A 44,966-nucleotide genomic window follows, 5' to 3' on the forward strand; every position below is an offset into this window, starting at 1 on the left:
CATATTGCTCCAATCCGGCATTCATCATCCGACACGACCAGACATAGTGCAGGAGCTTGTTAACGCGCTCTGTCTTGCGCTGCATATAGAAGCCGACGAGGCCGTGATTGCCGTATCGGTCGCGCGCGAAGATGGCCGCCGAGAAGATATCATGCCGTCGCAATTTCCGCTTGAACTCCGCGACAGCTTCGCTCGTCTCGATACGAACCTTGGTGAAATTCAACTGGTTTGAGCGGTTTATGAGTTCGATGATCCGGTCGGCATGCTGATCGACATCGAACTCGAATCTGACCTTGATGTCGCATTGACGAAGGAAGTCCTCGTTGCTCAGCGATGTTTGACTTTGGTCGGAAATCTTCTTTTCCAACTGCTTGTATTGCTTCAGCCGGGAATGGGCTCGGTCATCCTTGCCGACCGTCTGCTTCAACTCCAGCAGCACCGGCAGAACGTCCCAGGGATAGGCCACCATCATCGTCGGGAAGCGAAAGCGAACCTCCTCGATGTTGACGGAATTGTCGTCGATGAATAGCACGTTCTCCGGCCGCAGATTGGCTCGCTCGAGGATGCTGGCGATCGACCCGCCCTTGGGGTTCCACGAAATATGCGGGAAGATGAAATAGTCCCAGATTCCGGCGGCTGCGAGAACCTGCCTGACGGGCTCGAAGTCGTTCTTCGAGGAGATCGACGATAGAATGCCGCGATCGGCCAAGGTTTTCACGATTTCGATGTTCCGGTCGACGAGCGTGACGCTGCCTTCGGATAAGGTTCCGTTCCAGAACATGTCGTCCATATCCCATACGACAAGCTTGATTGGCGCGGTCGCGGCAAAATCAGCAGCCGCATATTCAACTCTCGGCAATCGTTGATCCATCCAGTAATAACTGCGTCAAGTGCGTTCTGAAACAAGGCTACATGCCACAGCTATCTGACAGATGCCTGAAACCGTGCCCAGGAAGCCGTGCCACCCCGGCTGCTATGGCGCTTTCGCGTAGCCGACCGCAGCGGGCCAATTGCTAACGCGCAATCTCTGCCAATCAACGAGGTGAACTACGGCGTTTGCTTTAGTGGCCAAAACTCGACGACGCCGCGATGCGACGCGAGCCAGCCGAAGTCACAAACACGATTGCGAGGAAACACAACCGCTCCCGGTCCCCAGGACGTGGTCATCAGAAGAATGATCAAGCCTATCGGCAGGAGAACAGTCGCGATCACGGCAAGCCATTTCTGCGACAACTCCTTGCCGAACACGAGATTGATCAATCGGCTCGCCACCTGAGCCGGACCGAATAACGACGCCACGAGTAGTCCCGCAGCTCCGAGACCCAATGCCTGCGTCGGCGACGCAGCAAGCATCTACAGCAGCCGGGGCCGGACCGCCACAGCAGCCGGGCGAAGCCTCGATAGTAAGGGGCGCGGAGCAGACGCCGGTCTCCGGAAGAACCAATTCGATCCGCCGTGCTGCCACATGATCTCCGGCAAGCTCTGCGACAACGGAACGAACTTGCTCATATCCCGTCTTCATCAGAAAGGTCGGTGCAGGCCACGACAGCGGCGATGACGAATGGAGCGAGCGCGTTGCTGCAGGGCATGCGAGCCTCCGGATCGGGGCTCAAGCTGAAGTGTGATGCCGATCTTATCAGGAGATGCAACCAGTGGCGAGCGGACCCCGGTCGCCTCCATCCGACTATGGCTGCGTTTTTATGAGTTCAGGCCCTAGCGCGTTTCGGAAGCCCACGGTGGAGTAGCAGCGCGGGTGAACCTCTGAGAGCATCATGCGGACCGGATCGAGCACCTGGACTCCCTGCTTGCATAGGAGAGCCCGGCATTGGGACACACACCATCACTGACCGAATTCGGGCTTGACCATCAGATGTTTTCTTCTGTCCTATGCCGCACGAGATAGCGAGGAGAAGCTTTATGAACATGCCTTTGCGGTGGGGTATTCTTGCGACTGGGTGGATTGCAGAGCTCTTCGTGACCGATCTCCAAGCGGCCGGACTGACTGTCACGGCGGTCGGCTCAAGATCGAGTGAGAAGGCAGCCGCATTCGCCAAGCGCTTCCAGATCCCAAATGCCCACGGGAGTTACGAGGATCTGGTCGCCGATCCGGACGTCGACATCATCTACGTGGCAACACCGCACCCGCAGCACGTCGAGACCGCGCTGCTCGCCCTCGACGCCGGCAAACACGTGCTTGTCGAAAAGCCGTTCACGCTGAACGCAAAGGAAGCCCGTGAGATTGTCGAAAAGGCACGCACGAAAAAGCTGGTCGTGCTCGAGGCAATGTGGACCCGTTTTCTGCCGCACATGAAGCGCATCCACGAGATCATCGATGCAGGGACAATCGGAGAGCTACGATCAGTTTCGGCCGAACACCTCCAGTTCTTGCCCACCGATCCCAAGCACCGCCTCAACGCGCTCGAACTCGGCGGGGGTGCGCTTCTGGACCTCGGAATCTATCCGATCTCGTTCGTGATCGACATTCTGGGAGCGCCGACGTCGGTTTCCGCCACCGCGCGTTTCAAGGAGACGGGCGTCGATGCCGAGGTCGCCACGCTCATGCGGCACGAGGGCGGCACGATTTCGACCACCGTCTCTGCGCTCGATCTTGCGGGTCCAAACCTCGCCTACGTCTACGGGTCCCAAGGTCGCATCGAGATCGCTTCAACCTGGTACACGCCTACTTCGTTCAAGGTGATCGATCATGCAGGCACGATCATCGAGGAGTTCGAGGTCGGAGTGCCCTCGCGCGGCATGCAATTCCAGGCGTTCGAAATGGAGCGGCTTGTGAGGGAAGGCAAAGAGTCCAATCTCATGTCGCCTGACGAAACCGTGTCTATCATGGGAGTCCTCGACACCATTCGGTCGCAGATCAGGCTGGCGTATCCGGGCGAGCGTAAAGATTGAGACGTGTAGATCGGGTAGCTGGCTCACGCGCCAAGGCGCACGCACAGGACCCCAAAATCTTCAATGCGGACGTCGGATCGCCGGACCCGTATTCGTCCTTGGTGAGAAAAAGGAGGATCCGGAATGACCGATAAAAAAGCCCACAGAATCGACGAAGAAGCAATTGTCGCCATGCTGATGATGCGTGCGACCGCAATCCGAGAGAAGAACGCCGAGGATGCACTGTCCTACGATGCTGAGGATTCCGTCGAATTCTCACTTGCGCCTCCGCTCGTTTACCACGGCAAGGATAAGGCTGGTCTCCAAGCGTGGTTCGACACCTGGGATAGCCCGATCGGCGGCGATGTCCATGATGCCAAGCTTACGATCGGCGCGGACGTGGCCTTTTGGAGCGGCCTCGTAAATATGACGGGCACGAAGACCGACGGTACGGTGGTCGACCTCTGGTTTCGCCAGACCCTAGGTCTCGTTAAAAGGAATGGGCAGTGGCTGGTGGCGCATCAGCATGCGTCTGTCCCGTTCGCGATGGATGGCAGCGGTCAGGCGCTCCTGGATTTGAGGCCCTAGCGGAGCCAGACCACGTTTGCCAACCGACGTCGAGCTGGTGGCAACGCTGAGACAGAGATGGGCGAACAGAGGTTGGAGAGTGGTCCTGCCGATCGAAAGATGATCGTTCTGGATAGTCACTTCGAGGCATTCCAAATTCCACCAGTGCGCAATATCGTAATAGCGGTGCCACGTTTTACGCGAGAGTCCGCAGCGCTCCTGTTTATCACTGTACTAGGCGCAATATGGCTGCCGCGACATCTTCTCGTGCTGAAATCAAGGTCATTGTCGGTCCTCTACCGACAGTCGGCGACTTCGACATGGATAAAAAGACACGTCGATCGTTGAGCGGTGTCGCATGTCCCGTCATTGTTAACGATAAGCACATCTGCCTTGTGGCCTTCGATGAGGGAGCCGAAGCCCGAACCATCGCGATCGACGAGGGAGAATACAAGGTTGGAAAGAAATCAATCGACCTAGGTCCCGACGATACCGAGATGGATGCGGAAGCGGTCGCGGCCGACGGCAGCTTCTACTATGTCACGGGTTCCCACGCGGACAAACGTGACCCCTGCGAGGAAAACAATGGCAGTCACCGATTGGTCAGGTTCGCGTACGATCCTGCGACTGGGCTGCCACTTCGCAAACCCAACGGAAAATTGAAGGACATCGAAGATGGGTTCGATCTCACAAAGATACTTAGTGACGACCTGAAGGAATCGGTCTGGAAATGTCTCGATGAGGGCGGCTTCGACATCGAGGGCGTGGCTGCATACTATAGACATTTCTACTTCGGCCTGCGGGGACCGACAGAGCCAGACGAAACCGTGGCCGGAGACGGAAGGCTCGCTTACGTGTTCGAGGCGGATACATCGCCCGCACTGGTCTCCCCGGAGAATGCTGAGGATCCTTTCCTCATCCGCGTCGCGAGCGGCAAAGCGATTCGGACATGACCCCGATCGACGAAGGAATCCTTCTCCTTCTCGGGCCCGACGACGACAATCGCGCTGTCGGCTGGTCGATTGCAATGTGGGAGGTCGATGAGATGGCGGATCGGAACCGGCATTAGGTAGCAAAAGCGTCCTTTACCCAATGCCGGAAATAGGCTGTGCGCAAGAAGGCTACATGGAGTAAAACTAACGTCGATCTGGCTGGGTCCGTACGCGCCTCATAATGGCCGCTACCTATCCAGCGAAGTGGGCTTAAGCGGAGGGCATCGATATGAACGGTCCCACCACGTCCCTCGGCGGAAATCTTCCAAATCGTCTTGTCCGATACAGTCTTGCCAGTTGCCTGTTCGTAGCCACGACGGCAAATGCCCATATGACTCCAACCGGGTGGTTTTGCCCACTGGAATGTTGCGGAATTCGGCAGCAAATGCCACCAATGGCAGGTCTTTGGTCCAACGGAGACATTCGTCGTCAGCTGCCGGTAGCCTGATAGCATGCGGCCAAGCTATGCGAGGCAACGCCATGCCCAACAAACCGGTTCGGGATCACGTCTCCGCAATGGAGGGAGACGGCTTCTACAACCGCCACTCTGCAATGCAGGCGGTCGGTATCGCCACCTTGTTTTCGCCTTGGGAAGGCAGCATGCCGGACGGTTCCCATTGACGATCGTCGACTATGGTTCTTCCCAAGGCCAGAATTGAATGGCCCCGATGCGCGTGGCGATTGACATACTGCGCGATCGGAGGGGGTTATGTTTTGATCGAATTCAGCCTGGAGAACTTAGACTAAAAACTTGTGCTTTTCGTCACGAATATAGATACTTGATGAGTATCCGGGATACGCCTATATTGGCCCCATGTAGGAGCTGTCACCATGTCTGCAAAAGAACGCATCAAGAAGTACCGAGAGACTGGAGGAGCATCCGATCTCGTGAGGGTGGAGGTTCTCGTTCCCAAAGCACGCAGAGATGAGATCGTGAGTGTCGCGGCAGAATTGCGCTCTGCGCATCGGGCTGAAAAGAGTCGTCTTGTGGAATTTATCAGGATTGCTACCGAGAGGTACGGGCTGAGAGTTTTCGATAACATCGACATCGAAAAGCTGAACGATCTTCCGCAGAAGGCGCGAGTTGTCGCCAATGCCCTTATGGAGCGCGGTGATGCGCGAGCTTATGCAATGGGACGAAAAATGGTCGTCCAGCTAGGAGATGGGCGGTGATGGCACTGACACAGATCCAAAAAGAAATCATGGCCTCCATCGCGGGGAACAGATCTGACACCAGCTACATTGCTGGCGGCCTGGCCTTAAATATGGATTGGCCACGGATGTCCGATGACATTGACATCTTTCATGATAGCGACGAGGAAATTGGGGTCTCTGCGGATACTGATATCGCGAAATTGGAGGCTGACGGTTTCAAAGTCTCGATCGAAGTCAACATCTACGGCTGCGTTGAAGCAAGTGTAATGCGCGGCGGGGAACGCACCCTTGTCCAATGGATGAGCGAGACCCGGACACGCTTCTTTCCACTTGTCAGGGATGATGAATGGGGAGCCCGTCTACACCCTGCTGATCTTGCGGTGAACAAGGTGATCGCTGCCTCCACGCGGACGAAGGCTCGGGATTACGTCGATCTGCTGATGATCGAAAACCACATGTGCCCGCTAGGGCCAATAATTATGGCCGCGGCAGGCAAACCTCCTTACTTCTCGCCATTGCGTATAATCGATGAGATTCGGCATAAAGCCTTATCCGTCACGAATGAGGACTACACGACGGTTCGTGGCCTACCTTCTGATTGGACTGCCGCAATGATCCGGGACGAACTTATTGTTGCTCTGGATCGCGCAGAGAACTACCTGCGCAATGCGCCCCCCGAACTCGTAGGGATATTGGCCATAGACACTGCGGGCGTTCCGTTGGAGGTCTATGACCTCAACACCGCTGGGATCGGATATCGGAAAGCGACCTCTGAGCCTGAAGTGACGCCAGATTTGCCTGAAGCAGGCAGCCGCTGGGGGGGTAAAGCCTAACTCGGCGCATGAGTGGGTGCTGTGGACTTCTCACTCCTGTCGCCTGGTGGCAGTTGCTTATGAGGAGCGGTGGTCCTGTCGAAACGACCCTGACGAGCATCTGCTGCCTTGCGCAAAACTCCACCAATGGATGCATTTAACGGGTGGTGGCATTTGCTGCCGAATAGCGGAATGTTGCGGCGACCGGGACTGCTATGCTGTCTCCGGTAGAGGTGTGGTTGAGGGTCCTGGCGGTTATTTCGTCCAGGCCACAGGTGAGACGATTGGATATCGGGATGTTCGCGTGAATATATCTCGCGACGATCACTTTCACCTTTGCCTTACCATGTCAGAAATTACTCCATGGACGAAGTGCTTGTTCGTGCCTTCTCGGTCGGTCTAAACGCTGTTTTTGCGGGAGATAAGGCGAAGCGCTATCGCCGCCGTTTCCTTATCGGCGCGAAGATGATCGAAGCTCGAAGAGAACATAGGAACTGAGGTCGCGGATGCCTTCGATCCCCGCCAAATCTCACGCACGGTCTGATGGTGCCAATGCCTGTGATGAATTCGTCATCCCACGCAGATAGACGATAGTTGTGAGGCGGGATCAAAGATTCATGAAGAAGTTCGATGTCTTCGATGGGCACAATGATGCGGTCCAATCCTTGGTGGATTACAAGCCCGCTGGCCGAGACTTCTTGGTCCGGTCGGAAACTGGGCACCTCGATCTGCCTCGGGCGCTTGAAGGAAGTTTGGCTGGTGGGTTGTTTGCGCTGCATGCCCGTCCTGAGCGTCAGCCAGAGAACGACCTGACCATCACCAGTGATGGATACGAAGTCACTTATACGGGAACAGTCGATCCGGATTATGCCCGACGACCGATTGACGGACAACTTTCGGCGATGAAAGCATTGATCGGGCGTTCTAGCGGTCAAATGCGTTTTGCGATGAGCGTCAACGATATCGAGATCGCCCGAACGGAAAATGCCATTGCGGTCGTGCTTCACATGGAAGGGCCGAAGCGGTCGATCCGGAACTGAACTATCTCCACACGCTGCACGAAGCAGGTCTTCGATCCCTTGGCCCTGTCTGGAGCCGACCGAATATCTTCGGCTATGGCGTTCCGTTCGCCTATCCAAGGTCGCCAGATACAGGTCCAGGACTAACCGATCTGGGGAAGAACCTGGTCAGGACCTGCAACGCTCTTGGAATCATGATCGATGTTTCGCATCTGAAGGAACGAGGTTTCTGGGATGTGGCGGCGTTGAGCAGCGCTCGCTCGTTGCCACGCATGCCTGTGCCCACGCCATATGCCCATCGACGCGAAACCTCACCGACAGGCAACTCGACGCCAAACGATTTCGATCACGAACCCTCGCGATCAAGACCTGCCTCCGCGATCCGCCGTCTCAAGCCGTGTCGCAGCCATTGAACCGGTGTTCATCTGGCGAAGCTCTGTAATGAACTGCTGTGGCCTCAGCCAGATGTTCGGCGTCTTGTAGCCCATATGGCGCGCGATCTCACCCACCCAGTTGTTGCAATTATCGACCGACGCTTGCCAGAAATGGGAATTCGCTTGCTGTTTGCGGATGAAGGCAACGACATCGTTGTATTCTTCGTCCGAGAGCATCACGCGCCAGCTTGCGGACCTGTACTGCTCTTCTAAATCACCGTCGGTCTCACCGGTCGTAGCCGGAACCGGTATGACATGACCTAGGAGATAGGGAGCAGCATCTGGCGATTCCGGGGCGAGGCCTGCAACCTCGGGATCGATCGCATTTCCATTCGAGTCTACACGCCCGAAAACGACGTAGGTATGCCCATAAGTCAGCGCATAGCGCGATCGAAACTCGATGAAGTGGCTGTAGGCTTTTGTCCGAGCCGGGTCTGTGATCGATAGGCCGCGGCTGTCGGTTGTGACATTCGGTTGGGGACTTTTATCTTCCGTCTGGCATGAGAGTAACGAAAATGCCAACAGGACAACCAACAGGTGACCGCTTCGTCCAAGTGCCATGATTACGCTCCATCCAAGAGCCGAAGGTGAATGGGGAGCTATACCGCCATGGTGTTGCACCGGAAACTAACAGGCAGAGCCGAGTCCTGGCGACACTAGAGCGGAGGAGACCCAATCCCGACCTTCTCCAAATTCCGAGGGTGTGCCTATTTGTAGATTGCAGTTACCGGCGGCGGGGCCTTCCCCTTGCCTTTGCCAATCGTTCTGCAGACACTGAGGTTGGCAACAGCAAGTGTTGAAACGATCACGAACGGAATTCTGCTCATTAAGAGGTCCTCTCCTTCGATCGGGGCACCTAGTAGGTGACGAATCAGACATTAGGGGCTGCCTATACCGGAGGCTAGTGTCCGAATGTCACACCGAACGGGATCGCGCTGCCACAAGGGTGCATAACAACCGCGTCTGACGCGTGATATTGACTTGAGGCCATCCACTGAAAAGCAGGGTTGTCGGTTCTAATCCCTGAAGCTCGCTATGGATTTTGTCATTCAAATGCATTACTGTCATATTGAATGTGGAGATAGCTATGGCTGCAAACGCACTTGTCCAAACACGTATCGATGCTGAAGTTCGGGATCGTGCTTCCGCCGTCCTTGAGAGCATGGGCCTAACGGTATCGGACGCGGTTCGCATCTTACTGACCCGGACGGCTAATGAGGGTGCGCTGCCACTTGAACTTTTTTCGGGCAGCGAGGCTCACGACGCCTGGTTTCGCACGAAGGTGCTCGAAGCGCTGAACGACACTCGATCAGACGTATCGGATGACGAAGTCGAGGCACACTTCGCGGAGCGCCGATCGAAAGCGCGCCTCAAAGCGGGTGCACGCAAATCGTGAAGCTTACATGGTCTGCATTCGCGCTATCGGATCGCGACGCCATATTCACTTACATCGAGGCAGATAATCCTTCAGCCGCTGTCATGATCGACGAACGGATCATGGCGGCCACTCGCCGCTTGATCGACTTTCCCGCAAGCGGTCGCGTTGGAAGAATTGCTGGGACACGCGAGCTGGTGATCAACGGAACGCCTTATATCGCGGCATATGCCGTTACCGAAACAGCAGTTCGTGTTCTTCGCGTCCTTCATGGCTCGCAGGAATGGCCAGAGACTTTGCCCAATAGCTAAGTTTTTAGCTTTACGCGCAGACCACTACGTCCTCTGAGATACGCGACGAAAAGACAGTTCGCCTTCGCGAAGCGTGATGTCGCTGCGGCGATGATAGTTCGTCAGATGGAGGAACGATCGTCGATATGACCTCGTCGACCGCGTCGCAGACGCGGCCGAGATCTCGCCCTACCTTCGGCCCTCGCGGCTTGGCCACGGCGTTTGGCTGCTCCGCCTGAAGCAGGATCAGCCGCGGGGCTGCAGCAGCGCCAGGACGAGTGTCGATGCGGCAAGGGCGGCGGTAAGGATTAGAGGTCCCGCTGCCCCATAGGTGTCCACGACATAGCCGCCGAAAACCGCACCGATACTGATGGCGACCTGGAAAGCGACGACCATCAGACTGCCCGCGGCCTCCAGCGCGTCGGGGGCGCCGCGGGACAGATTGGTGGGCAGCACGACCGGCGCCATGCCAAAGGCGAAGCCCCAAAGCGCAACAAAGCCGAAGGCAATGCCGATATGCGCGCCCCAAAGCACCAAAGCGAACGCCGCAAACGCCATCAGCGCACTGGTGACCGCGAGGGCCACATGGATATTGGCGTCGGCCATTCGACCACCGGCAATGTTTCCGATCACCGCAGCGATGCCAAAACCGAGCAGCGCCAGGGCAATCGGCCCGGTTGTCAGGAGCGCCACCTGTTCGAGGAAGGGACGCACATAGACTGACCCGGCAAAATGCCCGGTCATCAGCAAAAGAATAGCAAGCATTCCCACCTGAATGGAGCGCCGCCGTGTCAGCCGGAAGACATCGCCGAGACTATTGCTTGTGCTTGCAGGCAGCGTCGGCAGGCTGAGCAGTTGCAGCAGCATGGCAAGTGCGGCAAGTGCCGCTGTTATGGCCATGGCGGTGCGCCAGCCCAGCCAATCGCTGATCAGAGCGCCCATCGAGGGTGCAGCTATGGTGGCGAGCGAGACGCCCAGGGTGACGACCGCCATACCCCGCCCTGTTGCATTCGCACCAACCAGCCTCGCCACGACGGCGACTGAAAGCGCCCAGAAAGCGCTGAGAGCAATGCCCAACCCGGCTCGACCCAACAACAAGAGCCAGAAATCGGTCGCTAGCGCTGCAAGAATATTGGAGCCGATCGCCAAGGCACTGAGACTGACCAGCACCGTCTTGCGGTTCAATCTGCCGATCAGAACATTGCTCAACAAGGCCGTCACGGCGCCGACCGAAGCGGTGGCGGTGACGACCTGTCCGGCTGTACCTTCGCTGATGCCGAGATCTCGCGCCATTGGAGTCAAAAGGCCTGCTGGCAGGAACTCGGCCGACACCAGAGCAAAGCTGGTTGCCGCCATCGAAAGGACCGCGAACCAGGTAACCGCGCTCCACGCGGCTGGCTCGGCGCCATCAAGGTCGATCACTGCGCCTTCAAACTGTGATGTTGTGTCCGTCATGAAAATTTCTCCTGGTTCGGAGAACTTCATAGTCGAATCATTTGGGATGATATGTGTCCTAAAATCCGAAATCCATGTCCGTTCGTCCGGAAATGGTGCGGCGCACAATGCCTGGTGAGATGTTGGTGATGCGCTTGAACGCGCGAGCGAAGGAAGCCTCGGACTCATAGCCTAAACGGGAAGCAACCTCGGCAACCGACATGCCGCTTTGTCCTAACAACTCGCGAGCAAGCTGCATTCGCAGACGAGCGAGATAGTGTGCCGCGCCTTCCCCCAGAACAGCGCTGAAGCGCTCGGCGAAGATCGAGCGCGATTGGCCTGCCACGCCGGCAAGGCTTTCCACGGTCCAGTTATGGCCGGGATCTCGGTGCATGGCTACCAGAACGCGGCCGATGTGGGGGTCGCGGATGGCAGCGAGCCACCCAGTGGTCGAGGTTCCGCTGCAATTGACCCAGCAGCGGATGAGCCGCGCTGTGAGCAGGTCCGCCATTCGCGTCAAGACGGTTGCGCTGCCCATCTGGGGCTGTGCAGCCTCCGCGGTCATAGCCGCCAGCAGGGGACCAACGATCGGGTCATTACCGGCCACATCGCAGCCTTTGATGATCGGTGGCATCAACGCGATCAAGGGGCTAAGAGCATAGGCGCCCAAAGCCATGGAACCGCAGAACAGGGTGCTGGTCGCGCCTGTTCCTTCACGCACCACTTCGCAGACGTTGCTCCCCAGCTTTGTCACTTGGCATCCCTTGAGCGAGTCGCCCTCAACATTCGGCGCGCTGGCCAACCGATGTGCGACGCCTTGCGGCAGCAGCGCCAGATCGCCCTCGTGCAACTCCTGCCATCCTTGGGCTTCGGTATGGATCCAGCATGGACCCTGACTGACAAAGTGAAAACGAAGCAGCTGTTGTTGCGGAAAGGCGATGCTCCACGGATGTCGGAGCTCGCAGCGGCCATAGCTCACTCCACTCAGGCGAAAGTCCTGTAGGACTTCGCTCAGGGCATCCATTGGGATATGAGGCGGCGAAGACGGCCGGGACGAATGGTCATGCATTTAACCAATTTAGATGCCGGGCGTCCGGCATGCAAGTGGGGACATCATTTTCACAACGCCTTCCCCACTTTTGGTGCGAAGGGATCGCGAGGTGGCTGCACGACGCTGGCGCTGCCGCCGCCTCTGATGATGTCCTCGGCGACTGATCGGAGCTCATCAGGCCGTCGTGCGGCCAGAACGACGTTTGCACCCTCAGATGCGAATAACCGTGGGGCGGCGGCTCCAATTTCGCTGCTGGCTCCCGTGACGATCACTGTTTTGTTTGCCAGTTCCATTTTAATCTCCTGGTTATGATGCAGGAGATGGCTATTGCGCCCAATCGCCAGTCGCCACCCGTTTCCTGTGCCACGCAGAAGTCAGCCTGGGGTCGACAGCGGAAATGCTCTCCGCTTTGCACCCCCATCTCGGTCATAGGATCTGCCTGAGCCCCGAAAACGGACATCCAGTGGATTGGCCAGGAGGTATGTGCACGCCAAAAGGGGCTGGCGCTTCCGTTGTGTTGCCTTCCATATCGCAGTTCGCCGACAGAGCCGCATTAGTTCTGCGGGTCAAGGCCCCCGGAACTTCGCCCCTTGTCAGCCGTCCCCGTTAACGGCGCCTGGAGGAGTGCAACCTGAACTTCCACACACGGACACTTACAGAAGCGCGAGTCGGCTTGCAAACAAGGTACCGAGACGGCTACTCTCGTCCTTCCTCCTGCTCCGCGAAGCACCGCCCCAAAGAAATACTTGTTAGGGCAATAATAAGATGGAACGATTACTCTATTTCCTCCCCGAAAAACCGCAGGCTGCATGGGTAAGGCACTCGACAACAACTGGGGTAATGGCACTCTGCATTGGCGTGCATATTAGTCTGTACACACAGACTGGCTTTATTGGTTTCTTCTTTCTATTGCCCGGTATTTTTCTGACAGGTATTATGTTCGATCGCGGTTCGTCACTGTATGCAACTGCGCTAGGTGCCGCGTTCGCATACGTGTCACTTAGACCAACCGTACCGTTTCCGGGCTATATCCTGCCTATTTCGTTGTTCGCAGTGACGGCCGCTGTCATTGGGCTTGTGGCCGAAGCACTGCGGACGGAGATGGAAAAAGTCGTGCGGGCGGAGAAAGCCAAAACGGTCCTCCTCATGGAGCTTGCCCATCGCACCAAGAACAACCTGGCGATGTTATCGGCAATAATGCGGCTTCAGGCAAAGCATCCTGGGGTGAGTGCTTCCGAAGCGCTCACCGAGATGGGTGAGCGCATTCAGGTCATGGCGCAAGTGTATGACCATCTCACGATACTTGCGGACCGGAAGGTTGTGGATGCAAGGACATACTTGACGGAAATCTGCCAGCATCTCACCGCGTCGATCAGCGGAACGAGCCCGGTTGCCATCAAGGCCGATGCGGATGAACTGTTTATTCCAGCGAACAGGCCGTACCGATTGCGATCGTCGTCAACGAGCTTGTGACCAATAGCCTCAAGTATGCATTCCCTGAGGGGCAAGCCGGCCTTATCCAGGTTACGCTGAGGGCCGGCGAGGAAGTTGTCCTGTCTGTAACTGATAACGGCGTAGGCATGCATGCTGGCGCGCCAGAAGGCGTGGGTGCTCGGATAGTATCGCTCCTAGTCCAGCAACTCGGAGGGACGATCACTCGTGAGAATCTGGAGTCGGGTTGCCGCGTGACATTGCGGATGCCAAAGCCGCCGGTTTAGCCATTTTGGAAGGCCCAACGCCGAGTTTTGTTAACGTGCTTTGATGTTTGCAATGCTGATGACGGTCACTCGGGCAAGCGCGCGATTCAACTTCCAAATGACGGTTCTACTCGCCAACTGAAGCCTACGCGACAAGAGTTGGCATCTCGAAGGCGCCTTTCGATATAGTGCCACGATCGATATCGGCCCCAAACTACCGCCCGGCGATGTTGGCGCAAATGCCCGCTTTGCGCCCTCATCTCGGTCGCAGCTATTAGCCTTGAAACTTTCCGAAAACGGACACTACCGGCGACAAGTATAGGCCTTGGTTGCGCCAAAAACGGACGTTGCAGGATTGGCCGCCTGTTGACACAAATATTATATCCATTAGTCTGGATATATGGATATTAATACAGCAATCGCGGCGCTTGCCGCACTCGCCCAATCCACCAGGCTTGAGACATTCCGGCTTCTAGTCCGCCACGAACCCGATGGTGTCCCTGCCGGCGAGCTGGCCCGTCTCCTCGACGTGCCGCAGAATACCATGTCTGCTCACCTCGCGACCCTGTCACGTGCAGGCCTCGTAGCAAGCGAGCGGCAAAGCCGTTCGATCATCTACCGGGCTGATCTCCGGGGACTGCGAGACCTTACCCTCTTCCTGCTGAAAGACTGCTGCGGCGGCTCAACGGAACTCTGTGCGCCGCTGATCGCCGAACTCACACCTTGCTGTACTCCCGAGGTGAAGATGTCATGAGCGACATCAGGCTGGAGCCAGTCCCGGGAAGCGATGCCGGATTGAAGCAGGCGCTGTCGGCTTCCGCTCTTCCGACCGAAGACCTCGAGGATGCCGAACGCCGGTTCTTCAGGGCTGTTTCACCCGATGGCTTCACGGTTGGTTACGCGGGCATCGAGACCTGCGGCAACGCGGTCCTCCTCAGGTCGATGGTCATCCTTCCCGAATACCGTGGCAGGTCGTTCGGGAGAGCACTAACCGAGGAAATCCTGAAAACCTTGGGCGAAAGCTCGGCAGTGTTCCTGGCGACGACGACGGCCGCTCCGTTTTTCGAAAACCTTGGCTTCGTTGTGGTCGAGCGCGCCGATGTGCCTCCCGCCGTTCTCGCAACCCGTCAGCTTTCGGGCATCTGCCCGGCATCGGCCACGATCATGAAACTCAACAGACCTCCGACCTAACCACGGACAACAGCCATGACCGACAAGACCTATAACGTGCTCTTCCTGTGCACGGGCAACTCCGCTCGTTCTATTCTCGCCGAATCCATCCTCAACAAGGAGGGCTGCGGACGCTTCAGGGCCTTCTCCGCAGGCAGCCAGCCAAAGGGCGAAGTCAATCCTCTCGCGTTGAAGGAATTGGAAGCGCTCGGCTATCCAACGACTGGCTTTTCGTCCAAGAGCTGGGACGTCTTCGCCCAACCGGGCGCACCCGAGATGGATTTCATCTTCACCGTTTGCGATAGCGCTCACGGCGAGGCTTGCCCGGTATGGATTGGCCATCCGATGACGGCGCATTGGGGCGTCGAAGACCCAGCGGCCGTTGTGGGCACCGAAATCGAAATCCAGCGCGCCTTCGCGCAGGCTGCCCGCTTCCTCAAGAACCGCATCACGGCCTTCATCAATCTACCTCTGGCCTCCATCGACCGCCTAGCGCTCGAGCAGCACGTCCGCCAGATCGGTTCGCTCGAAGGCGCTTCCGTGAAGTCTGCAAAGGCCAAGTAAGATGTCCACGTTCGAACGCTACCTGACCATTTGGGTCTTTCTCTGCATCGTCGTCGGCGTCGCCCTCGGCCATCTTATGCCCGGTGTTTTTCAGGTCATCGGCGCGGCGGAGGTCGCGAAGGTGAACCTGCCCGTCGCCATCCTGATCTGGCTGATGATCATCCCGATGCTCGTCAAGATCGACTTCCGCTCGCTGGCGCAGGTGAGCACGTATTGGCGTGGCATCGGCGTGACCCTGTTCATCAACTGGGCCATCAAACCGTTCTCCATGGCACTGCTCGGATGGCTGTTCGTGGGCTGGCTGTTCCGTCCTTATCTGCCGGCCGACCAGATCGACTTCTATATCGCTGGGCTGATCATCCTCGCGGCAGCGCCCTGTACTGCGATGGTTTTCGTCTGGAGCAACCTGACGCGCGGCGAGCCGCTGTTCACACTCTCCCAGGTGGCGCTCAACGATGCGATCATGGTCGTCGCCTTCGCCCCGATCGTCGGGCTACTGCTCGGACTGTCGGCTATCACCGTACCCTGGGACACGCTCGTTCTGTCGGTCGTCCTCTATATCGTCGTCCCCGTCATCATCGCGCAGGTCCTGAGAGGACGACTGACCGCCGACGGCACGATGACGGTGCTCGACGTGATGCTGGCGAAACTGCAGCCGCTTTCGCTTGTCGCTCTGCTCGCGACGCTCGTCCTCCTGTTCGGTTTCCAGGGCGAGCAGATCATCGCGCAGCCGACGCTCATTGCGCTGCTGGCCGTTCCCATCCTCATCCAGGTCTATTTCAACTCTGGGCTGGCTTATCTCCTCAACCGGATGTCAGGCGAGCGCCATTGCGTCGCCGGGCCTTCGGCACTGATCGGGGCCAGCAACTTCTTCGAACTTGCGGTCGCCGCCGCCATCAGCCTGTTCGGCTTCCAGTCCGGCGCGGCGCTTGCGACCGTCGTCGGCGTGCTCATCGAGGTCCCCGTGATGCTCACGGTCGTCTGGGCCGTGAATCGCACCAAGGGCTGGTACGAGGCAGCACCCGCCGTCTCCAGGAACACAGTTACCGAAAGGACATGACAATGGACGTCACCATCTATCACAACCCGGCCTGCGGCACTTCCCGCAACACGCTGGAGATGATGCGTGCAGCCGGGATCGAACCGACTGTGATCGAGTATCTCCAGTCCCCGCCGTCACGCGAGGAACTGGCAAGGATCATCTCCGACGCCGGATTGACCGTCCGACAGGTCATCCGCGAGAAGGGCACGCTTTACGCGGAGCTGGGCCTCGACGATCCAAAGCTGACGGACGACCAATTGCTCAACGCCATGCTGAAGGACCCGATCCTCATCAACCGTCCGTTCGTCGTCACGCCGCTCGGCAAACGGCTTGCCAGGCCCTCCGAGGTCGTGCTCGACATCCTGCCGGATGCATTCAAGGGAGCCTTCTTCAAGGACGACGGCGAGCAGGTCCTCGACGAGGAGGGAAAGCGCATTGTCTGAGACCTTCACCGCCTTGCAGGAGCGGCATCTTCGATGATCGCGTGGTCGACGTGTGCGAGTAGCGGACCGACCGCTGTTGCGAGCGGGACGAAGATGCGGCGAAGCTCGAGGAGCGGGTACAGCGGAAATCGAAGTGAACTCAAGCGATGGCTACGCGTCCCCGTCTCGTGGCCACCGCGACGCTCGCGAATGCGGCCATCCCAAGCGTGCCAAGTGCCGCGGTGGCAAACAAGGACGGCCCGATGCCGAGCTGCTCCATGGCCATCGCGAAGACGAACGGAGCTGCCGCGCTCATCGCCAGCCGCGCCGATGCAATCTTGCCAGTAATCGCGCCATAGCCGTCGCTTCCGAACAAATAGAGGGGCAAGCTGCCCTGTGCGATCGAGTTGATACCCGAGCCGAGACCGAGGCAGACGGCAAAGGCGACTGCCCCCGGCAGCCAGCTTCCGCTCACGGCGAGGACAATAATGCCGATAACCATGAGCGCGGCGGAAATGACCGCAAGGAAGGGTGGGGACAATCTCGCTCCGAAGACCATGTTGATCAAGCGGCTCAGGACCTGGGCTGGCCCGAACAGCGAGCTGATGGCGACGGCAGCCGTACCGAGCCCCAGCTTGCTGAGCATCGGGACCATATGGGCAAGCATGGATGACAGCGTGAAGCCCAGCATGGCGAAGGCGGACGAGAGGACAAGCATCGCGACGGGCCGCGCTTCCGGCGGGATCGCGCCGACGACGCGCACTGGCTCGCGGTGAATGCCCCCCGCGATCGCCGCTTTGCTCCTCTGCATCATCCAGACATGCACTGGCATGCACAGGAGGAGGTTGAGCACGGCGAAAACCACGTAGATTTCCCGCCAGGACAGGTACTTGATCAGGACTGCCGAGATCGGCCAGAAGATCGTCGACGCAAACCCGCCGATCAGCGTCAGGTAGGTGATGCTCCGAGACGCAGTCTTCGGATTGCTTTCCACCAGCGCGGCAAATGCGGCCTGGTATTGGACCATTCCCGAAGAAACCTCGAGAAGGACGACGGCCAGCGCGAAGACGGCAACCGATGGCGACCATGCGCACAGGACGAGCGTAAACGCAGAGAGTAGCGACCCGACCGTCAGTACCGTTGCCGCCCCGATCCTGTCCATCCGCTTGCCGATCATCGGAGCGGATAGCCCGCCGACAAAAAGCGAGGCCGAGAAGATGCCAAAGACCTGTTCGAGAGGGATGCCGAGGTCGCTCGCCATCCCAGGTGCGAGGATCGAGAACGAATAGTAGAGCGTTCCGTAGCCGATGATCTGTGTCAGGCCGAGCGCGGAGATCGTGGCGAACGAAATCGCGTTTCTTGCGTCATGCATGCTTGTTCTCTTCCCGCGTCTCGCCAGAGCAGCAAGCAGCCTCGGCCTCTGCCTGCCCAAGAACCCGCGGATGTCCCGCGCAGCATTCGTGCATCAGGAACGTGACCAGCCCCGATAGCGCTTCGTAGTCGGCGCTATAGACGATGGAGCGAGATTCTCTCCTCTGCGCGATCAGGCCAGCGCGCTCCAGTTCCTTGAGATGGAACGAGATGTTCGATGGAGAGACACCCATCTTCTCGGCGATCGCGCCTGCCGCCATCCCGTCGGGGCCAGCGACGACCAAGGTGCGCACGACGGCCAACCGGGTTTCCTGCGACAACGCCGCAAAAGACATGAGGGCTTGACGTTCTTCCATAATTCAATATTCCTTTAAACATTGAATCGGAGGAGTAGCGCAAATGGACACGATCATCAAGTCGGTTTCGACGACATCGGACATCACCTTAGGAGAACTCCTCTCGCATACTGGCTCGGCCCCGGAGTTGCCCTTGGTTTTCTCGTACGATGGAAAGGACATCAAGGCCGGGTATCACGTCACCGAGGTCAAGGCCGGACAGTTCTCTGCCCTCGATTGCGGGGCGAATCCAGAGGCTTGGTCGGAAATCTTTGTGCAGTTGTGGGACATAGAGGAGGGAGAACGAACCCATATGACCGCCGGGAAGTTCTCCGCCATAGTTCGCAAGGTGTCCGAACACGTCCTTCTCGATGGCTCAGCCAAGCTGACCTTCGAAGTCAGCGACGGTATCCGTCCGATGCAGTTGTTCTGTGCGAACGATCCAGTCAAGGAAGATGGGGCTCTCCACGTAGCGTTGACGCCACGTCCCGCGAGCTGCAAACCTCGCGATCGCTGGCTGGCCGAGCAAGCGTCCACCGAAAAGCGATTCTGCGGCACTTCAGTGGACAGGAATTGCTGCGCTTAGTGGTTCAAGCCATGTCCGCTTTGGCGCAATCTCAGACCTTGGCGACAAGAACGTCGGTGTTCGCTTTTGTTTCGGGTTTCCTAGCACCGGACTGTCGGCCATCGCCCAAATCAGTCATTCCAGCCGGGCAAGTTGTTGTTTGGCGAGACAATTCCAGACAAATGGGAATATTAGTAACGGAGTCGCGAGGTCGAATCCCGTCAAGAGCTTGCCATACTGTAATCGAGGCGACTACTTTTCGAGGCGCATGCCTTTGCCGCCACTTGGGAAGGCTCTATCGTCCAGAAATTGATACCGCGGTCTTTGTAGGCACGCTAGATCGCTTCAATGCTCACCGGTTGCGGGCCGCAATGCTACACCCGGTCCAGAACACCAGGAATTCCGGATTTGCAAAAGGGAAAGCCAGTTGGCGGCAGAGCGCGGTGGTACGACAGCAAGGGAAACATTTACGAATGGGACTGCCAGCACGGCAAACTTGAGAAATTCGATAAATCGGGAAAGAAGCATCTCGGTGAATATGATCCGGTGACCGGGTGGAAACAAAACCTCCAAAGCCTAGACGAACAACAAAAAGGATGAACTTATGCAAGTTTCGCTTGTTCTGGAGCTGTATGAGAAGCATGGCCAAGTTTTGAAGAATACACTCGATGTAGAATTCAGCGATCTCGAGTTTTTTAGACGAGTATTATCCGTTCCAGATCAGGATCCATTGATGTATGAATCGTACAAGATAGACAAAAATAGTAATAGGAAGATTTTCGACAGGTATGGATTTATGTTGGACGTCGACAGATATGATTGCTACGCGGGATATAGGCAAACTTCCTAGCGCGTGAAGCGGATTGGTGAACTCTATCGGATCGAGGCTAAAGCCAATAAGAAACAGTTGAAACGCCGTTTTTTTTGAGAGCTGCCTTATGGAGCTCCGGAATACTTGCGTGTTAATTCGTCATTCGTAGAATTTCCTTTGGATAAAACGGCCGCGATCAATGTAGACAAGAATATCGTAGATGCGCTTTCTAAAGCCTTTGCCAATTTGGCGGCTGATGGAAAAATGCGCCTGAGGATGTGCAGTCGCTCAATAAGCTTAAACAACATGCTAACGATCCGGAGGTGCAGAAGCAGCAGGCCGAATGCGCAAAACAGGCCAGCGGCGTCGTTTGCCAGATCAAGGAAAGCATGTATGGCTATTCCGAGGTTATCACGCTCACCTCGGACACCGCAAAGGTTCTCGCAGGCGCTTGGTGAACCGCGGGAGCAGCGATCGCGGTAGGATTGGTAGCCTATTTCTATGGCACGAATTCCGGAGAGCAGTTCGCCAGCAAGACGATCTCACTCGGCGGCGGACTGCAAGGCGAACTGAGCGGAAATATCGATAACGGTTATCTGACGCTGAGCATCCCGACGACGGTTTCATTCCCATCAAGACCGGTGAATGCAAGAGGCTCGATCGAAACCCGCGCATGAGGTGCGTTCGCGAAGTAGCGGCCGCGTCGGATTACTCCGGGCTCGGTTCACGTCGCGCCGACGTGGTCGGTGGCAACTGCCCGAACCTGCAGAATGCGGTCGATAAGGCCCCATTCTAACGCCTCTTCCGCCGTCATGAAGCGGTCGCGATCCATCGCTTGCTCGAATTCTTCGTAGGTGCGGCCGCAATGCTCGGCGTAGAGCCGTGTCATGCGATGCTTGGTCTTCTGCATTTCCTCGGCATGAATCAGCATGTCCGATGCCTGTCCTTGGAATCCGCCCAGCGGCTGATGAATATGGATGCTGGCATTGGGAAGCGCAGTGCGTTCGCCCGGCTGGCCGGACATCAACAGGAACGAGCCCATCGAGCGGGCGGTTCCCATGCACAGCGTATGCACCGGGGCGTGAATGTAACGCATCGTATCGTACATCGCGAGACCGCTGGTTACGACGCCACCTGGCGAATTGATGTAGAGATGGATCGGCCTTCTGGGGTTTTCGGCTTCGAGAAACAGCAATTGTGCGCAGACAAGAGCCGAGACCGTGTCGTTTACCTCCCCATTGAGGAAGATGATCCTCTCACGAAGCAGGCGGGAATAGATGTCGAAAGACCGCTCTCCTCTGCTGGATTGTTCGACGACCATAGGGACGAGTTGCATTGCTTCGCGCATTGGCGAACTCCAATCATTCGAGATTTTCGGGAGGGCTTGCCCCGCGTCAGGCGGCGAGCATGAGGGTCGGGCTGTTGCCGTTGGCGACCGTTTTCGCCAGCCGCTCGAAGGTCGCCCCGGTCAGCTCGTGGACGATCCGCAGGCTGGTTCCGCCCGATCCATTCGGGCCGATCGTGAAAGTGACGGTGCTTTCGAGATGGGGCGGGGCATCGTCGCGCAATTTGTAGCGGATTTCCTTGCCTGGCGTTTCGGAGAGCGACTGTGGATCGGCAAGCGCCTCCCGCGGCAGCCACTTCTCCCGGAATTCCGCGATGCTAATCGCCCGCCAGACCTTCTCCGGCGACGCGTCCAGTTCGTATCTCTGCTCGAAACCGCTTTCCTGCACCTTCGCCTGCGCCTCGGCCTTCACGTCGTTCATTGATCCATATCCTTCAGCAGGAGCTTGAGAGCGTCGATGCGAGCCGGCCAGTAGGCGCGGTATTTCGCCAGCCATTGCGCGATAAGGGCCAGCCCGTCCGGATCGACTTCATAGTTCACGAAGCGGCCCTCCCTTTGTTCGCGCACCAGCCTTGCAGCTCGCAATACGGCGAGATGCTGGGACATCGCCGGCTGGCTGATATCCATGCCCTGGCGCAGAGTGCTGGCATTCATGCTGCCGTTCGCCAGCTTTTCGAAAATCGTACGGCGGGTCGAATCCGCCAAAGCGCGGAAAATATCATGTTCGATCATGACAACACATAAGCACACACTTATGCGATTCGCAAGACTGTTTGGAGACGGACCGGAATTTTGTGGTGGCCGGATTGCGATATTCCAATCGTCGCGCGCGACGCGCAGCTGATCACGCAGCGCTTCCTGGAGTTTACGAAGGAGACGGGATGAGAGCGTAGCTGGGTCATCGCGCCGCCTATGCTGCTCGGCCGAGGCGGTCAGAAAAGGCGGATCGGCGTTTGACGGGCGAACCTTGGAGAAGGTCGCGGCGTCTGCCTGCAACGGTCCCGCCAATGCCAAGGTCACACCGGCTTTAGTTCCTTTGTGGTTTGGTATGGCATAGCGAGAACCGCGTGCCATTGCCTTCTATGTGTTCATTTGATTTCTCGGCAGTCCAACACTCCCGACAGTATTCCGGGCGTGATCAATAAAACCGGAAGAGCGGCGAGCGGCCACATCCTCGATTTCTATAGCGGCGCTGAGAGAACGGCTTCAAAGCGCTGATTTCCTAGCGATGAGTTAGGTCGCCAGCTGTTCGCTTCCCTTCAAGAGCAAGAAAGAACCAAACGGCGTGGAGCCCTATCGTCGAGGCCGAACGGGACGCGCTCATCGTTGAGCAGGCGACGAGCGCATCGCCAGCGGCACTGCTTCTTGGCATCAGGGGAATTGGTTCGGAGTTTGCGGCAGTCCTTCACTCTGAAGGCCTGTTCCGGCACTTCGACAACCGCCGTCAAGTTGCCGCCTACGCCGGGCTAGCGCCGTCGCCATGGCAGAGCGGCTCGATCGATCGGGAGCAGGGCGTCTCCAAAGCGGGCAATCCACGGCTGCGAACGACGATGGTCGAGCTTGCGTGGCTGTGGCTGCGCTACCAGCCGGGCTCCAGGCTGTCCTGCTGGTTTAAGGAGCGTGTCGCTCGCAATGGCGGACGCTTCAAAAAGACGATTATCGTGGCGCTCGCCCGCAAGCTGTTGGTCGCCTTATGGAAATATGTGAACGCCGGCATCGTTATCGAGGGGGTGGTCATGAAATCCGCCTGACCGACGACAGCTCAACTGCAAAGCTCTTTCAATCCCCAGGGCCCGATCAGCCCTGACGGATCCAGGCGAACGGACCGTGGGTCCTCATGGCTTCAACAGCCGGGAATAAGGTTGGTCCCGTTCTCCTGAGCCCTTGCCCGCCGCAAGCGGGATCGTGGTGCAGCCGCTCAGAGCGGCGACCGTATGTGAGGTTGTACAGGCTCGCAGGCCGGGCCGGTAAAGTATGGGGCTCAGACTTGGATTCGAGACGAGGAGATCAAGATGCCGCCTTGATAGCCGTTGACGCCATACTCCTCATGTGAGGAGGACCCGACGGCCGCCCGCGACGACATCATCGACATCGCCCGCTCGCTCGCACGGCCGGGCAGGTGAGGTGAGGCGGCGGCTGCTGCACAGAACATACATCATCGTCCAACCTCGGAGGCGCGTCCTGGCGCTTCAGGACGGTAGTGCAAGCAATGTCCCTCTCGCACATTGACCAACAATGCTGGATTCTGTTCACAGGTGCAGCGACCTCGATGGCCGCGCCTGTCCTGCGCCCGCATATCGGAGGTGGCCTGCATGCTAGCAAAATCCCGTAAGCGGACATCTTGGCGTATCCGCGAGGCGGCAGCTTCGCGCCCAAATGTCGGCCGGAGAGCCAACATGTCCGATGCCCGAAAGCAGACGCCGCTAGCGACGTGATGTACGACTTGATTGCGCCATAGCGGTCCTGAGACATTGTCGAGCAAGTTCCGATCCTGAGGGTCCTGGGTGCTGGTGTCGATGGTCGGGGATATCAGGTTCGATCCGGCCGCCCGCCCGACGGCGAGACAAACAGGTTTGTGCTCGTGAACTGGGAGCGACGCTTGTGTGGAATTCAGGCTGAATGCGCATTGTCAACAAGGTCGTTTCGACCGATTTCAGGTGAGGCCATGAAACAGGAAATCCGGCTTTTTGGTGCTATTGCGGTCCGACCCGCCGTCCTTGCTCTCCTCTCCCGGTTCGAGACGGCCACAGGTTTCACAGTTGCGGTCAAGCGGGAGCTAAATCCGACCGTAAAGAAGCAGATTGAAGCTGGGGAGCCTTTTGACGTCGTCATCACCAATCCAAACCTGGTTGACGATCTGACGGCGTCGGGAAAGGTCGAGGCGGGGAGCCAGATAGCGTTCGGCCGGATAGCAATGGGGGTGGCGGCCAATGCAGGCAGTCGACCACCCGGCATCGAGTCCGTGGAAGCATTCAAACAGGCGTTGAAGAGCGCCAAATCCATCGCCTACGCCAGTGAAGGTACCAGCGGTGGCTACTTCTCCGGTTTGCTGGAACGCTTGGGAATAGCGGAAGAGGTGAAGTCCAAGTTGGTCGCCGTGACAGGAGGGCAGACAGCGCCAGCCGTAGGCCGTCGGGAAGCCGAGTTGGGTGTCGTTCCCGTGACTTCGATTCCTGCTGCCTCTCCCAAGGTCATGCTCGTCGGAAAGTTTCCGCCAGAACTCCAAAGTTACGTTGACTTCGCCATTGGCATCAGTGCCAATTCAACGGACGCAGGTGCTGCCAAGCAGCTCTCGGAATTTCTGGTGTCGGCAGCCGTTGATGACATCTTGGCGGCAAAGGGCATCGATCGCGTCTAGAGGCATGATCGCCACGATCAATCAAACTGTCGCCAAGAAGCCAGCAACCTCCAGGCGGCTGCACAGCCGCAACCTACGCAAGGAGTGCTCCTCGAAAAACCGTTCATGGGCGTCAAAAGAATTCATGTGATTCTTCCGAAGACGGTAACCGCGTGTGTAGTCTAGCAGTTCCTTGAACTGCTCCTCGGTCCCGCCACCGGTTTGGCCTCGTTGCAGCAAACTGGAAATGCACTCATCGTCGGGGAAATCGAGCCAAATCAGCATTGTAACTCGCGAAGCCACTTGCCTGAGGATCGAACCGTAGATGCCTTCCATGATCCAAGAACTGCTGTCCGCAGCCCGGGCCACTAATCGGTCGCGCTCCTCGCGCGGGCGCTCTGCGACAAAATTCGGCAGCCAATGAAAGTCGTCGAGATGAAACGCCGGGAGCTGAAGTCTCCGCGCTAGCTGTTGCGCCAGCCACGTCTTGCCACTTCCTCCATTGCCCATGATGAAAACCCTGTCCATCATTCGTCCTGTGCCCCTGACCGCGTCATCTTGCGCGTTTTTCATGGCCCCGCCTTTGCCGCCTCCACAAACAGAACCAGTGGCGCGTGCGCATACCAACGTGCCAACCAAGGGTGTTCTTCCGATAGTTTCGTGTCAGGCCTTGGTTCGTCGATCTTGGTGATGCGAAAACCGGCGTCACTTACAGCGTTGATGTACTCGGAAAGCGTCCGAGGGAAGCGCGGTACCTCGAAGGGAACAATGCCGTCGGTCGATGGACGCTTGCTGAAATGCCAGCGTTCGACGAACGGCGTTCGGTCGAAGTATCGGCCCACTCTAAGACCGAGGTGGTTGCCATCCTCATCCCGCACCCATTTGGTCGCTGGTGTTATGAAACATGGGTGCAAGACGCTAAAGCAAAGCAAACCACCGGTCTTGAGTATGCGATATGCCTCTCTCATAGCAGCAGGAAAATCCGGCCCGTCCATGAGCGCCATCGTGGACAAGGCAACATCGAAACTAGCTGGCTGCAACGTGGCCATGTTGGAGAATGACGAATTCTCATACTGAATACCCAAAGGACGCTCAGCTTCTTTCTGCCGCGCCTCAGCAATAAGACGGCGAGAAAGATCGACGCCAGTCATCCGTGCGCCCAACTCGGCAAAGCAGCGTGTGTTCGAGCCTTCTCCACAGCCCAGGTCGATGACCGACTTTCCTTTGATGTCGGGCATGAACGACAGGAAGGACGGTAGGGTATAGAGAGTGCGATAGACATCGAAACCCGCTTGGACATCGTTTGCCCACTGATCGGCATTGCGATCCCATGCAGCCGCTACCATCGCTTCATCAATCACGTTCTCTGACATATTTCCCTCCTGCTTCAATCATTCTGGGGACCGCGATGCACAGCCGGAAAACCGACCCTCGTCGAGAGAGCGACCGCCCGGGTTGAGTTGCCGCATTGCAAGGGCCGAGGACGACGATGCGCTCGGCAAGGGAGTGCAAAGGCAGCATAAGGACACAGGTGGGGCGATTGAGTTGGCTTCCATTGGCTGGAGTCACTGGAGTTATCAACAATCAGTGGTGGCAACCGTCGGAGTTCATCGTCAGGATTGCGCCACCTAGCGGTCATTCGGCTGGAGGCAGCCTGAAGCGGGTGCCAGCGTCATGACGTGCGAGACGTGTGGTGACTCTAGGCGGCAGAATCCCATGGCTTCGTAGAAGCCAGCCCTAGCACCGGTGTCCGTTAACAAACGAACCTTCGAAAACCCAGCTTCTCGCGCATTTCAGAATTAACAAGAAATTTAGGCTAACCCTATCGATCTAAACCTGCCTGTTTCAACCCGAAAAAAGAAAGCTAAGGTTGAACAAACACGTTTGTTTGGCGTGTCCCCACTTTTTCAGAGACAGTCACGGATCGTCGCAATGAATACAGTCGCCAGTTCCGATTCTGCATATTTTCCTCCAGCGCGAAGTCTTTCATCTCAAACCCTAGAGAAGGCGCAATCCCAGGCGGTTGGCCCCGATGTCCTGCGATCTCTGACGATTCTTCTCGTGATGCTGGTGCATCTCCCTGTCGAGGCGACGCCGTCCGTTCTCGTCGGCGTCCGCAACTATGCCTGGGTAGGAGTCGATGTCTTCTTTCATCGCCATCACCAAGTTGAAACCTGGACACGACCTACCTCGCCTGAGCCAGCCGACGATCTGGCATAGCCGCGAGTGCCTGGCGCAGGATCTCCCCCATTCTCGCGTGGTTCACACCATGATCGACGCGTGCCGATTTATGCACGACCACGAGATCGAGGGCGGGCAAGACGATGATGTATTGCCCTCCGAATCCGCTCGCGTAAAACATCGGCACATTGGTGCTGATGCTGTCGCCAGGGGCGTTTGCGGCGGCAGTCACCCAGAGATAGCCGTATCCCTTCCCTTCCCCGATTTCGGAATGGGGTTGGGTGCTTTCGTGAACCCACTTCGCGGGGACGAGTTGTGTGTCTCCCCATCGACCGCCTCGGAGATACAGTAGTCCGACACGAGCGAGGTCGCGCGTCGACAAGCGCATCTTGTAGACAGGGTGCTTCGATTCTGGGCCGTAGTGAAAATGGCCATCATCCTGGCTGTAGTCCTGCATCGAAAGAGGGACCGCGACGCGCGATGCGAACGCCTCGAATACCGTCTGCCCTGTCTGACGTTCCAGGATGGTTCCAAGGACATTGAAGTCCCAGTTATTATAGAACCAATGGGTCCCAGGCTTGTGGCTTCCTCTCGGCGGACGTCCTTTGTCGGTATCGTAGACCGAGGGCAGATAGACGCCTGATCTGGCTTTCAGGAGGTCAAGCACGGTCGCAGTCTTCTCCATTGCCGTCAGGGGCGCAATGTCATCGATCTCCAAATCCGCCAGGGTATTGTTCGGGTTGATCCTGCCTTCAGCGATGTAAGTTCCGTAGAGGATGTTGATCAGGCTCTTCCGCACTGATGCCACGCTGGATTTGGAGGCAACATCACCCCATTGAAAGACGATGCGGCCCGCGTCGATGATCATGAACGCTGTCGAGCGGCCGTCCGCCAAGTCTCGGGCAAGGCTGATAAGATGCTCCGATGACCAACCAGCGTCCCCCGGCTTCAGTTCGTCCCACACGGCACCAGGAGCGATCCTGTCCTCATCAGCGAGTTGGTTCCTGGTCATCACTCCTCCAATCGAATCGGAAAACCGAGCGCGTTTTATGATTGGTTCAAACGAAGTGATGCGCAACTGTGCGTTGACTTTCGCTCAGTAGATCATGGCGGCCTTCGACACACCATCTGGGGACCAACCCAGATACCTTCGAGGAACGGGACTGGCTGGGCGGTGCAGCCATTGGCTACTCGCGGCTGCATATCTCGGCGAAGCCAACGGGCGCGTGGTTCGAGAGCATTGCGATATAGCCTGCTCGTTTGCTGCCGCTGAGCATCTTTTCGATATCGCCAAGATGCTCGTCGACTGACAGGCGGTCCCAGAGCTTGAAGCGCATTTCAGCCCAGAGCAGGGAATCAGCTTTGTCCATTTTCCTAGTCAGAATCGACATACCGCGACCTCTCCCTCTGACGACTTCGCGCAATGATGTCAGCTACTGCCTTTTCCGACATTAGGTAGCAAAAACCGCCGGACCTGACATGGCATCCCGACCGCTCGCCATTTGTCGGTTCAGAGGTCTCGTCGGCGAAAAGGTCTGATCAGACTTCTCCATATGAAGAGAGGTAGCTAGGCGCAGCATCCGGGGGATTGACCTCGAGCGTGCTGCCATCTGCAAATGAAAGTGTGAGCTTGCTGCCAAAGAAAAAATCGACCGAGATTCCGTCTGTCTCGTTTCCGTCGAATGAGATCGTTGCCTTGTTATCGCTGATCGTCACCCTTGTGTTTGCGGCGGTGAAGCCTTCACCCAGTTCCAGCGTGGAGGACGATCGCAAAAGCGCTATCGAATCCTGGCCGTCGCCAACTGCAAATTTGATAGTTGAGCCGGACTGAACTTCTTTTGTCGCCTGCAAACCACTAATCGTGATCTTGTCGTTTCCGCTTCCGCTGTTGATGGTGTTTCCTACTCCAGCAGAAATGCGATCATCGCCCGTGCCAGCGCTGATGGTGCTTCCTCGGGAAGCACGGATCGTATCATCGCCCGTACCAGCGTTGACGGTGCTTCCGAAACTGGAAATCGTATCATTGCCAGCACCGCCTAGTATCGTGCTGCCACTGCCAGCGGAGAGGATGTCGTCACCGTCACCGCCATCGATGGTGCTGTTAGCGCCTACCGCTATTTTGTCGTTTCCAGCGCCGCCGCTGATATGCATCTCGACGCTGCCGTTGATGATGTCGTCTCCATCCCCGCCATCGACAGAACCACCCGGTCCCGCGTAGACGACGTCATCCTTGTCAGTACCGGTGATGCCCGAAAATGCGCCACCGACAATGAGCTGTCCACCGCCTTCAAGCAAGATGCGGGTGATCTCGCCCGCTGCTTGCTTCAGTGGATCAAGCTTAGCACCGGAAATCGACGATAGAATCTGGCTGGCGGCCGACTGTGCTGGGGCAGCCGACCTGGATGACCCCTTTAGAAGAGTCAGCGCCGCTGAATTGTTGCTGGGTGCAGACGATGAAACAGAAACCATGATGTCCTCCCGGTTCGTCGCTCTCCTCATGAGGGATGCTGGAGATCGTCATCATGACGAACACAAGAATATGCGAAGTTTACAACGGTTGGATTGATGGAATATTAACGCGCATCCATTGATTGCATTGTCATGAATGCCGCCGAAATCATCGTAGCCGCCAAGGACATCGCCAATGGGATGGGAAGCACTCGGGCAATGGGGGCAGGACGCCGTTCGCATCAAACAGCTCAAGGGCGGTTCTTCCAATGATGTGTGGAGCGTTCGTATCAATGGGCATATCGCCGTCGGCCGCCTCGGTTCCAGGGCGGACGACGATCTCGCATGGGAAGCCGAACTACTCCAACATCTCGACCGTGAAGGTATGATCGTTCCGGTACCACTCCCGACAACCGACGGCCGCCTATTCGTGGACGGCCTTATGGTGATGGAATACATGGAGGGCGAACCGCCAAAGGCGGAGTCCGACTGGCGTCGGGTGGCAAACACGCTCCGCGACCTGCATCGGCTGACCAGAGACTGGCCGCAGCGACCGGGCTGGAAATCGTCGAGCGACCTTCTGCACGCCGAAACCGGAACGAGGATCGACCTCACCGCGATGCCGCCCGAGAGTGTAGATCGATGCCGCGCGGCATGGGCGCGGCTCATTGGGCGTCAGGCGTGCGTTGTTCACGGCAATCCCAACAATCCCGGCAATATTCGCATGACCCGGGTCGGGTCGCGTTAATCGATTGGGACGAGGCACATGCCGATGTTCCCGAGCTTGACCTCGTACTGCCTGACAACGCCGCCGGTCTCGACAACGTCACCCATGACATCGCAGCGCAAGCATCCGCTGCTTGGGAAGCCGCCGTTTGTTGGAAGGACGAATACTCGGTCAGACGGCTTGCCGAAGTTCGGGCGATCTAAGCCTCGGCGTATAAACACACGTCCGCCTCGGCCCAATTCGCAGCCACTTTATTACGGCGGCTTTGCGCCGATATCGTTGAAAAACTCGCATTCGTTCCTCTGGCGGTTAGCCGATCATTTGCAGGCGGCGGCTCGGGCCTCCTTGTCGGAGATGTATCGTCCTGAGGTTTCGTCAGCGCAACGGTCAATGTGGTCATTGGCATCAAGCAGCCCCTTCACGACCACGCCAACGCTGATGAGAGCGACAAATCCAATTACTGCTGCAATATATCTAAAAGCTGGGCGCATTTCGTTTCCCGCTGCGGGTCGCTGTTTGTGTTTCACTGGTATCGAACGACAGATTGTTCGTGCAATCTCTCCCAGTGGTTAAGCTGCTGATTTCTCAATTCGCGGTTGCTTGTGTTGAGCCTCCCTGATTCAATCCTCCCATTGATTTGCGGAGGATTGAGCGATGATGGGATGTCAGGCGGCCCCGGCGCAACTCTTCTACGACTTCAGCCTAGACGATCATGTTCCTACCGACCATCTGCTGCGCGGGATTGATCGACACCTCCACCTCGATAGCGTGCGAGCGCAGTTGAAGCCGTTCTACAGCACCACTGGTCGGCCGTCGGTCGATCCAGAGCTGATGATGCGGATGCTGATCATCGGCTACTGTATGGGCATCCGCTCCGAGCGGCGGCTGTGCGAAGAGGTCCACCTAAATCTTGCCTATCGCTGGTTCTGCCGTCTCGGTCTGGACGGAAAGATACCGGATCATTCCAGCTTCTCGAAAAACCGTCATGGCCGCTTCCGGCGAAGCGACATCCTGAGTCACATGTTCGAAACGGTGGTGGAGCGCTGCCTTGCTCGGGGCCTGGTCGGAACCGAAGGATTCGCCGTCGATGCCAGTCTGATCGCCGCTGACGCCAACAAGCAACGCTCGGTGCCCGGCGCGGAGTGGGCGGCCAAAGACGAAGCCAGTCGCTCGGTTCGGGAATATCTGTCGGTGCTCGATGATGCAGCGTTTGGCGCGGCATCCCCTGTGACGCCGAAGTTCATCTCGCCCTCCGATCCCGCGGCCCAGTGGACCGGGGCCCATAAGGGCCATGCCTTCTTCGCCTAGAGCGGCGGGCGTTCTGATTGAATCGAATGGGATTCCCGCATGCTGGTTTTCATGATTCACTTCGGTCGGAGGTGATTTGCGATGACCCGTTCGTATTCGCTTGATCTGCGTGAGCGCGTTGCACGGTTTGTGGAAGAAGGCGGGTCGTGCCATGCGGCTGCGGCCCATTTCGGGGTTTCCGTGTCGTTCGCCGTGAAGCTGATGGCGGCGTTTCGCCGAAGCGGCAGCCTCAAGGCGAAGCCGGAGGGTGGATGGCGCTATTCCAAGCTCGACCCGCACCGCGACTTCCTGATTGGCCGGGTGGCCGAGAAGGACGACATCACCATGCCGGAACTGGCCGCCGAACTGGCTGGGCACGGCACGGTGGTTGCCCCATCCTCGATCTCGCGCTGGCTGATCCGCAACGGCTATCGTTTCAAAAAAAACGCTGCTGGCCAGCGAACAGGACCGATCGGACGTCGCCGCCGCACGCCAGGCCTGGATGGCCAGGCAGGCGAGGATGCGGCTTGAGCCGCATCGGCTCGTCTTCCTCGATGAGACCGGCACGACGACGAAGATGACCCGCCTTCGCGGTCGATGCCCGAAAGGCCAGCGGCTGCGCTCGAAAGCACCGTTCGGACACTGGAAGACCCAGACTTTCGTCGCCGGGCTCAGATGCTTCGGTCTGACCGCGCCCTTCGTGGTGGACAGGCCGATGAACCGGTGCATCTTCGAGGCCTATGTCGAGACCCAACTTGCCCCGACGCTGTCGGCCGGCGACGTCGTCATCCTCGACAACCTCGCCGCCCACAAGAGCCCCAAGGCCGAAGCTGCCATCAGGGCCCGCGGTGCATGGATGCTTTTCCTGCCGCCCTACAGCCCCGATCTCAATCCGATCGAGATGGCCTTCGCCAAACTCAAGGCTCACCTCAGGGCGCGCGCCATCCGCACCATCGACGCGCTATGGCAGGCCATCGGCGACATCTGCTCCCTCTACCCGCCAACCGAATGCCACAACTACTTCAAAGCTGCGGGATACGTCTGAATGCACGATGCTCTAGCCGTCACGATCTCGAGGGCCCCGTCGGACGCCGGCGGCGACCAAGCCTCTCCACCCTAGACCGGCGGCCTCGTGTTTTTAGAAGTGCATGAGCGTTAAGAGCGTTTCAGGCTCTACGCTGTCGAGTTGAAGGTGAACACCGCAAACTTCGAGAGCATTCGTGTCTTTTTGTGCGTCGTCGAGCGAGGAAGTCTCACGGCCGGCGGCGCTGCAACTCGGACTTCCGTGGACGAGTGAAGACGGGCAATTGTTCGGCGCCGATGGGACCGGCATGAGTGCGTTTCATTGATGGCTGGCCTCCAAAGGGTGCACCTCTACCGCACCGTCGAGTAGGCGGTACAGGAATAGGGGCGACGTCAATCGGCACTCTCCAAGCGACGTCCCAACGCTTTGAACGCATCGATCTCGTCGGAAAGGGTAGCCGACGAGTGGCGCGTACGGTCGGGCAGGCCGTCAGACCTCGGTCTATAGCTCAATGATCAGCTTGCCGTTCGCTTCCCCGGCCTCCAATTTGCGATGGGCGTTAGCAGTCTCTGTCAGGGCAAAACGCTGGGGATCCAGGCGGGGCGAGAGTTTGCCGTCCTCAACCAGCCGGGAGATCCGTTCGAGGGTCCGCCCCTGCTGCGGCCGCGACACACCAAACATGATCGGAGCAAGAACCAGAACCATGTGCAAGTTGGCGCCCTTCAGGTAAAGCGGGGCAAGATTGTGGCTTGCCGCGCCGACCACGGTGACGATATCACCCGTCGGCTTGACCATCTGAAATGCGGCATCGAGCGCGGTCCCTCCTACCGTATCAAAGATCACGTCGAAGCCATGTCCATCGGTGTGTTTCTCGACGATCTCCTGCGGTGTCACTCCGGTCAGATCAACGCACGCCCGAGCGCCGGCGGAAATCGCAACTTCGGCACTCAGTGTTGACCGCGTGACGGCAATCACGTCGGCGCCGGCGGCATGTGCGAGCTGCACGGCCATATATCCGACGCCTCCCGCGCCACCGGTTATTAAAACGCGGGTGGTCGGCGTGATCGTTACCTTTTCGAACAACGCGGTCCAGGCGGTTGTAGCCGTGAGCGGCAGCGCGGCAGCCGTGCGAAAATCGACATTCTTCGGCATCTTGGCAATAAGGTCTGCGTCAAACACGGCAAACTCGGCGAGCGCGCCGGGGATATCGCCATCGGGGCCACGGAAGCCGCCAGCAAAGCCGAACACTTCATCGGTTGGAGCGAAACGGGTGACGCCAGGGCCAACGGCCTCAACTGTCCCCGAAAAATCCGAGCCTAGCACCGCCGGGAAGGATGCCGGCGTCATCGGCAACTCGGCCTTTCGCACCTTTGTGTCGATAGGATTGACGCTCGTTGCCCGGATCCGCACAAGGACCTGTCCGGCACCCGGCTCAGGCTTGGGCAGATCGACGACGTGAAGAATGTCTGGGCTTCCTTGCTCGGCCGCTATCACAGCTTTCACAGCTAGGGTCCTTTTCTGTTGTGGATGGCGTCATGCTATTCATCTAATCAGGAATAACAATACCATCCAAATTCAGGAGACTTCTTCTTCATGGGCAGCAATGGTCGTTTGCAGCACAAGGCAGCAGGGATCGAGGAGTTCCTGCGCGTCGCTGAAGCCTTGAGCTTCAGTCGTGCTGCGGAATCGCTTGGACAGGCATCATCTGCAACCTCCAAATCGGTCGCTCGTCTGGAGGATAGGCTCGGAGTCCGGCTCTTTCATCGCACCACGCGCAGCGTCAAGCTGACCGAAGAAGGTTTGATGCTGTATGCGCGCGCAAGCCGCTGGGCCGATGAACTGGATGACATGCAAAGCGCGCTTCCCCGGGACCCTGAAGAGTTGGGTGGCCTGATCCGTCTCGAAATGCCGGTATCGCTCGGCCGCGCTCTGTTCATGCCTCATCTGGGTCGTTTTCTGGCAGAACATCCGAAACTGAAGGTCGAGGTCCGCATGAATGACCATCACGTGAACCTCATCGCAGAAGGCGTGGATTTGGCGTTGCGTCTCGGCCAGCTTTCAAACGCAGATCTTGTATCGGTGCCCCTCGGATATCTGCGGCAGGGAACCTACGCTTGTCCCCACTGCCTTTCTCGCTATGGCCACCCACAGTTCCCGAACGATCTTCTCTCGCATCGACTGATCGCCTTCCTGCCTCCCTCGGGCCGTCACAGATCGATGCTCTACATGACTGACGGAAGTGAAATTGTGATCGATACCCGCAGCGCTGTCGCTACCTTCACCAATGGTGAGGCGCTCGTCGACGCCGCGATTGCCGGTATCGGCATCGCCCAGGCACCGGAGATTTTCGCCCGACAAGCAGTCGCCAGAGGCGAGCTCGCGCAGATCTTGGCCGGGCAGGACGCGCCCGGCACACAGGTCCAGCTCGTCTATCCGTCCCGCAAGCAGTTGCCCCGACGCGTCCGGGCGCTGATAGATTTCCTGATGGACGCGTTTTCGGGTGAAAGCCTTTCGGGTCAAAACCGAGCACTGATCACCGATCGCGCTCCCGTATGACGTCGACTATGGGAATTTTCGCCTCTACAGCACTCCGGGAGACGCCGGATGGATCGAGGACAACAAGGCAATCATCCGCATTCAGCACTAAAAATGGCTCCCCGAGGGAGTTCTGCTCGGAAAGGGTCTGGCAGCGCCGTTCCGCTGAGACGGAGATGGCTGTCCGCCGACCCCTCGGCCGATGACAAAGCTGACGGCCTCCGGCTGGCGAAGTTCCATGATGACCGCGATGCGACAGCTCTTCAAGCTATCAGATCTTGCCGACAACGACATCGAGTTCAAGGTGCCATGGAGCAGATTTCGCGGACCGATGAACAGCGCGTCAAGCGGCCGCTCGACGCCATTACGCAGACGGATCGCAGAGAGGCTCGTTCCCTGTAGTCTTCGCCGACGCCAACAACGTCGCGGCCAAGCAGCTTCTTGCCGACACCTACGAGCAGTTGGGCTACCAGTCGGAATCCGGACCATGGCGCAACTTCTATCTGACGGGTGCTCGCGAGCTACGCGAAGGCGTGACCGAGCTCCCGGTTCCCAATACAGCAAGTCCTGACACGATCAGGGCAATGCCGATCGACATGTTCTTCGACTTCCTCGGGGTACGGCTGAACGGGGACCGCGCAGCGGGCAAGACCATCGAGATCAGCATGGAACTGACCGACATGAACGAAAAGTATGTCGTTAGCGTCGAGAACTCGGCGATCCACTATTCCAAGGACAAGAGCGCACCGAGCGCGGACGTCACGATCGTCACAACCCGCGAGGCGTTGAACGACGTGATGCTCGGTACGTCGACGATGGAAAAGCAGGTGGTCGAAGGCAAAGCGAAGTTGACCGGTGACCCAAAGAAACTGTCGGACTTCGTTGGCCTCCTCGACAACTTTCAATTCTGGTTCAACATCGTGACCGCGTGAGCCCGAAGGAGCCGCAATCTCATGTGCACTATATGCTCGTTGACGATCGAGAGAACGGCGAGCGGGATTCCATCGTCGTGATATCGCAGGCTGCAGCGGGGGAGATTGCCAAGGGACGCCTGCCTTTTGCACAAGGGCAAGTGTCCGGCGTCGTCTTCGTGGACGCGCTGGATGTATCGGCTCCCTCAATCCGTTCCGCATTCATGAGCGCCTATCCCGTTGGCGCGTTCAGTGACTTCATCTGTACCGAGGTGGCGTGAGCAATCGAATTTGCGCGGGTCGCTGCTACTGGCCGAATTCACGCAGTGGTTGCCATGTCCGCAGCGGGCTGGTAGCAGCTATTTGACCACGGCCGCTTAGCGCCTTCATTTCGGTCCTTAAATGTACTGCTGCCTGTCACCAAAAGCTGACATCCTTGATGACATAGCCGAGGGCCGACCGAGCATTTCGGCGTATGTTTCTAATTCGCTCGGTCCGATGATCCCTGCCGATTTCCCGCTATGTCCCGATGTCGGTGTCGACCACTGCTTTTCAAGACATTTTCTTTTGGCGGCGCCAAGTCGGCCTGCGTGCGCGTGTCCGCAATTAGCGGCAGCGCGGCTTGAGTTCGCTGGATCCGCAAACCTTCTTGCGAGCCCGGCAAGCGTGGGTGCTTTCAGTCGTCATCTCCGATCGCTGTCGCTCTCGCTGGATAGCTGCGATTGCACTCTGTCATTCGTGACTCCCGGACAGACATTGCACTTGCACATAGTCCCATTGCAGGCCGTGACCAGCTTCAATCCGCCGGAATGGACTCTGGTACAATCGCCGAATTATTATCGGAGCGCAAACGAGAGACGCCGGCATGGAGAAGCACGTTGAAAGCCCCGATAGGTTCGAAGGAATCGAGCCACCGTCCTCGCTGCAGCTCAGTCATCTCGTGACCAGCGGTGGCATTTTTGGTCGGCTCAAATGGCGGGAAGACGTAGGAGGCGTTCCTGTGCAAATGGAACAGGCCCATGGCTATATGGTCTGCTACCAGCGCGAATATCTCCCGGTGCGCCAAGAATGGGTTGACGGCAGACCGCTAGCAAACGCGCCCGTGGCTCCCGGTCAATTCATGCTGCTCGACTTGAGAAGACAGTATATGGCGGTAAGCCCGGTTACTGTTGACTGCGTTTCCCTTTTTGCCTCGCATGATGCGTTGGTCGACTTTAGTTACGAACACGACCTGTCGCCGTTCTCGGGTCTGCGGGTGGCGCTCGGAGCAACATATACGGACCCGATCATGCGCCACTTGATGGAGTGTCTGGTCCCTGCCTTCGAAGCCCCCGAAGCAACGTCCCGACTTTTCCTTGATCAACTTATGCTGACGCTGCTCACTCATATGACAGCGGTCTATGGCGATCACACCCGCGAGATCCGCCCTACAAAGGGTGGTCTCGCGCCGTGGCAGGAGCGTCGCATAAAGGAGCTTTTGCTTACCAGTTTACATGGTGACATTGGGCTCGATCTACTTTCCAAAGAGACTGGTCTTTCCCGCGCCCACCTCGCACGCTCCTTTAAGGCGTCTACGGGAAAATCACCGATGATGTGGCTTCTCCAGCAAAGACTCTGCATGGCTAGGAACATGTTAGTGAACTCGAACCTAACGCTCTCCCAGATTGCGCACGACTGCGGCTTCACCGACCATAGTCACTTCTCCAGGGTCTTCAGCAAACACTTCCATGCCTCTCCTGGAAAATGGCGGCGCAAGCAAAGGCTGTAGCATAGCAATCACTTAATACTCTGGAGTGGTTTCAAGCTTTTGTGTTCACAGAAACCAGCACTCATGTACACATAACAGCACTAATGTACCTCGCCACCGATGGGCCGCCGAATATCCTGCTCACCCGGAGAAGCTAAATCATCCGGAAAAGAGGCGCGCCCATGCATATCACCACTCATCGAGCGTTCGGCCATCGCCGCGGACCCAAGAAATCGGCGTTCCGGGCAATATCGCAATCCTTGACGCCGGCGCTCATCTAAAGGCTTTCGGCCGTATGAATGGGGCGCCAGTCGGCTCGATCGACGTGGCTCTCAAAACAACGGCGTTCCTCCAGATACCGACCGAGATGGTCGGGGAATTCTGCAAGTCCGGAGGGGATTCCCCCGGACTCAAAAAGGCGAACGGCGTCCTGGTCGTTTTTGGTGGTGGAAATGTGATTGAAGCTTTCAGACAGAAGGAGAACTGTATCGTGCCAAGCCAGGCTTCGAACTCTGACGACAAAGCCGGCGACGACAACTTCGCGCCGGCCGATCTTCTTTCCCAGTACTACCTCACCCGCCGCGACGTGCTTCAGGCATCCGCGGGCGCGGCAGCACTCGCGGTGTGGCCGGTCTTTCCGAACATCGCCAGCGCCCAGCAGGCTTCTGCCGGGCTTGGCGAAACGATCGACCTCACCCTGACGGTCAATGGCGAGCCGGTTGCGCTGAAGATCGACCCGCGCCTGTCGGTGCTCGACATGCTGCGCGAACGGCTTGCCCTGACCGGCACGAAAAAGGGTTGCAACCAGGGCGCCTGCGGCGCCTGCACCGTGCTCATCAACGACCAGCGCGTCAATGCCTGCCTTGCGCTTGCGGTCATGCATGAGGGCTCTTCCATCACCACGATCGAAGGCGTTGCCAGCGGCAGCGAATTGCAGCCCATCCAACAGGCCTTCATCGAACACGAAGGCTTCCAGTGCGGCTACTGCACCCCCGGGCAGATAATGTCCGGTCTCGGATGCATCAGGGAAGGCCATGCCGGCTCGCGCGAGGACATCAGTTACTGGATGAGCGGCAACATCTGTCGGTGCGGCGCCTATCCGGGCATTGTCGCCGCCATCGAGCAGGCAGCACAGGAGGACCGCACATGAGACCGTTCGCCTATCAGAGGGTCTCGTCCGAGGCTGATGCAATCGCCGCCGCCGCTGCCGGGGCGCGATACCTGGCTGGCGGCACTACCCTTGTCGACCTGATGCGAGAAGAAGTCGAAACACCCGAAAGCATCGTCGACATCAACCGGCTGCCGCTCACCTACATCCGCGCTGAGGGAGACGGTCTGGTGATTGGCGCGCTCGCCCGCATGTCGGAAGTCGCCGCCAGCGAGGACGTACGCCGCGTGCAGCCGCTGATCGCCGAAACGCTGATCGAGGGCGCCTCTCCGCAACTGCGGAACGTCGCCTCGATCGGCGGCAACCTCCTGCAGCGTGTCCGCTGTCCCCACTTCCGGATGCTGGATGCGCCGTGCAACAAGCGGGCGCCCGGCTCGGGCTGTTCGGCGATCGACGGACTGAATGCGGGCAGCGCCATCCTCGGAACCAGCAATCACTGCATCGCCACCCACCCGTCGGACCTGGCTGTCTCGCTGGTGGCCCTCGATGCGACGCTCAACGTACGCGGACCTGCCGGCGCGCGGAGCTTCCCCGTGGCGGAACTTTTCCGCCTGCCGGAGGACACGCCGCATCTCGAACATACCCTGCAACCCGGCGAACTCATCGTCGAGGTGCGCATCCCCGATGGCCCCTATTCCCGGACCGCCCGGTATCTGAAGGTCCGAGACCGGTCGTCCTACGAGTTCGCCCTGGTGTCGACGGCGGCAGCCTTGCAGGTCGAGAACGGCACCATCACGCAGGCACGCATCGCCGCCGGGGGAGTTGGCACGCGTCCTTGGCGCATGACGGCGGTTGAGGAGGCGCTCGCCGGCAAGCCGGCGACGCGCGAAAGCTTCGAGGCGGCGGCAGCCGTTTCCACAGAGGGAGCGCAGGCCCAGTCCGGCAATGCGTTCAAGGTCAAACTTCTGCCTGCGACGATCGTCCGGGCACTGGAGATGGTGGGAGAAGGCGCATGACCACTTCGATCGGAACCCCATTGCCGCGGGTCGACGGACATCTCAAGGTAACCGGGCAGGCCAGGTACGCCGCCGAGTTCAACCAGCAAGGGCAGGCCTACGCCGTCATCGTCGGCAGTACCGCCGGCCTTGGCCGGATCGAGGCGATCGATGCCGCTTCGGTCGAGCGGATGCCGGGTGTCGTCGCCGTCATCTCGCATCTCAACGCGCAACGCCTGCCCTACGATGCCTATCGCGGCGCCATCGATCCGCCAGCCGGCGAACGCCTGCATGTGCTGCAGGATGCCGAGGTGCGCTTCTTCGGACAACCGGTGGCGATCGTCGTGGCCGAGACGCTCGACCAGGCGGAATATGCCGCAAACGCCCTGAAGATCACCTATGCCATCCAACCGCCTGCGGTCGATGCCCACAGCGCCGACAAGGTGGTGCCGGAAACCGCCCGACGGCCCGGATCGCGGGTGCACGCGGACATCGAGCGCGGCGATGCCACGGCAGCGCTGCAAGCGGCGCCGGTCAAGGTCGATCTGGAATATGTGATCCAGCGCGAGAACCACAATCCGATGGAGCCACACGCCACCGTCGCCGCCTGGAATGGCGACCGGTTGACGCTATGGAGCAAGAGCCAGTTCGTGGTGAACGAGCAGGCAGAAATCGCCGCGGTCTTCGGCATTCCCCCGGAAAACGTCGAGGTGATCTGCCCGTTCATCGGCGGCGCGTTCGGCACCAGCCTGCGGACCTGGCCGCATGTGACGCTCGCTGCCCTGGCGGCGCGGCATGTCAACCGCCCGGTGAAGCTGGTGTTGACCCGCAAGCAGATGTTCTTCACCACCGGCCATCGCCCCTACACCATCCAGCGCATGGCGATCGGCGCAACCACCGACGGCAAGCTGACCAGCATCATCCACGAGGGCTCGGGCGAGACCAGCCGCTACGAGGAGTTCATGGAGGCGCTAACGGCGGTTACCTCCTTCACCTATTCCTGCCCCAACGTCCGCACCAGCTACAGGCTGATACCGCTCGATACCAGCACGCCGACCTACATGCGCGGTCCGGGCGAAGCGAGCGGTGTGCATGCGATGGAATGCGCCATGGATGAACTCGCCTACAAGCTCAACATGGACCCGCTCGAGTTGCGCCGGATCAATGAGCCCAGCAAGGACGAGGGGCGCAATGTGCCGTTCTCCAGCCGTTCCATGCTGAAGTGCTACGATATCGGGGCCGAACGCTTCGGCTGGAACAGGCGCACGCCAGAACCGCGTTCAATGCGCGATGGCCGCCTGCTGATCGGGTACGGCATGGCGACCGCCTCCTATCCGTGTCTGTTCGCGCCCGCCAACGCGCGGGTGCGGCTGATGCCCGATGGCACCGCCGAAGTGGAGGCAGCCGCAAGTGACATGGGCCCGGGCACATACACGTCGATGACGCAGGTTGCGTCTGACTTCCTGGGTTTGCCGGTGGAACGGGTGAAGTTCGCGCTCGGCCGTTCGAATTTCCCGGCGACGCCGCCGCACGGCGGCTCTATGACAATGGCCTCGGTCGGTTCGGCGGTCCGGGCGGCTTGCCTCGAGGCACAGGAAAAGGCGATGGCGGCCGCGGCGCGCGACGGCAGCCCGCTCTCCGGGCTGCAGCCCGACCACCTCGAATGGCGAGGGGGCGCGCTATTCGTCAAGGGCCGCGACCAGGCCGGATTGTCCTATCAGGAGATTGCCGCTTCCTCCGGCGCACCGATCTTCGGCGAGGGCAGCGCCGCACGCGACGCGGAGACCGCTAGCGGCTACTCGATGCATGCCTTTGGCGCCGTGTTTGCCGAAGTAGGGATCGATCCGGATGTGGCGACGATCCGGGTCCGCCGGATAGTGGGTGCATATGGTGCCGGGAAAGTGGTGAACCCGCGGCTGGCGGCCAGCCAGTGCACCGGCGGCATGATTGGCGGTATCGGCATGGCGATCATGGAACGCACGGTGCTCGACCGGCGAAACGGCCGACCGGTCAACGCCCATCTCGCCGACTACCTGGTCCCGGTCAATCTCGACACGCCGCAGTTGGAAGCACACTTCGTCGATGAGGAAGACACGCTTGTCAATCCGCTGGGCGTCAAGGGCCTGGGCGAAATTGCCCTGGTCGGGGTGTCGCCGGCGGTCGCCAACGCCATCTATCACGCCACCGGCAATCGCGTTCACGAACTGCCGATCATGATCGAGAACCTGCTGTAGCGAGATCGCTATTGGCACGCCGACCGCACCAGCACGGATGCGGCATGTGGCGGGCGGATACGCAGATCGAGACGGCTTGCGCTTCCCGCTTCACTGCGACGGTGGCCATTTTCGCAATTTTCCGTTGTCTTCGGCCTTGATCGCTGACTGAACCCGACGGTCCTGCATCTTTTGGTGCCAGCAGAAAGAAGAGTATGCGCCAAGAAACGCGGAGGCGAAGCCGTATGCAGCGTCGGCGGCAATGGCCAAATGTCGCACTCTTCCGCCCGGAACGTGTTGGTTGCGTCAGACTTATCCTCAGTCAACGCAAGGAGACGAAGATGGACGATCGCGAGCAAAACAGCGTGAACGTGCCTACAAAATTTGGGAAGACGAGGGGAATCCCGACGGCCGGCATCTCGACCACTGGCAGTATGCCGAGGAACAGCACGAAGCGACGGAGCAAGACGCTGCCGCAGTCGCAAAGGCAAACCAGAAGGATTCCGAGCGGGCTGCAGGGACGGATGGAAGGTCACGGACTGTGGGGGACATGCAGCCACCTTCCACGCCTACCGGCGACTAGAGACGGCTCCGGTTGACTGCACATCCGCTCGCGCCGGTCCATCTCGCGTCAGGTTAGATCGTGCTCTCTCCACCGATGACCGACACAGCCCGCGATCTAACTCCTGAAATCGGACGCGAACCGTTCTGAACCTTTAAGCTCGTCGACTGACCGAGGGAAACCAAACCGTCGTCTGGGTTTGTCTGACGATCGCGCGGCTGACGGCACAAAAGCGTCTTAATAAAGGACCTGGCCGATGACGCTCAGATTTTCGCGAACGCGACAGGAATTTTGGTCGCCCAGCCGGCGTGACCACCTCCGCCGCGCTCATCAGAATTCCAAGGATGCGCGAAGCTTCGTGGACCGTCTCGACATAGGTCTTTCAGCGACGTGTGTCGGCCGCCACGCCGAGTGTTCAGTGAGATCGTGGAGCCGAGGCGCGATATTGTGGGGAACAATAACCAACTTCAGTGGTTCGCCTCACATCAATCAACACCTTGGAGGAGGAACCAATGATTGTTCGTCTTATCGCTGTGGCCGCGCTGGCCCCTGAGCGTAGCCGGCACAACATTTGCACAAACGAGTGAATCTGGCAGCAGTTCGGAGAATACCCCGAATTCCGCTGCAAGTGGCGGCAGCAGCGCCCCCGGCGGCGCGACGAAGGGATCTTCCGACTGCCAGGACCGGGATCAGTCGGCCACTAACACCAACGCCGCACCGACTGAGGCGTGCGCGGATAAGAAGTGACGATGAGTAAGTTTCGGCTAGGCAGTCAAAATCGGGACATCGCCTATTATCTTGCCATCGTCTCGATCGCCTTTATCATCGGCTTGCTCATGACCTAGAGAAGGGCCCGCCGGTCCCTACGGCGGACCTTTCTCGAGAGGAGCTCAGGTTATCGTCGTCCCAGTATCCAACTGGCGGACGGCATTTGCATACGGGGCTTTTCAATCCTTGAGTTCCGCCTCCTTGATTGCAGCATCGAAATGCTCGCGGGCTTCTTCCGGACTCTTACGGCCCGCTATCGCAGCTCGGCATGCACTGCGCGCCGAGATGTAATGAAGTCCGCGGCGGTTAGGCCACCGCTCGATCAGCCAGATAAGCGCCTCGAAAGGCCCGGCGATGGATATCTTTCCTCCCGTCGGGCTGCGGAACTCGATGGGTTTCCTCCATGTGATACTGCTCATTGTGATGCCTCCTCCTACACACTGTTTTTTCGGCCCAATGAACGCACGAATGCCCAGTCGGTTCCCAGGACCTGCGTTCTTCGATGCAGACCCGGCTAAGGCTTTGTTGCAAAAGCACGCCCTGCCCCGACCAGCGCGATGAGCTGATTAACGTCGTGCACGCCTTGCCGGTACAGCGCAATTATCGTAGCGCCCAAATGCTCGGCCTCCGGCGCTCCATCCTCGATTTCGAGGCTGGCTCGCGCAGCATCAAACGCCTGCCGACATATTGAAAGATCATCCGAATTGAGAGGATGATCGTGATTGCCCAGATATCTCTGAATCATCTCGTCGACCCCTTAAATAGAGAGATCCGAAAGACATAATTTCGGGAGAGAACGATTTCAATACAGAGGCAATCTAGGCCGGCGCAAAGCGCACGTCGCGGCCCGCCATCCCGCCCGATCGCAAACCGCTGGTCGGTGTAACGGTTTTTGCCGAGACTTCGAAAGAAGCTTCACCGGCATGCCGCGCTCGTCGACGCTCGTGCAACCCGATTAAATGAGTTCCCGCCTCGCGCTCCACCGTCGTTCCTGCTTGTGGTGGCGGGGCTCGTAATCGTCGAGGTTGCCTTCGCTCTTCGTTTTTTTTGGTTCGCCAGTTATCGGAATTTTGGCAGTCTCGGCGGAGAGTTGGTCTGGATCTCGTGGAGCGGAGCATGCTTGCCCAAGAGCTTCTGAAGCTTCCGTTCCTCTGCGGGGCCGATGCCAAACTTTCTGCAGTGCTCGACAACGCTTCGATCATTGGGGACGGGTATGCGAACCTGGCGGTTATCCTTCGAATGTGACATCGCGAGTCCTCCTGGCACGAAAACGCCCGGCCTGGCCGACGGTTTCATGATCCGCCAAAAATCAACGGCACGCATACGCCAAACCTTTTGGCGTCTTCCTCGTTATACCTCTTCAATCGAAGAGAGATCGGTATGTCGTCGTCCACCGTACAGAAGCAACGCGAAATCCAAAAGCAGGTCGCGAAGGCCGACAAAAAGGAAAAGCCTAAGGCGACCGGGGCCATGCAAGCGGGTGCGCGCCACTATCCGGAGCCGCCGTTTCCAAAAGTGCATCAGCAGAAGCCTGGCTCGGAAGCCGACCTTCCATTGGCTCCGATGTACGATGCACCCTTCCACAGGGGGTCGAAAAGCTCAAGGGCAAGGCTGCTCTTATCACTGGCGGCGATTCAGGCATCGGGCGCTCTGTCGCCATCCTTTTTGCTCGCGAAGGAGCCGACGTCGCGATCGTCCATCTCGATGAAGGTCAGGATGCCGAAGAGACCAAGGCAGCGGTCGAGAAGGAGGGTCATAGGTGCCTTGCCATCAGGGGCGACGTCAA

General features: G+C 58.5%; 50 protein-coding genes and 7 pseudogenes. 34 read left to right on the forward strand and 23 right to left on the reverse strand.

The genetic code is table 11. The annotated features are described in order from the left end of the window. The 3 genes and pseudogenes from EV286_RS31030 to EV286_RS32675 form a co-directional block, all read right to left on the reverse strand. Positions 1-859 (reverse strand): HAD-IIIC family phosphatase (locus EV286_RS31030; RefSeq protein WP_165933006.1); only part of this gene is annotated, 859 nt, incomplete at its 3' end. A 188-nt stretch (positions 860-1,047) separates the two neighbouring features. Beyond that, positions 1,048-1,260, reverse strand: coding sequence for a hypothetical protein (locus tag EV286_RS31035; protein WP_132961095.1), 213 nt, complete (start codon positions 1,258-1,260; stop codon positions 1,048-1,050). Between the two features lie 70 nt (positions 1,261-1,330). Next, positions 1,331-1,537 (reverse strand): annotated as a pseudogene (locus EV286_RS32675) (flavoprotein); the annotation flags it as partial. A gap of 380 nt (positions 1,538-1,917) precedes the next feature. On the opposite strand from EV286_RS32675, the gene EV286_RS31045 reads away from it, so the two are divergent. The 8 genes and pseudogenes from EV286_RS31045 (at position 1,918) to EV286_RS31070 (ending at position 7,844) form a co-directional block, all read left to right on the forward strand. Next, on the forward strand, positions 1,918-2,907 hold the full coding sequence (locus EV286_RS31045) for a Gfo/Idh/MocA family oxidoreductase (RefSeq protein ID WP_132961096.1): 990 nt from the start codon (positions 1,918-1,920) through the stop codon (positions 2,905-2,907). 123 nt (positions 2,908-3,030) lie between these two features. Further along, complete coding sequence (locus tag EV286_RS31050) at positions 3,031-3,474, forward strand: nuclear transport factor 2 family protein (protein WP_132961097.1); 444 nt, start codon at positions 3,031-3,033, stop codon at positions 3,472-3,474. A gap of 224 nt (positions 3,475-3,698) precedes the next feature. Continuing rightward, positions 3,699-4,406 carry a DUF3616 domain-containing protein gene (locus EV286_RS31055; RefSeq protein WP_132961098.1) on the forward strand — a complete coding sequence of 236 codons (708 nt, stop codon included), beginning with the start codon at positions 3,699-3,701 and terminating at the stop codon, positions 4,404-4,406. Between the two features lie 519 nt (positions 4,407-4,925). Further along, positions 4,926-5,066 (forward strand): hypothetical protein, encoded by a 141-nt coding sequence (locus tag EV286_RS32215; protein ID WP_165933007.1) that lies wholly within the window; start codon positions 4,926-4,928, stop codon positions 5,064-5,066. Positions 5,067-5,276: 210 nt separating this feature from the next. After that, positions 5,277-5,618, forward strand: a complete 342-nt coding sequence (locus EV286_RS31060) for a hypothetical protein (protein WP_132961099.1) — start codon at positions 5,277-5,279, stop codon at positions 5,616-5,618. Then, positions 5,618-6,433 (forward strand): nucleotidyl transferase AbiEii/AbiGii toxin family protein, encoded by an 816-nt coding sequence (locus EV286_RS31065; protein WP_132961100.1) that lies wholly within the window; start codon positions 5,618-5,620, stop codon positions 6,431-6,433. Before EV286_RS31060 ends, EV286_RS31065 begins: the two co-directional genes overlap by 1 nt. A gap of 342 nt (positions 6,434-6,775) precedes the next feature. Next, positions 6,776-6,910, forward strand: coding sequence for a hypothetical protein (locus EV286_RS32835; RefSeq protein WP_281041151.1), 135 nt, complete (start codon positions 6,776-6,778; stop codon positions 6,908-6,910). A 119-nt stretch (positions 6,911-7,029) separates the two neighbouring features. Continuing rightward, a pseudogene (locus EV286_RS31070) lies at positions 7,030-7,844 on the forward strand (membrane dipeptidase). Here EV286_RS31070 and EV286_RS31075 read toward each other — a convergent pair. Further along, positions 7,794-8,426 carry a hypothetical protein gene (locus tag EV286_RS31075; protein ID WP_132961101.1) on the reverse strand — a complete coding sequence of 211 codons (633 nt, stop codon included), beginning with the start codon at positions 8,424-8,426 and terminating at the stop codon, positions 7,794-7,796. The pseudogene EV286_RS31070 and the gene EV286_RS31075 sit on opposite strands and share 51 nt — an antisense overlap. A 146-nt stretch (positions 8,427-8,572) precedes the next feature. Next, complete coding sequence (locus EV286_RS32680) at positions 8,573-8,692, reverse strand: ABC transporter (RefSeq protein ID WP_132961102.1); 120 nt, start codon at positions 8,690-8,692, stop codon at positions 8,573-8,575. Between the two features lie 260 nt (positions 8,693-8,952). Between EV286_RS32680 and EV286_RS31085 the strand changes: the two genes are divergently transcribed. Together EV286_RS31085 and EV286_RS31090 are read left to right on the forward strand one after the other, a co-directional pair. Then, positions 8,953-9,261 carry a type II toxin-antitoxin system RelB/DinJ family antitoxin gene (locus EV286_RS31085; RefSeq protein WP_132961103.1) on the forward strand — a complete coding sequence of 103 codons (309 nt, stop codon included), beginning with the start codon at positions 8,953-8,955 and terminating at the stop codon, positions 9,259-9,261. Further along, entirely contained in the window at positions 9,258-9,551 is a 294-nt protein-coding gene (locus tag EV286_RS31090; protein WP_132961104.1) for a type II toxin-antitoxin system RelE/ParE family toxin, read from the forward strand. The genes EV286_RS31085 and EV286_RS31090 overlap by 4 nt, the downstream gene beginning before the upstream one ends. Before the next feature lie 225 nt (positions 9,552-9,776). Here the strand turns inward: EV286_RS31090 and EV286_RS31095 are convergent, their stop codons facing one another. Genes EV286_RS31095 through EV286_RS31105 form a run of 3 tightly spaced genes read right to left on the reverse strand, consistent with a single transcriptional unit; the run spans position 9,777 to position 12,308 of the window. Then, on the reverse strand, positions 9,777-10,985 hold the full coding sequence (locus tag EV286_RS31095; protein ID WP_132961105.1) for an MFS transporter: 1,209 nt from the start codon (positions 10,983-10,985) through the stop codon (positions 9,777-9,779). Between the two features lie 58 nt (positions 10,986-11,043). Continuing rightward, positions 11,044-12,033, reverse strand: coding sequence for an AraC family transcriptional regulator (locus EV286_RS31100; RefSeq protein WP_132961106.1), 990 nt, complete (start codon positions 12,031-12,033; stop codon positions 11,044-11,046). A 50-nt stretch (positions 12,034-12,083) separates the two neighbouring features. Next, positions 12,084-12,308 (reverse strand): SDR family NAD(P)-dependent oxidoreductase, encoded by a 225-nt coding sequence (locus EV286_RS31105; RefSeq protein ID WP_132961107.1) that lies wholly within the window; start codon positions 12,306-12,308, stop codon positions 12,084-12,086. A 472-nt stretch (positions 12,309-12,780) separates the two neighbouring features. On the opposite strand from EV286_RS31105, the gene EV286_RS31110 reads away from it, so the two are divergent. The 6 genes from EV286_RS31110 (at position 12,781) to arsC (ending at position 16,931) form a co-directional block, all read left to right on the forward strand. Then, positions 12,781-13,488, forward strand: a complete 708-nt coding sequence (locus EV286_RS31110; RefSeq protein ID WP_132961108.1) for a sensor histidine kinase — start codon at positions 12,781-12,783, stop codon at positions 13,486-13,488. A gap of 624 nt (positions 13,489-14,112) precedes the next feature. After that, entirely contained in the window at positions 14,113-14,466 is a 354-nt protein-coding gene (locus tag EV286_RS31120) for a metalloregulator ArsR/SmtB family transcription factor (protein ID WP_132961109.1), read from the forward strand. Then, a complete protein-coding gene (gene arsN2 / locus EV286_RS31125; protein ID WP_132961110.1) occupies positions 14,463-14,903 on the forward strand; it encodes an arsenic resistance N-acetyltransferase ArsN2 in 441 nt (146 codons plus the stop codon). Before EV286_RS31120 ends, arsN2 begins: the two co-directional genes overlap by 4 nt. 15 nt (positions 14,904-14,918) lie before the next feature. Next, positions 14,919-15,446 (forward strand): arsenate reductase ArsC, encoded by a 528-nt coding sequence (locus tag EV286_RS31130; protein ID WP_132961111.1) that lies wholly within the window; start codon positions 14,919-14,921, stop codon positions 15,444-15,446. 1 nt (position 15,447) lies between these two features. Then, entirely contained in the window at positions 15,448-16,506 is a 1,059-nt protein-coding gene (gene arsB, locus EV286_RS31135; RefSeq protein ID WP_132961112.1) for an ACR3 family arsenite efflux transporter, read from the forward strand. 2 nt (positions 16,507-16,508) lie between these two features. Beyond that, entirely contained in the window at positions 16,509-16,931 is a 423-nt protein-coding gene (arsC, locus tag EV286_RS31140; protein ID WP_132961113.1) for an arsenate reductase (glutaredoxin), read from the forward strand. Between the two features lie 139 nt (positions 16,932-17,070). Here the strand turns inward: arsC and arsK are convergent, their stop codons facing one another. Both arsK and EV286_RS31150 read right to left on the reverse strand, forming a co-directional pair. Continuing rightward, entirely contained in the window at positions 17,071-18,282 is a 1,212-nt protein-coding gene (arsK, locus tag EV286_RS31145; RefSeq protein ID WP_132961114.1) for an arsenite efflux MFS transporter ArsK, read from the reverse strand. Continuing rightward, positions 18,275-18,637, reverse strand: coding sequence for a metalloregulator ArsR/SmtB family transcription factor (locus EV286_RS31150; RefSeq protein ID WP_132961115.1), 363 nt, complete (start codon positions 18,635-18,637; stop codon positions 18,275-18,277). Before EV286_RS31150 ends, arsK begins: the two co-directional genes overlap by 8 nt. A gap of 43 nt (positions 18,638-18,680) precedes the next feature. Here EV286_RS31150 and EV286_RS31155 point away from each other — a divergent pair, with 43 nt between their 5' ends. The 3 genes from EV286_RS31155 (at position 18,681) to EV286_RS32220 (ending at position 20,450) form a co-directional block, all read left to right on the forward strand. Next, positions 18,681-19,202 carry a DUF6428 family protein gene (locus tag EV286_RS31155; RefSeq protein WP_132961116.1) on the forward strand — a complete coding sequence of 174 codons (522 nt, stop codon included), beginning with the start codon at positions 18,681-18,683 and terminating at the stop codon, positions 19,200-19,202. A gap of 387 nt (positions 19,203-19,589) precedes the next feature. Beyond that, a complete protein-coding gene (locus tag EV286_RS31160) occupies positions 19,590-19,781 on the forward strand; it encodes a colicin E3/pyocin S6 family cytotoxin (protein WP_245500897.1) in 192 nt (63 codons plus the stop codon). 489 nt (positions 19,782-20,270) lie between these two features. Beyond that, a complete protein-coding gene (locus tag EV286_RS32220; protein ID WP_165933012.1) occupies positions 20,271-20,450 on the forward strand; it encodes a hypothetical protein in 180 nt (59 codons plus the stop codon). Between the two features lie 266 nt (positions 20,451-20,716). On the opposite strand, the gene EV286_RS31170 is transcribed toward EV286_RS32220, so the two are convergent. From EV286_RS31170 to EV286_RS31180, 3 genes are read right to left on the reverse strand one after another with little or no spacing between them, the layout of a single operon-like run. Beyond that, the gene (locus EV286_RS31170; RefSeq protein ID WP_132961118.1) at positions 20,717-21,340 is read right to left on the reverse strand and encodes an ATP-dependent Clp protease proteolytic subunit; all 624 of its coding nucleotides are present in this window, start codon (positions 21,338-21,340) and stop codon (positions 20,717-20,719) included. A gap of 46 nt (positions 21,341-21,386) precedes the next feature. Further along, on the reverse strand, positions 21,387-21,758 hold the full coding sequence (locus tag EV286_RS31175) for a hypothetical protein (RefSeq protein ID WP_132961119.1): 372 nt from the start codon (positions 21,756-21,758) through the stop codon (positions 21,387-21,389). Continuing rightward, positions 21,755-22,069 (reverse strand): metalloregulator ArsR/SmtB family transcription factor, encoded by a 315-nt coding sequence (locus tag EV286_RS31180; RefSeq protein ID WP_088702569.1) that lies wholly within the window; start codon positions 22,067-22,069, stop codon positions 21,755-21,757. The genes EV286_RS31175 and EV286_RS31180 overlap by 4 nt, the downstream gene beginning before the upstream one ends. Before the next feature lie 566 nt (positions 22,070-22,635). Here EV286_RS31180 and EV286_RS31185 point away from each other — a divergent pair. Together EV286_RS31185 and EV286_RS31190 are read left to right on the forward strand one after the other, a co-directional pair. Then, a pseudogene (locus tag EV286_RS31185) lies at positions 22,636-23,088 on the forward strand (transposase); the annotation flags it as partial. A gap of 914 nt (positions 23,089-24,002) precedes the next feature. Beyond that, the gene (locus EV286_RS31190; RefSeq protein WP_132961120.1) at positions 24,003-24,695 is read left to right on the forward strand and encodes a substrate-binding domain-containing protein; all 693 of its coding nucleotides are present in this window, start codon (positions 24,003-24,005) and stop codon (positions 24,693-24,695) included. A gap of 21 nt (positions 24,696-24,716) precedes the next feature. Here EV286_RS31190 and EV286_RS31195 read toward each other — a convergent pair whose 3' ends face one another. The 6 genes from EV286_RS31195 to EV286_RS31220 all read right to left on the reverse strand — a co-directional run bounded on the left by EV286_RS31195 (position 24,717) and on the right by EV286_RS31220 (position 29,324). Then, positions 24,717-25,247 (reverse strand): AAA family ATPase, encoded by a 531-nt coding sequence (locus EV286_RS31195; RefSeq protein WP_132961121.1) that lies wholly within the window; start codon positions 25,245-25,247, stop codon positions 24,717-24,719. Continuing rightward, on the reverse strand, positions 25,244-26,047 hold the full coding sequence (locus EV286_RS31200) for a methyltransferase domain-containing protein (RefSeq protein ID WP_132961122.1): 804 nt from the start codon (positions 26,045-26,047) through the stop codon (positions 25,244-25,246). The genes EV286_RS31195 and EV286_RS31200 overlap by 4 nt, the downstream gene beginning before the upstream one ends. Positions 26,048-26,672: 625 nt before the next feature. Further along, positions 26,673-26,828 carry a hypothetical protein gene (locus tag EV286_RS32225; protein WP_165933013.1) on the reverse strand — a complete coding sequence of 52 codons (156 nt, stop codon included), beginning with the start codon at positions 26,826-26,828 and terminating at the stop codon, positions 26,673-26,675. A 31-nt stretch (positions 26,829-26,859) separates the two neighbouring features. Continuing rightward, positions 26,860-27,819, reverse strand: coding sequence for a serine hydrolase (locus EV286_RS31210; RefSeq protein ID WP_281041152.1), 960 nt, complete (start codon positions 27,817-27,819; stop codon positions 26,860-26,862). Between the two features lie 223 nt (positions 27,820-28,042). Further along, positions 28,043-28,225 (reverse strand): hypothetical protein, encoded by a 183-nt coding sequence (locus tag EV286_RS31215; RefSeq protein WP_132961123.1) that lies wholly within the window; start codon positions 28,223-28,225, stop codon positions 28,043-28,045. Between the two features lie 169 nt (positions 28,226-28,394). After that, on the reverse strand, positions 28,395-29,324 hold the full coding sequence (locus EV286_RS31220; RefSeq protein ID WP_132961124.1) for a calcium-binding protein: 930 nt from the start codon (positions 29,322-29,324) through the stop codon (positions 28,395-28,397). A 175-nt stretch (positions 29,325-29,499) separates the two neighbouring features. Here EV286_RS31220 and EV286_RS31225 point away from each other — a divergent pair. From EV286_RS31225 to EV286_RS31235, 3 genes and pseudogenes are all read left to right on the forward strand, one after another. After that, positions 29,500-30,233 (forward strand): annotated as a pseudogene (locus tag EV286_RS31225) (phosphotransferase). Positions 30,234-30,684: 451 nt separating this feature from the next. Further along, positions 30,685-31,335: pseudogene (locus EV286_RS31230) on the forward strand (transposase); the annotation flags it as partial. An 84-nt stretch (positions 31,336-31,419) separates the two neighbouring features. Next, a protein-coding gene (locus tag EV286_RS31235) for an IS630 family transposase (protein ID WP_132961125.1) occupies positions 31,420-32,362 on the forward strand; the annotation gives its coding sequence in 2 pieces (ribosomal slippage) (positions 31,420-31,736 and positions 31,735-32,362; 945 coding nt in all). Between the two features lie 480 nt (positions 32,363-32,842). On the opposite strand, the gene EV286_RS31240 is transcribed toward EV286_RS31235, so the two are convergent. After that, entirely contained in the window at positions 32,843-33,844 is a 1,002-nt protein-coding gene (locus EV286_RS31240; RefSeq protein ID WP_132961126.1) for a zinc-dependent alcohol dehydrogenase family protein, read from the reverse strand. A 90-nt stretch (positions 33,845-33,934) separates the two neighbouring features. Here EV286_RS31240 and EV286_RS31245 point away from each other — a divergent pair, with 90 nt between their 5' ends. The 9 genes and pseudogenes from EV286_RS31245 to EV286_RS31280 all read left to right on the forward strand — a co-directional run bounded on the left by EV286_RS31245 (position 33,935) and on the right by EV286_RS31280 (position 42,433). Next, positions 33,935-34,897 carry a LysR family transcriptional regulator gene (locus EV286_RS31245; protein ID WP_132961127.1) on the forward strand — a complete coding sequence of 321 codons (963 nt, stop codon included), beginning with the start codon at positions 33,935-33,937 and terminating at the stop codon, positions 34,895-34,897. 389 nt (positions 34,898-35,286) lie between these two features. Beyond that, positions 35,287-35,397, forward strand: a pseudogene (locus tag EV286_RS32840) (alkyl sulfatase dimerization domain-containing protein); the annotation flags it as partial. A 12-nt stretch (positions 35,398-35,409) separates the two neighbouring features. Next, positions 35,410-35,808 carry an alkyl sulfatase C-terminal domain-containing protein gene (locus EV286_RS31250; RefSeq protein ID WP_281041153.1) on the forward strand — a complete coding sequence of 133 codons (399 nt, stop codon included), beginning with the start codon at positions 35,410-35,412 and terminating at the stop codon, positions 35,806-35,808. A gap of 23 nt (positions 35,809-35,831) precedes the next feature. After that, positions 35,832-36,068, forward strand: coding sequence for a hypothetical protein (locus EV286_RS31255; protein WP_132961128.1), 237 nt, complete (start codon positions 35,832-35,834; stop codon positions 36,066-36,068). A 584-nt stretch (positions 36,069-36,652) separates the two neighbouring features. Then, entirely contained in the window at positions 36,653-37,555 is a 903-nt protein-coding gene (locus EV286_RS31260) for an AraC family transcriptional regulator (RefSeq protein ID WP_132961129.1), read from the forward strand. Between the two features lie 565 nt (positions 37,556-38,120). Then, a complete protein-coding gene (locus EV286_RS32235; protein WP_245500900.1) occupies positions 38,121-38,684 on the forward strand; it encodes a (2Fe-2S)-binding protein in 564 nt (187 codons plus the stop codon). Continuing rightward, a complete protein-coding gene (locus EV286_RS31270) occupies positions 38,681-39,658 on the forward strand; it encodes a xanthine dehydrogenase family protein subunit M (protein ID WP_132961131.1) in 978 nt (325 codons plus the stop codon). Before EV286_RS32235 ends, EV286_RS31270 begins: the two co-directional genes overlap by 4 nt. After that, positions 39,655-41,871 (forward strand): xanthine dehydrogenase family protein molybdopterin-binding subunit, encoded by a 2,217-nt coding sequence (locus EV286_RS31275; RefSeq protein ID WP_132961132.1) that lies wholly within the window; start codon positions 39,655-39,657, stop codon positions 41,869-41,871. Before EV286_RS31270 ends, EV286_RS31275 begins: the two co-directional genes overlap by 4 nt. Positions 41,872-42,112: 241 nt before the next feature. Continuing rightward, on the forward strand, positions 42,113-42,433 hold the full coding sequence (locus EV286_RS31280) for a DUF2934 domain-containing protein (protein ID WP_132961133.1): 321 nt from the start codon (positions 42,113-42,115) through the stop codon (positions 42,431-42,433). Between the two features lie 926 nt (positions 42,434-43,359). Here the strand turns inward: EV286_RS31280 and EV286_RS31285 are convergent. The 3 genes from EV286_RS31285 to EV286_RS32690 all read right to left on the reverse strand — a co-directional run bounded on the left by EV286_RS31285 (position 43,360) and on the right by EV286_RS32690 (position 44,428). Continuing rightward, the gene (locus EV286_RS31285; protein WP_132961134.1) at positions 43,360-43,599 is read right to left on the reverse strand and encodes a DUF982 domain-containing protein; all 240 of its coding nucleotides are present in this window, start codon (positions 43,597-43,599) and stop codon (positions 43,360-43,362) included. A gap of 95 nt (positions 43,600-43,694) precedes the next feature. After that, entirely contained in the window at positions 43,695-43,925 is a 231-nt protein-coding gene (locus EV286_RS31290) for a hypothetical protein (RefSeq protein ID WP_132961135.1), read from the reverse strand. Positions 43,926-44,239: 314 nt separating this feature from the next. After that, positions 44,240-44,428 (reverse strand): hypothetical protein, encoded by a 189-nt coding sequence (locus EV286_RS32690; protein ID WP_132961136.1) that lies wholly within the window; start codon positions 44,426-44,428, stop codon positions 44,240-44,242. Between the two features lie 132 nt (positions 44,429-44,560). Between EV286_RS32690 and EV286_RS31300 the strand changes: the two are divergent. Then, positions 44,561-44,966: pseudogene (locus EV286_RS31300) on the forward strand (SDR family NAD(P)-dependent oxidoreductase); the annotation flags it as partial.

This window comes from Rhizobium sp. BK251, assembly GCF_004345245.1.
Lineage (GTDB): Bacteria > Pseudomonadota > Alphaproteobacteria > Rhizobiales > Rhizobiaceae > Rhizobium.

Bases quoted from the DNA above. Each gene is read 5' to 3' on its own strand.
- EV286_RS31260 (WP_132961129.1), top strand. From the start codon at position 36,653: ATGGAGAAGCACGTTGAAAGCCCCGATAGGTTCGAAGGAATCGAGCCA.
- EV286_RS31245 (WP_132961127.1), top strand. From the start codon at position 33,935: ATGGGCAGCAATGGTCGTTTGCAGCACAAGGCAGCAGGGATCGAGGAG.
- EV286_RS31045 (WP_132961096.1), top strand. From the start codon at position 1,918: ATGAACATGCCTTTGCGGTGGGGTATTCTTGCGACTGGGTGGATTGCA.
- EV286_RS31270 (WP_132961131.1), top strand. From the start codon at position 38,681: ATGAGACCGTTCGCCTATCAGAGGGTCTCGTCCGAGGCTGATGCAATC.
- EV286_RS31285 (WP_132961134.1), bottom strand. From the start codon at position 43,599: ATGAGCAGTATCACATGGAGGAAACCCATCGAGTTCCGCAGCCCGACG.
- EV286_RS31190 (WP_132961120.1), top strand. From the start codon at position 24,003: ATGAAACAGGAAATCCGGCTTTTTGGTGCTATTGCGGTCCGACCCGCC.
- EV286_RS31095 (WP_132961105.1), bottom strand. From the start codon at position 10,985: ATGACGGACACAACATCACAGTTTGAAGGCGCAGTGATCGACCTTGAT.
- EV286_RS32680 (WP_132961102.1), bottom strand. From the start codon at position 8,692: ATGAGCAGAATTCCGTTCGTGATCGTTTCAACACTTGCTGTTGCCAAC.
- EV286_RS31110 (WP_132961108.1), top strand. From the start codon at position 12,781: ATGGAACGATTACTCTATTTCCTCCCCGAAAAACCGCAGGCTGCATGG.
- EV286_RS31220 (WP_132961124.1), bottom strand. From the start codon at position 29,324: ATGGTTTCTGTTTCATCGTCTGCACCCAGCAACAATTCAGCGGCGCTG.
- EV286_RS31060 (WP_132961099.1), top strand. From the start codon at position 5,277: ATGTCTGCAAAAGAACGCATCAAGAAGTACCGAGAGACTGGAGGAGCA.
- EV286_RS32690 (WP_132961136.1), bottom strand. From the start codon at position 44,428: ATGTCACATTCGAAGGATAACCGCCAGGTTCGCATACCCGTCCCCAAT.
- EV286_RS32215 (WP_165933007.1), top strand. From the start codon at position 4,926: ATGCCCAACAAACCGGTTCGGGATCACGTCTCCGCAATGGAGGGAGAC.
- EV286_RS32225 (WP_165933013.1), bottom strand. From the start codon at position 26,828: ATGAAAGAAGACATCGACTCCTACCCAGGCATAGTTGCGGACGCCGAC.
- EV286_RS31180 (WP_088702569.1), bottom strand. From the start codon at position 22,069: ATGATCGAACATGATATTTTCCGCGCTTTGGCGGATTCGACCCGCCGT.
- EV286_RS31170 (WP_132961118.1), bottom strand. From the start codon at position 21,340: ATGCGCGAAGCAATGCAACTCGTCCCTATGGTCGTCGAACAATCCAGC.
- EV286_RS31275 (WP_132961132.1), top strand. From the start codon at position 39,655: ATGACCACTTCGATCGGAACCCCATTGCCGCGGGTCGACGGACATCTC.
- EV286_RS31085 (WP_132961103.1), top strand. From the start codon at position 8,953: ATGGCTGCAAACGCACTTGTCCAAACACGTATCGATGCTGAAGTTCGG.
- EV286_RS32835 (WP_281041151.1), top strand. From the start codon at position 6,776: ATGGACGAAGTGCTTGTTCGTGCCTTCTCGGTCGGTCTAAACGCTGTT.
- EV286_RS31290 (WP_132961135.1), bottom strand. From the start codon at position 43,925: ATGATTCAGAGATATCTGGGCAATCACGATCATCCTCTCAATTCGGAT.
- EV286_RS31155 (WP_132961116.1), top strand. From the start codon at position 18,681: ATGGACACGATCATCAAGTCGGTTTCGACGACATCGGACATCACCTTA.
- EV286_RS31150 (WP_132961115.1), bottom strand. From the start codon at position 18,637: ATGGAAGAACGTCAAGCCCTCATGTCTTTTGCGGCGTTGTCGCAGGAA.
- EV286_RS31075 (WP_132961101.1), bottom strand. From the start codon at position 8,426: ATGGCACTTGGACGAAGCGGTCACCTGTTGGTTGTCCTGTTGGCATTT.
- EV286_RS31130 (WP_132961111.1), top strand. From the start codon at position 14,919: ATGACCGACAAGACCTATAACGTGCTCTTCCTGTGCACGGGCAACTCC.
- EV286_RS31100 (WP_132961106.1), bottom strand. From the start codon at position 12,033: ATGCATGACCATTCGTCCCGGCCGTCTTCGCCGCCTCATATCCCAATG.
- EV286_RS31175 (WP_132961119.1), bottom strand. From the start codon at position 21,758: ATGAACGACGTGAAGGCCGAGGCGCAGGCGAAGGTGCAGGAAAGCGGT.
- EV286_RS31280 (WP_132961133.1), top strand. From the start codon at position 42,113: ATGGCCAAATGTCGCACTCTTCCGCCCGGAACGTGTTGGTTGCGTCAG.
- EV286_RS31105 (WP_132961107.1), bottom strand. From the start codon at position 12,308: ATGGAACTGGCAAACAAAACAGTGATCGTCACGGGAGCCAGCAGCGAA.
- EV286_RS31050 (WP_132961097.1), top strand. From the start codon at position 3,031: ATGACCGATAAAAAAGCCCACAGAATCGACGAAGAAGCAATTGTCGCC.
- arsK (WP_132961114.1), bottom strand. From the start codon at position 18,282: ATGCATGACGCAAGAAACGCGATTTCGTTCGCCACGATCTCCGCGCTC.
- EV286_RS31055 (WP_132961098.1), top strand. From the start codon at position 3,699: ATGGCTGCCGCGACATCTTCTCGTGCTGAAATCAAGGTCATTGTCGGT.
- EV286_RS31215 (WP_132961123.1), bottom strand. From the start codon at position 28,225: ATGGACAAAGCTGATTCCCTGCTCTGGGCTGAAATGCGCTTCAAGCTC.
- arsN2 (WP_132961110.1), top strand. From the start codon at position 14,463: ATGAGCGACATCAGGCTGGAGCCAGTCCCGGGAAGCGATGCCGGATTG.
- arsC (WP_132961113.1), top strand. From the start codon at position 16,509: ATGGACGTCACCATCTATCACAACCCGGCCTGCGGCACTTCCCGCAAC.
- arsB (WP_132961112.1), top strand. From the start codon at position 15,448: ATGTCCACGTTCGAACGCTACCTGACCATTTGGGTCTTTCTCTGCATC.
- EV286_RS31200 (WP_132961122.1), bottom strand. From the start codon at position 26,047: ATGTCAGAGAACGTGATTGATGAAGCGATGGTAGCGGCTGCATGGGAT.
- EV286_RS31065 (WP_132961100.1), top strand. From the start codon at position 5,618: ATGGCACTGACACAGATCCAAAAAGAAATCATGGCCTCCATCGCGGGG.
- EV286_RS31120 (WP_132961109.1), top strand. From the start codon at position 14,113: ATGGATATTAATACAGCAATCGCGGCGCTTGCCGCACTCGCCCAATCC.
- EV286_RS31195 (WP_132961121.1), bottom strand. From the start codon at position 25,247: ATGAAAAACGCGCAAGATGACGCGGTCAGGGGCACAGGACGAATGATG.